We start from the raw sequence: 52,575 nt of genomic DNA, 5'->3' as shown, positions 1-52,575 counted from the left end.
GGCAAAATTAAAAATGAGCCCGGTACAATACCGGACTCACTTTTATCAAGCTGCCTAATGAAATAACCGTGTCTAACTTTTAGGGGTCACTTCATCAATGGCTCTTTTTTTATGGTAAAAATACAATCCATACAATTAATAAAATAAAAACAAAGCCACCAATCACAGCTGGCAATAAATAAAACTGGGCAAGTATAACTATTGCATACAAGAGTATTGCTGGTAGTAATAAATAACGATCTGCCTTCCATCTTAACAATAGTAATTTCCCTTCATCACAATATAAACGAAGAAACATCTTATTCGTAAATTCATTCCAATAATCACGTGCATAGCGAGAAATTGCAACTACAGCAAATACGAGAACAATAGCTGTAATCCACCTTGGAGTCATAATTATACTTGCAGTACTGATACATACAATTTGAATATAAAATATTCGTGCAGTACTTGTACGGAAAAATTCTTTCAAAAAAGATTCGACAATACGAGAATCAGCTTTTTTTCCTAATAGTCTTTTAGAGCGCGGAAACATCCACGGTTTTTTATTCGAACTACTCGGTTTAGCCGCATGACCACCAACTTGCATAATTCCGCTCGTCCAGCGCATGCTTTCCTCCTTTTCTTTCTCGATTTCTTTAAAAAAGAACTTTTTATAATTCATTTTCTCTTTTACTAATACACTACTTAAGAAAATTACTAAACCGATAAATAGAATTGAATAAAATGGATTTTTATAAATAAAAAATAAACTAATTCCCAAAAAGGACACGCTCATAGAAAATACTACATTTTTTATAATCCATAAAACCCATCGTTTCCCCACATGTACATGAATAAATCTCGTTAACAACGACAACATAAATCGAAATATAGTAAAGAATACCCAAAATAATAGGACTTGTATCTCTGTTACCTCGATACTTTTCATCAACACCGGTAACATAATAACGACCACTATTATATTCGTTATCGCTATTCGAATAAATGTGTACATCATGCCATACTGGACTAATTTTCGCATATGTGTTGCATACGAAATTAAAAATAAACTATCCGCTTGCTCAAAAAATGAACGAACTCCTCTCGGATATGTTACTAGATAAAATGCTAGTAATCCTAATCCGAAATAAATCTTCTCTTCCATTGATAATTCATTTATCCATAGTGACCTATAATAGATTCCCATAAATATAAGTATTGGAATAATAATATATAACGCGACTGTCCAATCTGTTACCGAACGTATAGACTTCCACTTCCGCCGGAGCTCATGGCGTAATCTTTTATAAAATTGTTGTTTAATCATGTTGTTCACGCCTTACAATTATATCAAAGCAGTCTAGTAATGAGCTACCAGGCATTTCCGCTAACATTTGAATAGATTCTAAATGTCCATCTGCGACTAATGTACCTTGTGAAATGAGTAAAAATCTTTCACAAATTTTTTCAGCCGTATCCAATACGTGCGTACAAAGTAAAATTCCTGCCCCACGCTCTTTTTCTTTATATAAATAAGTTAAAAACTCTTTCGTAGCTACTGGATCTAAACCGATAAAGGGTTCATCAATAATATAAAAATCTGGCTCAGTTAAAAACGCCAATATTAGCATCGATTTTTGTTTCATACCTTTTGAAAACTTTGATAAATACTCATGTTTATGCTTATCCATTCGAAAAGTATGTAATAATTGTTCCGCTCTTTCTTCCCAGTTTCCCATTTCACTTCCACGAGCAGCCATTAATAATTCAATATGTTCCCAGAGCGTCAAGTAATCATAGTATGTTGGATGTTCTGGCACATATGCATACGGATTTTTCTTTTCACCGAATGATATTTCACCGTCCATATTTACAAGTAATCCGAGCATCGTTTTTATCGTCGTACTCTTCCCAGCACCATTTGCTCCAATAAGAGCAACTAGTTCACCTTTTTCGATAGAAAAAGCTATATCATGAATTGTTTCTTCGCCTATTTCATATCCAGCTGAGCGGATATTTACTTCTAACATGTCTTTCCCCTCTTTCCATTTCCAATACAATCAAGGAAAAGAATAACATATAACTATCTATATATCATTATAAAATATTTATTTTCATAGCAGGAAAAAACATTTTTTAACAGAATATTAAATGTTTGATTACATTTTATTGGAGTGGATAATATGTCTTTTCAAATTCGTGAAGCAACGATAGATGATATAGACGCACTTTGTTCTTTAACGAAAGAATTAAAAGGTTCCTCTATTTCCTATGAAGATATGAACAATCGATTACAATTCGTACAAATGAGTCCGTTTGATTTTTTATATGTTTACGAAGAAGAAGAAGCTATATTTGGATTACTTGGATTTCGTATACGTGAAAATTTAGAAGATGTAACACATTATGGAGAGATTTCAATTATTAGCGTCGATTCTAACATACGACGGAAAGGCATTGGACAAGTGTTGATGGATTATGCAGAGCAATTAGCAAAGAAACATAATTGCATTGGCACATGGCTAGTTAGTGGAACAAAAAGAGTAGAAGCTCATCCTTTTTACAAAAAATTAGGTTATGAAGTAAATGGCTACCGATTTGTAAAACATTTCTAAACTACTTATAATTGAAGGGACTATAACTATGACAAACATTAAAGCAATTTTCATTGATCGTGACGGTACAATTGGTGGTGACACTACAATACATTATCCGGGATCTTTTACATTATTTCCATTCACAAAAACATCCTTGCAAAAACTAAAAGCTAAAAATATAAAAATTTTCTCTTTCACAAATCAACCTGGTATCGCAGATGGAATAGCAACTGTAGCCGATTTTGTACAAGAATTAGAAGGCTTCGGTTTTGATGATATTTATGTATGTCCTCATAAACACGGTGATGGTTGTGAATGTCGTAAACCAAGTACAGGCATGCTGCTTAAAGCAGCAAAAAAACATGGGCTTGATTTAACACAATGTGCTGTAGTTGGTGATCGCTGGACTGATATTGTTGCAGGAGAAAAAGTAAATGCGACTACGATTCTAGTCCGAACAGGAGCTGGGTATGATGCTTTGCATACGTACCGAGACAAATGGGCACATATTGAACCAAACTACATTGCAGATAACTTTGAAGATGCAACAAACTGGGTTTTAAATCAACTATAATACAAATGAAGATTTTGATGCACTCAAAATAATTTAAATCATAGTTAAAATATCCTTTTTGGCAAATAATTTTCTTCCACAAAACGGATTACCTCAAAAGGTAGCAAGTTCCCTTTTGATACGCAAACATTGCAATTCAAATTATATTTTTTATTACTAACAGCAATTAACATAAAGAAGGAATAGCTTAGTGGCTATCCCTTCTTTATTGACTTCTATTATTTACATTTGTTATCTTTTTTTATTGAGTATTCTCATCGTTTTTATACTCCAAAATATCCCCTGGCTGACACTCCAAAGCTTTACATATCGCTTCCAATGTTGAAAAACGAACCGCTTTTGCTTTCCCATTTTTCAAAATAGAAAGATTCGCCATCGTAATTCCAACCTTCTCCGAAAGTTCCGTTACACTCATCTTTCGTTTTGCTAACATGACGTCAATATTAATAATAATTGTCATATCCGCCACCTCAGACCGTCAAATCATTTTCTGATTTTATGTTAATTGCTTCTTGTAGAAGGCGTTGAAGAATAGCAGCAAAAACAGCGATAACGAGCGAAGCAAAAACGATAATAAGTCCCACTAACCCAATAGGAGGGTCCATTTTTTTCGCTATAAAATGAAAAAGTGGCATACCCAATACATACAAACCACTGATTGTAACTGCACAGCGCTTTATATTCTTTAACGCCTTTACAGATAATTCCGAGAACGCTGTGTTCTCGTCAATATACTGTAAAAGATTGAAAGCCTGATAAAGAGCAACATAAAAAGGCACAGCTGCTCCATACATCACAATAAAAACAAGATATTTTATCGGAGCGATATTAGGATACAAATTCGCTACAAAATTCGCCATTTCCGGCACTAAAAATATGCATAAGGCAAGCACTGCAATTCCAGAAAGAAAAATAATTACTTTTAAGAACGTTGTTGAACTTCATTTAAGGCTCATTTACAATAACTCACTTATTTAATGACAACATAATTTTACCACATAATTTATCGTTTAACAATAAATAAATATCGTTTTATCGTTATTGTCATACTTTTTAATTTAGGAAAAAATAAAAAAGTATTTCTCATTACAAAGAAATTCTTTTTCTTGAAAATGCCTCTTTCAACTTAATTTTTTAAAACGTTAATTCGTAATGGAAATAACGATTATCTCTCAAATAACCATTTTCAGCATATAATCGTTGTGCTGATAAATTATCAATCTCTGTTTGTAATTTTACACCTTTTGCTCCATTTTCTAATGCGTATTCTTTAGCAGCTTCTAATAATTTTTTACCTGTTCCGGCTCCACGCTTCGCCGCTTGTACAAATAAATCATTTAAAATCCATAATTCTTTCATTGAAATGGAAGAAAATGATGGATATAGTTGTGTGAACCCAATATATTCGCCGTCTTCAACTGCTACGAAAATAACGGACTCTTTTTTCTCAATTCGGTTTCGTAAAAATACTTTTGCCCCTTCTAAATCAGAATCCTGCCTATAAAACATGCGATAGTTATTAAAAACTGATGCTAGTCCATCTAAATCTGCAATTGTTGCCTCATATATTCTCATTTTACTCCATTCCCCTTCCAATACTGTCTCATTATATCCGTTGCCCATTTAGGCTGGTGTATTTCTTCTTTCGGCATAAACTCTTTCATTATTGGTTTTATATCCAATATAGGAGTGCCATCAATAGCATCTAATCCCTCAACAATAATTGATTTACCTTCTCTTTTGATCACCTTTACAATTGTTACACCTATGCGATTCGGGCGATTTTTCCCGCGCTGTGCAAAAATACCTACTTCAGGATAATCCTTATTATTTCTAGGATGTCTAGCAAAATACTGAATTTGCTCGTCAGTTACTTTATGAAAATAAAAAACAACTTCAATATGAGAAAAATCTTCAATCCCTTGTATACTTTCTTCTGCATACATTTCAGTTAAAGTTATACGGGATCTTACTTCTCCCCACTCATCATCTTTTATTTCCTTTCTTTCATTATGTACAAATGCGATTGGTTGAACTGAAAACATGCGCATTCCCCCTTAAATGTAACCACTTACATTATAAAATATTTTCTGAATGTTTTCCAGATATATGAATTTAGTTTGCATAATATAATTACATTCTATCTAGAGCTACCTTGACTGCTTCAATTGCATGTATATGAGTCGTATCAAATATCGGGACAGATACGTCTTCTTGCTTTATTAATAACCCTATTTCTGTACAACCTAATATGATTCCCTGTGCTCCTTTTTGCACTAACTCTTCGATGACTCTTTTATAATATTCTCTAGATTGAGATACTATTTTTCCTAAACATAATTCTGTATATATTACTTTATTTATTTCTTTTCTATTTTTTTCTGATGGTACTATTACTTTTATATTATTTTCTTCTATACGTGACTTATAGAAATCTTGCTCCATTGTATATGTAGTTCCAAGCAGACCAACCTTTTGAATGTCTTTTCTTTTAATTGCTTTTGCAGTTGCATCAGCAATATGTAAGACTGGAATATCAATTTTCGCCTTTATTTTTCCAACTACCTTATGCATTGTATTTGTACAAATGATTATAAAGTCTGCTCCTCCCTTTTGTAATGAATATGCCGCATTCCCTAGAATTTCTCCAGCACCATCCCAATCTCCGCTAGACTGACATCGTTCAATCTCTTCAAAATCCACACTATTAATCAAACATTTTGCTGAATGTAGCCCTCCTAATCTCTCTTTTATTTCTTCATTAATAATTCGATAATATTCAGAAGTTGATTCCCAACTCATACCACCTATAAGACCTATCGTTTTCATATAAACAACACCTACCTAAACTTTTTTATAAAACTAATAACAACGTTTTATTGTATATATTATACATAATAAAACAAGACTTTAAGTTTGAAATATAAAGTCTTGTTTTACGGAATTTAATATGGAAATAATAAAGAGTAATTGTACTTTCATTTCCAAGGAAATTTTTATAGAATATTCTGAAATTAACAATCTGATGTTTTTATAAATTCTTTATACTTATAATTAAAACACTCTCGATACAACGCTTTGATTTCATCATATGATGGAACACGTGGGTTATTAGCTGGGCTACCACTTTCAATTGCATCTGATGCCATTTTAGAAATAGCATTTTCAAATTCAATTTCATCGATTCCATATTCTTTTAAATTTGGAATACGAAGATCAAAGCAAAGTTTTTTTATTTCCCCAAGCGTGTAGTCTGCTACTTCCTCATCAGAATTCGAATACAAATCCTTATTTAAACTACGTCCAATTTTTGCTAACCTTTTCACTGCACTTGTTTTTGTAAACTCTAACACTGTAGGTAATAGTATGGCATTTGATATTCCATGCGGTACATGAAATAATGCTCCCACTGGCCTTGACATTCCATGAACTAATGTAACTGATGCATTAGAAAATGCAATTCCAGCTTGTAAGGAAGCAATCATCATCGCTTCTCTTGCCTCCATATTACGTCCATCTTCATATGCTATACGTAAATATTTCATAATACTTTCAATAGCTGAAAGAGCAAGTACATCTGTAAGTGGCTGTGAAAATTTAGAAATATAAGCTTCAATCGCATGACATAACGCATCTATTCCTGTTGCTGCCGTAATTTGTGGTGGTAACGAACTTGTCAAAACTGGATCTATAATTGCTACTTTCGGTATAAAACTAGGATGCTTCATCATCATTTTTACATCTGTTTTTTTATTCGTAATTACTGCTACACTTGTAACTTCCGATCCAGTACCAGAAGTTGTTGGAATTGCAATAAGTGGTAGTGGATTGTTTTCTATTTCAATATCCTTTTCGACATAATCCTCAACTTCTCCACCATTTGTATATAAAACCGCTACTGCTTTCGCAGCATCAATACAACTTCCACCACCAATACCGATAATAAAATCACACTTTTCCTCTTTACAAAGAGATAAGGCTTCTAACACGTGTATATTTGTAGGTTCAGCATCCACTTTATTATATGTACTAACAGTAATACTTTTCTTATTTAGTTGTTGTATACACTTTTCAAGATATCCTAATTTCTCCATAATTGTATCAGTAACTATAAAAGCTCTTTTCCCTAACTTTTTTGATTGTTCCCCAAGTTTTTCAAGCGAATTCCTTCCATATAATACCGACTTTGGCATACGAAACTCAGAAACTTCTTGCAAGTACTCCACCCCTTCTTATCCTATTTAATATTTTATGATATAAATTATCGATTTGATGAATCTTTACGATTCGAATTTTTAATAGAGTCCTGTTAAAGTATAGAACGCGATAACTAAAAATACAGCAACCGTTTTCAAAACTGTAATAGCAAATATATCTTTATAGGACTGTTTATGTGTTAATCCTGTTACTGTAAGAATAGTAATAATAGCCCCGTTATGCGGTAGTGTATCCATTCCTCCTGATGCCATTGATACGATACGGTGCATAACTTCTAATGGAATATCAAATTGATTGGCCGCTGCAATAAATTTATCTCCCATTGCACTTAATACTATTCCCATTCCTCCTGATGCAGAGCCTGTAATTCCAGCTAAAATATTCGTCGTTACTGCACCATTCACTAACGGATTTGTGAAAGTAGCAGAGATGCCATCTCTCATAATTACGAAGCCTGGAAGTGCTGCAATGACACCACCGAATCCAAACTCAGCTCCTGTATTCATCGTTGCAAGTAGCGCTCCACCAATACTTGTATTCAATCCAGCTTGGAAACCTGTTACTACTCGCTTCCAATATAATAATAACGTTGTTAAGATCCCTATAATAAGTGCCAATTCTACAGACCAAATTCCTACTACTGCACTTAATTCTACTTTTCCAAATGCTTTCATACCAATTGCAGAAAAATCAAAACCGCTTGGATACCACTTTGGTATCATAATAGTAAACACTTTATTCATTACACCTACTAAAATAAGTGGTATAAATGCAATAAGTTGTTGTGCTCTTGTAATTTCAATGTTATTAATTAATGGCATATTTTTTTGTTCTAATTGCAAAGATGCTGCCATTTCAGTATTTCCATCATTAAAACCAAAATATCCTTCACCTGCCGCTTTTGCCTTCTTACGTCTACTCTCTAAATATAGTAAACCTAATGTAAGAACAAAAATTGCTCCTACAATGCCAAGTATCGGTGCAGCATAAATATTCGTTTTAAAAAATGTTGTAGGTATTACATTTTGAATTTGTGGTGATCCAGGTAGCGCATCCATTGTAAACGTTACTGCTCCAAGAACAATCGTTCCAGGGATTAAACGCTTTGGAATATTAGCTTGTCGAAACAACTTAGCTGCGAACGGATAAACAGCAAACACTACTACATACACACTAACACCACTATACGTTAAAATAGCCCCCATTAATACAATCGCTAATATAGTACGTTTTTCACCAACTAACTCAATAATCGTTTTTGCGATAGAATCTGCAATTCCTGACATTTCCACTACTTTTCCAAATATTGCTCCTAATAAAAACACAGGAAAATATAACTTTATAAATCCAACCATTTTCTCCATAAAGATATTAGAAAAGAAAGGTAATACATAACTAGGTTCTGTCAAAAATACTGCAAATAATGCAAATATCGGTGCGAATAAAATAACAGAAAAGCCTCTATATGCTACGAACATAAGTAAACTTAGTGCTAATAATATAATAACTAACTCCAATTTTACCCCTCCATTAAACAGAATATTCTAAAATTTATCGATAAACTTCTACTAATCTTTTAATTCTGACATCCCTCCTCTTATTCATACAATTTTTTCATGCTAAAAATGTCTAATTATAAATATTCGATTACATATGAAAAATCCCTTTAAACAGAAACGAATTCCTCATCATACGTTATAAAGGGATTGTTAGTACCTATATTTACTGATTTATTAAAATTTTTCTTACACAAAAATGATACAGTTCTTCAACATCTTTCACTATGTAAGTCGCACTAACTTCAGTCAGTTCTTTCTCACAGCCATAGCCATATAAAACACCAATTGAAGCAATTCCATTCTGATTCGCACCTATTATATCGTGCTTTCTATCACCAATCATTATCATTTCTTCTTTATTTAGTTCTTCATTTGTTTGTAAAATATGAGCAATTATTTCTTCTTTTTTTATTCTCGTACCATCTAAATTACTTCCAATGATATCTTCGAAATAATTCGTTAATTGAAAATGCTCTATAACTTGTTTCGCAAATACAGTGGGCTTTGAAGTAGCTACGAATATGCGATTTCCTGAACTTTTTAATTGTTGCAAGAGCTTCAGAATCCCCTCGTATACATTATTTTCAAACAATCCACGCTGCTTTAAATACTCACGGAAGTAAAAAACTGCACGTTCAACCTCTCCTTCACTCATATTATATCTCTCTACGAATGATTGCTGAATAGGAGGACCTATAAATGAATCTAACTCACTTATATGTACTTCTTCAATTCCTACTTTTTTTAACGCATACAAAACCGAATTTACAATCCCTTCTTTCGGATCCGTTAAAGTTCCATCTAAATCAAATAGAAATGTTTTATACATGTTTCATTCCTCCACTTAATTTGCTGTATAAATAACTGCTAACATCTCTTCCACTTCTCCCTATTATACTATCATTATCTATTTTTTCGAAAAATCAATTTCCATATGTCACATACTTTCAGTTACAAAATACGATAGATATGATAAAGTAAAAAAGTTACAATTATTTTAATAGAAACTGGTGAAACAAATGTCAATTACGTTAATTTTTATAATGGCTTTCACAATTGTAATCCACGCAGTTGAAACAAGCTCTTATAGTATTCGATTAGCGGGGGTTCGTTTAAAGAAGATTGCTGTCGCATTATCCGTCGTAGGAATTGTATTACTCATTTCAAGAACGTCAAACTTACTACAAGCCTTTTTACTTGGCGGGATTGTGGACGAAGCAAAACTAGATCCTTCTATTGATTTAGAGCATATTATACGTCTTGTACTATTATCTGCTTCTATCGGTACATTGCTTGCGATTATACTGTATCCAACTTTGACAAAACTATTTGGATATGTCATTCAAAACTTTGAAACAGACGGTTCTTTCATTCGAATGATGAAAACGAATAACATTCAAAAATTAAAGTACACAAAAAAATATGTCCGCTTTCCAAAGTTAGAAATGATTCATAGACTGCGTATCGGTGGTATTCCAAAGCGTATTATGCTTATTAACATGTTTGCTACTGCTATTTATACAGCTGGGGTACTTTCTGCCCTTTACGCTTCTTTTTTAAATCCAGATTATGCAACAAATGCAAGTACAGCTTCTGGCCTTGTAAATGGTTTCGCCACTATTTTATTAACTGTATTACTCGATCCACGCATTGCTCTTTTAACAGAACGTGCTTTACAATCAGAAAGCGGTGCTGAATCTATGAGTAAAATGTATGGTTGGCTAATGATTTCTAGACTTCTCGGCACATTATTGGCACAACTACTATTTGTACCAGGTGCTTACTGGATTTTATGGATTATTGAACTTATGCATTAATTTACTAGAAAGGTGAATTTATCAATGAAGATCAAAACAGAGAAAGATATAATTCGCTTAATAGAAAACGACGAATGGATGATGAATGTATTACAAATGGCAAAATCACTAGAGTTACCTGATTGGTGGGTTTGTGCCGGCTTTGTTCGTTCTAAAATTTGGGATACTTTACATGACTATGAAGCTAAAACGGCTATGCCTGATGTTGATGTGATTTATTATGATAGTCTACATCAAGATGAGATATACGAACAATCATTAGAAACGAAATTAATGAATATTGATGCTACTATTCCTTGGTCTGTAAAAAATCAAGCTCGTATGCATGTAGTGAATAATATGCCACCATATTCTTCTTCTGTTAATGCTATTTCTAAATTCCCTGAAACAGCAACGGCTTTAGGAGTTACACTTGATGAACTAAACAATGTTATATTAACAGCCCCATGTGGTATTGAAGATGTCCTTTCCTTACAAGTGAGACCAACAGCTCATTTTCTTAAATCGAAAGAACGATTACATATGTACAAAAACAGAGTTATAAAAAAGAATTGGCAAAGTAAGTGGCCTAACATCACAATCACATATCCAGAAATTTAGAAAGAGTGCCTCTCATTTATAGAAGCACCCTTTTCTTCATTTCAAAAAATGTATGACTGTTTCTGCAAATCTATCTGCTTCCTCATAATGAGGTGAATGACCGCTCTCTTCAAATACGATATACTTGCCGTTTCGGGCATCTTTATTAAATGTTTTAATTTGTTCTTCACACGTTACTACATCATGTTTTCCTACTATTAATAACATTAGATTTTGTACATCTTTTATTTTTGATAATAATGATGTATGACATGCTCCCTCTAATTTTAATCTATCAAAGTGCATTTTGGAGCGATTTGAAAATATTTCCCACTCTTCATCACTGTATAAACTCTCATCTGTCCTATCTTCCTTATTATTGTAAATCTCCATTCTTTTTTCTTCTAATTCAGCGCTTAATCTTATATAAGCTTCTAACAACTCTTCTGAACTAGCATCGCTAGATGAATAAGCAAAGCACTCTTTTGCTACTTCTTCTTTTCCATACTTTTTTAATAAATGCCCTGTCTTTTGCAACAAAGCTCTACTTGTTAATGCAAAATCAAAAGTTGGTCCTTCAAATATTATTTTCTCTATTGAACTTGGATATATCGACGCATAAAGCAATGCTACATATCCACCGAAAGAATGTCCAATTATAGACCACTTCTCAATTTGTAATACTTTTTTTAATTCCTCACAGTCTTCAATCAAATCATTTAATCCAAAAGCTTCGTCTTCAGTAATTTTTTCTGAACGACCAACACCTCTTTGATCTATCATAATTACATATAGAGAATCTTTTAAACGTTCCGCTTGATGAAATGAAAAATCATAACAACTCTCTCCTGGTCCACCATGCAAGTATAAGACTGGCTTATTTTTAGGATTTCCATGTGTTTCAACGTATAGCTTTTTCCCTCTAATATTCATATACTCTCCTGTTTCTATCAAATTCGCCATAAACATCACCATCTTCTTTTTTCACTGAATATTATAACATTTAATGTTAAATAATCCCTATTACATTTAAGAAGACGATAATGATTGCGAGCGGTGCTACAAATCGAAGTAAAAATGCCCAACAAGTAAATACTTTCTTTCCATAATTTCCACCTACAAAAAACTCTGCTTCTAGTATCTTCTTTTCCATTTTGAATGAAACGAAAATACTAATAAATAGTGCTCCAAGTGGCATTAATATATTACTAGATAAGAAGTCTACTGCATCAAAAATATTCTTTCCGAAAATCGTAATATCACTCCATACTCCAAATGATAACGCTGATGGTATACCTACTAAGAAAATGCCGAAACCGATCAGCCATGATAATTTCGTTCTCTTTTCTTGTTCACCATTTGCTAATGCTGAAACAACAGTTTCTAGTAGAGAAAATGCCGATGTTAATGTCGCAAATGTAAATAGTGCAAGGAATACTGTTAAGAAAAATCCACCGAATGGGATTTGACTAAATACAGATGGTAATACGATAAATAGTAATCCAGGTCCTTCTGTCGGCTCCATTCCTAATGAAAATACGGCCGGAAAAATGGCAAGACCTGCAAATAAAGAAACAAATAAATTCAATCCAACAATTGTTATTGCTGATTTTGGTAAACTTTCTTTTTTATTTAAATAGGAACTATAGGTAACCATAATTGAAATCCCGATACTAATTGCAAAGAATGATTGCCCCATTGCGAACAAAATACTTTCCGAAGTAATCTTTGAGAAATCTGGTTGTAAGAAAAACTTCACACCTTTCATAGCATCATCAAGTGTTAACGAACGAATAATAAGAGCGACAAATAAAACGAACAATGCTGGCAACATATATTTACTTGCTTTTTCAATTCCGTTTTGTACACCCTTTGATACAACCCATATCGTAATGAACATAAAAGCGAAATGTCCCATAATAGCCCAAGTGGGATTCCCAATTGTTTCAGTAAATAATGCTCCGTAATTTTGTCCCGGTGCAATTAGTTGTCCAGTAATTCCTCTGAATAAATAAATTAACACCCATCCACCTACAACACTATAAAATGAAAGTAGTATAAAACACGTTCCAACACCAAGGCGTCCAATCCAGTGCCACCCTGTATTTGGTGCAATACTTTTAAATGCGCCAACTGCTTGTTTCTGCGTACTACGTCCAATCATAAATTCAGCTATAAGTAGTGGTAATCCAATTAATATAGTAAATAATATAAAGATTAAAAAGAATGCTCCTCCCCCGCTCTTCCCGGCGATATAAGGAAACTTCCATATTGCGCCAAGTCCAATTGCTGATCCTGCTGCAGCCATTATAAAACCTAATTTCGAAGTCCATTGCTCCGTTTGTTTCATCTCATTTTCCTCCTAATTAAATCTTTTTATATAGATAAATAAATTTTATAGACCTATCCAAATAAACCCTCCACTTCTTTTTCCATATAATAAAAAAATGGCCTAGCATCTCTATATAAAGAGACGCTAAGCCATTTACTTAACGCGGTACCACCCTTATTGATTCCATTATGAATCCACCTTAGTAGTAATCGTTTGATTACAAACCTAATATCGAAGGTTAACCGTTAAGATTTACTAAGAATGTGATTCCGTTCCACCTTACTGCTCCTAGGCGAGTTCAGGATGTCATTTGACTATGTCGCACCAACCCATAGCTCTCTGTACAAATACATGACCTTACTACTCCTATTCAACACATTGTAATATTTAGAATATATTTTCTTTTGAAATTAATATGAAGTATATCGGTTATATTTGTAACTGTCAAGGGGTATATTAATTTTTTGTCGAAATGGTTCATATTGATAACTCACTTTTACTAAGCTTATTAGCAAAAGAAAGAGTCTATATTTTCATCTTTTTACGGTATAAGACGAGTACAATCTCTCGGAAAAGCACTCGCCTCTCGTACATTTGTTAATTCTAATAGTTTATATACAATCCTTTCTAACCCAATTCCGAAACCTCCATGCGGGGGACAACCGTATCGGAATGTATTTAAATAAGATTGAAATTTCTCTGGGTGTAATCCTTTTTCTTTAAACGAAGCGAGTAACATTTCATAATTATGAATTCGCTGTGCCCCTGACGTTATTTCTAACCCTTTATATAATAAGTCGAATGAATCAGTAATAGCTGGATTCTCTTTATTTTGCATCGTATACATCGGTCTCGCTTCTTTCGGATAATGTGTAATGAAAACAAATTCACTATTATATGTTTCCTTTACATATTTCCCTAGTAACTTTTCACCTTCTGTATCTAAATCCCCTACAGGAGATTCTTTACGATACTTACTTTTCAAAATTTCTTGTGCTTCTAACAATGTAATTTTAGGTATTTCAGTAATAACAGGTACTTCTATTTGTAATAGTTGTAGTTCTATTTCACATTTTTTCGCTACTTGTTGAAACATATATCGTAAAACATCCGTTTCTAGTTGCATCACTTCATAAAAATCATGAATAAAACCAAGTTCTACGTCTAACGATATATATTCATTCAAATGACGGGAAGAATTATGATGTTCCGCTCTATATACAGGTGCAATTTCAAAAACTCGTTCTAACCCACCTGCCACCATCATTTGCTTATAGAACTGTGGTGATTGTGCTAAATAAGCTTCTTTTTGGAAGTATGGAAGCTTAAAAACATTTGCTCCTCCTTCTGCCCCTTGCGAAACAATTTTCGGCGTAAAGATCCGTGTGAAATCGTTCTCTATAAGAATTTCACTAAAGCTCTGAACGAGTGTAGATTTCACTTTAAAAATCGCTGCGGTTCGCTCATGCCTTAATGATATTACTCGCTCATTAAGTAGTTGATCTAAGCCCACTTGTAACTTCTTTTTATTTATTTCAAATGGAAGTGGTTCTGCACCGTTTATTACTTTCACTTCATGAGCAAGTACTTCAACACCCAATTCTGTTTTCGACGTCTCGACTATTTCACCGATTACATGGACAACACTTTCTACATCAACTTTATATCCAGCCAATCCATTCTCTAATACACATTGAATTACTCCTGTTCTGTCCCGTAATAATAAAAAACTAACATTTCCAAGATGCCGAATTTTTTTTACCCATCCTTGAAGTAATACAACCTTTCCACTTTGCTTTGTACATTCTTTTGTGAGTGAACGCTTCATTATTGAATTCATTATTTTTCCCTCCAGTAATTTTATATTTATTTACGTTATTGTTGTCATCGTCATCATCCACGGTCACTCACCCCCCTTTCAAAGAATACAAAAATCCGCCCCTATAAATAGGGACGGATTTTTTTCCGCGGTACCACCCAAATTGTCATACTGACCATCTTAGCCCTGATAACGGTAGGTACCGTTTGCTTTTACTAATAATCACGTTCAAAGCAACACTCACAGGTGTCTTTCCATCATGCGGTATCACAACCTTCTCAGCAACCGGCTGCTCTCTGTAGACCTTTGCACCATGTACTTTTCCTGATCATCACTTTTTATATTTACAGAGTATTCTAACTTCTAACTTTATAAAATGCAAGATTTTTTTGAAACATTCTGATTTTCTAACTCCTAACTGCTTCTAAAACGGGAAAAGTTAATTTTGTAATACATATTCTTATGTATCAAATCCGAAATTACACATCTAATATTTTCCTATTTTTTACATAAAAACCGTATTTTTCACGCATATTAATAAACAAATTTAAAGTGAGGTGTGCATATGCAAAAAGCAATTAGTTTCTTTCTCCTATTGTTTTGCCTAATTGTAGTAAACGAAACATACGCCTATTCACCAAAATCTTTACCAATCTCTCAAAACTCTGGTCAATGGCTAGTGAATATTGATAAACCGAAAAAAACAAACAAAAATATGCTTCAAGCTAAAAAAGATGAATTTCAAACATATCATTTTTCAGTAAAGAATATCGGGAATAGTGAAGTATATAACGTAAACGTCGAAGTATTCCGCAACGAACCAAATAAGAAAACGAAATATGAACTCTTTTCCCTAAAGGAAAGTCGTTTAGCAAGTGGAAAAACTGGATTTGAACACGCTAATTTACCTGTTGCTACAAAAGCGGATGAGGTTGATGTTATTATTACATGGCAAGAACACCCATTCCGATTGATGCGAAATGGTCAAAAAGTTGAATCTAGAAAATTTAAAGAACATTTTGTTTTTAAAGAAGCTAAAAAGTAAATGGGATACGGATATATTCACACTATCATTGATATAGCTTTATTTACTAGTACCAGTTCGTAAGCAAATTAAAAAGTCGTGGCTTATAATGCCACGACTTTTTATATTAATTCGTACTAATGCCTCTCGCTGCCCAAATACGATCGATATCAGCAGCATGTTGTCCGCCATATAAAAGAGCATCTGCTTGCTTAATCGCTTTTGCTCCATCACTGAATTTAGAGTTTGGTGTTAATGACCAGTGTGATTGTAAAATGATTTTTGTTGCTACATCACGGCCAAAAGCTTGTGCCATTTCGTATTGACCTTGTGCCCAAATTTCACCATCATCATGCACTTCATTCGTTATATCTTTCGGATATACTTTATTCGTATCTAATCGGCGTAAGCATGTTGGATCTGAACTAGAGTAAGCTGTCGCATCCCATTCTCCAACACATGCTTTTCCGTATCCTGTAGTCGATACTGCATCTTCATATGTAGCACCTAAGAAGTCGCCAAATCCTTCTCCCATCGCTCCGCCTTCTGCTGAACTACCAAAGCCAGGAACTTGGTTATCTTGAATCGAATGCCCATACTCATGTGCGATAATACCAGCATCTTCTGCATCATCAACACCGCCAGTACCGAAAGTTAAAGCTTTTGTTGATGGAGAATAGAATGAATTATCATCAGTTGTACCATTAACATTCACTTTTATCGAACGGTTATTAATATTTTTAAAACCTAACCCTTGAATGTAACGCTGTAATGTATCGATATGATAATACGACATCACATCTTCAAAGCTATCATTTGCACGTGTATAGTTAAATTGTAAATTCGTAGATTTTGTTTTCGCTTTTGAAGAAATCGTTACATATTCTCCAATTAAAAATCCTGTTCCATCTAAACCTTTTAACGTAACAGTTTTCAGTTGGTTCGTTAGAGCTGTTGAATCTGCATCGTTATTATCTTTTAAGCCTACTTTACTACCGCTAGATACTACTGGGTTAGGTAAAAATACTTTTCCTGACCCTTCAGCTTTTCGGTTTATATCAACCTTTTTAATTAACTTTCCATTTTCTGCATCAATAAATGTTTCCCATGCACCAAATGGATTATTAGAATGGACTACAACTTTATATACTGGACGAGCCATTCCTTCTTCAACAATATATCCGAATTCTTTCTCTGTAGGAGCCCATAAGTTTTGCTCACTTGCTTCTCCAACATACGCCATTGATTTTTGTATTGCATCTTTTTCACTAATTTTTGTCGTTACTTCCTTCACACCTGTAACAGGCTGATAATCAGAAACAGCGAGTACTCCCTTTCCTTCTCCGTTAAGAGTAACTGTAATTTGTTTTGAAAATACAGGAGCACCGTTAACAACTTGTTGGAACCTAACATATGAAGCTACTGACGTTTCTGTTGTAGAAATATATTGCAAGTCTGAAAGGTCTGCCTTCAATCCATACTGCGCAGCATTTTCTTTTAAATATTCAGTTGCTTTTTTCTGTGGCGAATAAGCTTCTAACTTTACTTGCTGTTGTTTTTCCAATGCCGAAACCGTAGAAATCGTCCCCATTACTAACGGCACAGTCATTGCCATTGCCACCATTTTTTTATTAAACATAGAACCACTCCCCCTAATAAAGTAGCTCAACCTTATCCCGTTACCACTCAGCAATCATTCTCCACAAAATGGAGGGATAAAAATTGAATCTAGGAGTAATTCTCTATGGACAATTCTATTACCTTTCCATTTGAGGTAAGTGAAATTTTCTCAATATTTATGTGTAAAGTGAAAACAATACTGTAGAAATATATTTCTACAGTATTGTTTTCGGTACGCTATGAAAAAAGAAAATTGCTAGTAATCCTATCGAATGTATAGTCAAATAAATTCTAATCATACAAAAAAGGAAGTTGGAATCATTCCAACTTCCTTTTTTCTTTAATTAGCCGCACTTAATTTAATTCTAAGTTTTGTCTCACCTAAAGAAAGTTCATCGTCTTCGTTCGTTAAGTGACCAAATGTAAATTGTTTAACGAGTAAGTTTTCTTCCAATAAATCTTTATGGTTCGTTAACGTTCGCTGTAGCTCTACTTCTGTATCGAGAATAACATCGACTCGTAAATTAACTGGTAAATTCAACTGTTTACGATATTCTTGAACCGCACGAATGAATTCACGCGCTACTCCTTCTTGTAACAATTCTTCCGTTACATTCGTATCTAACATAACTGTGTATTGTCCGTTAGTCGTATTAGAAAATCCTGATTTTGCAACTTTCTCAACTAACACATCTTCAGCAGTTACAACTACTTCTTCTCCTGGTGTTGCTTCGTAAACTGCTCTTCCTGTTGATACAAAGTTTTGCACTTCTTCTTGTGATAATTGTTTTAGCCAACCATTCACTGCATTCACATTTTTACCGAACTTCGGCCCCGCTGTTTTAAAATTAAGCTTCAATTGATATGATGTGTATTTTGTTTCATCGAGTTCAACATGGAACGCTTTTACATTTAACTCATCCATAACGATATCACGATAAGATTCCCAATCCATATCATTCTCGTTATGCTCAAGTAATACAAGTTCTGCTAGCGGCTGTTTTACTTTTAAAGAATGCTGATTACGGTTACTTCTTCCAAGTTCAACAACTTGTAAAACAGCATCCATTTCCGCTTCTAATTTCGGCTGAAGTAGTGATTCATTGACAACTGGATAATCAGCTAAATGAACACTACTTCCTTCTAAATTAAGATGAATGTCTTCCGCGACAAACGGTGTGAATGGTGCAATTAATTTACTAATTGTTACAAGTACTTCATGAAGTGTCTCATACGCAGCAGCTTTTTCAGCGTTCATACCAGATTCCCAGAAACGATTACGTGAGCGTCTTACATACCAGTTACTCACTTCATCTACAAGTGCTGCAATTTCACGAGCTGCATTCGTAAATTGATAATCATCAAGTGCTGTTCTCACTTTTTTCGTTGTACTATGCAATCTTGATAATACCCATTCGTCTAATTTCGTACGCTTTACATCATACGTTTCTTTCGGGTTATACTCATCTAAATTTGCATATAAAACGTAGAAGCTATACACATTGACTAATGTATCTACAAATTTAGATTTCGCTTCCAGTACGGTTCTTTCAGAAAAACGCTTCGCATTCCACGGAGCACTATCAACAAGTAAAGCCCATCTTAGCGCATCTGCACCAAACTTATCTACTAAATCAACTGGATCTAGTGCATTCCCTTTACTTTTAGACATTTTCTGCCCTTCTTCATCTAAAACATGCCCTAGTGATAACACTCGTTTATACGGTACTTTTCCTGTATACAGTGCTGAGACTGCTAATAAACTATAAAACCAGCCGCGTGTTTGATCAATTCCCTCTGCAATAACATCAGCTGGAAACTGCTCTTCAAATAACTCTTTATTTTCAAATGGGTAATGATATTGTGCAAATGGCATGGAACCACTATCAAACCAAACATCAATTACTTCTGGTGTACGATTCATTGTGCCTCCGCATTTTTCGCAGCAGACTTGAACTTCATCTACATAAGGCTTATGCAATTCTAAATCTTCCGGTGTTTCTTTCGTACTATGCTTTCTTAATTTGGCAATGCTTTTCGGCGCAAACTGATGATCACAACTTTCACATTCCCATACGTTTAATGGCGTTCCCCAATATCTATTTCGGCTAATATTCCAGTCCACCATATTTTCTAAAAACTTACCAAAGCGTCCATGTTTCATATGATCCGGATACCAAGTAACTGAATCATTATTTTGTAAAAATGTATCTTTAATTGCAGTTGTTCGGATTAACCAACTTTCTCCTGCATAATAAAGAAGTGGTGAATCACAACGCCAGCAATGTGGATAGCTATGTTCATATTTTTCTTTATGATATAGTAAACCTTCTTTCGCTAAATAACGAACAATGTCAACGTCACAATCTTTTACAAATTTACCTTTCAAAAATGGTACCGCTTCTGTATACTCACCTTTTTCATCTACAACGTGCAAGAATGACAATCCTTCACTTTGAACAACTCTATAATCGTCCTCTCCATATGCTGGAGCAATATGAACAAGTCCTGTACCACTATCTGCCGTTACAAACTCTGCTGCGATAACGCGGTAACCATTTGTAACTTCTTTCATCGGAAATGGCGCTGTATAAGATGTGTTTAATAATTCTTCGCCTTTATGAACAGATAATACTTCATAGTTTTCTTTTAATACTTCTTGTACACGTTCTTTCGCAACAATGTATACATGACCTTCTTGTTTTGCTTTAACATATTCCATATTTGGATGTACAGCAAGCGCTACGTTTGCTGGAAGTGTCCAAGGCGTTGTTGTCCAGCCTAAGAAATACTCATTTTCACTATCTTTCACTTTAAACTTCACAGTTGCACTTAAATCTTTTACTGTTTTATACCCTTGTGCAACCTCATGTGAGCTCAATGAGGTTTGGCAGCTTGGACAGTATGGTGAAACTCTATGTCCTTTATATAACAATCCTTTTTCATGGATTGTTCCCAAAATATGCCATACACTTTCGATATATGGATTCTTTAAAGTTACATATGGATCATCCATATCTACCCAATAACCAATACTTTCAGTGAATTCACGCCACTGCTTTTCATATGTGAAAACACTCTCTTTACACTTTTGAATAAATGGTTCAATGCCATATTCTTCGATCTCATGTTTACCAGAAATACCAAGTTGCTTCTCAACACCTAGTTCTACAGGTAAACCATGTGTATCCCATCCTGCTTTTCTTACTACTTTATAACCAGCCATCGTTTTATATCTTGCTACTAAATCTTTAATTGCCCGACCAAGTGCATGGCCGACGTGTGGTAAACCGTTCGCCGTTGGTGGTCCTTCATAAAACACAAACGATTGCGCGCCTTCTCGATTCTGAATTGATTGTTCAAAAATGCTTTGTTCGTTCCACTGCTTACGAATACGTGTTTCTCTCCCTACAGCTGACTCTTTTACATCTACTTTCTTCATCTACAATCACTCCTTTGAATGTTTTAAAAGCACACAAAAAACCCGTCCCTATGAAGTAGGGACGGGTTTACCCGCGTTACCACCCTAATTCTATTAGCTTTTTCACTAATAGCGCTTAGCAACGTACTATCATACGTGTTCTTTGTAACGGTAGACATCCGTCCGGGCTTACTCACTTTCAGCCTCGGCTCCTCGGAGATGATTTTCAAATAACGTCTGCCCACCGGCTTTCAGCAATATACCGGCTCTCTGGAGAACAGTTCACTATTTTACTCTTTCTCGTCTTCAGATTTGTATACTTTGTTAAAAGTTATTTTATGCCATTTGACAACTAATTGTCAACTAATTCAAAATATATCCTTATCTTTTCCCCTATTCTTATACAATTACTTTTCAAATTCTCGCAATGCTGCTAAATTTTCATCATCCTCAATAAGTTCAGCAAAGAATCCCGATTCATCCTCACGAAGGACAATTTCAAGCTCTTTCTTCGCCTCTTCATTTCTATTTAACTGTGCTAAATAACAAGCACGATCATATCTTGCTAACAAATCACTTGCATCCATTGTTAATACTTCATTTGCTATTTTTTCTGCCTTTAGTGTTTGGCCGGCACCATGATATGAAGACGCTAAAGAAAGGAGAATTGCTGTTTCATTTGGATGATTTATAGAAGCATTTTCTAATAGATGAATTGCCTCTTCAAACCTTTCTTGACTTTGATACATTTCTCCTAAAGCAAGAAATGCTCTACTTACGAACGGTGTTTGCTCCATTAATTGTAAGATCATCTTTTCTGCTTTTCTTTCTTCCCCTGCTTTAAAGAATACTTGTGCTTGCAGAAGAAGTGTATCATAATCATCTGGTAGTTCTCGAACCATTTGCTTCGTTAATTCCAAAGCATCTCTTAACATATCTTCTTCCTCGCACTCAACGAAAAGATTTACAAGTTGCTTCGCTACTTCATAATCCCATCTATTTTCTAGTGATGTGTGCAAAATCTCTATTGCTTCTTTATTCATCTCTACATTCTCATAAAATAGCGCAAATCGCTGTGCTGCCATACTATTTTTCGGATTTAACTTTAAAGAGATTTCATATAAATCAATTATCATAGTAACCATTGAAATTTCTTTCGCACGATTTTTCATACGATAAAAAGCTCTCGTAATGATAGATCGTTTTGGCTGTTCATGCAGCTGCCGTTCAATCCATATTTCCGTAACCGCAGCTGCAGCATACATGAATGCTGTACTTCTTTCTGCTTTTTTCACCTTTAACGTATGAAGAAAATCTCGTATGTTAGACAATTTTTTATGTTGCTCTACTGCTTTTACATAAACATCAAATATACGTTCATTATCAAAATCTTTTTGTATTACTTTCATTGCAACTTCAATTGCTTTTACATTTCTTTTTTTCACTAATACTTTTGCATAATGATATAGAACTTCTATATGCTCACCATCTAATTGTAGCGCGTATTCAATCTGTTCTTGTTCTTTATCTATTTCATTCATCGCACCATGCACATATGCAATCGCATCTAAACGCCATATTTCAGGTACTTCGTCCGCTAATTGTTCTAGTTCCGTCAGCAATTCTTCCTGAAGATTCATATCTACTGAAAGCTGTGCCAAATATTCCATATTAATATGCAATGGCTCTTCCTTCATCGCCTGAACCATATGACTTTGTTCTTTAGAACGGTTTTCTTCTTTTTCGTATATTTCCGCAAGCTGTAAATGTACACCTACGAAATTCCCATCAAGCTCTAAACATGTTTCATACGCTTGTTTTGCTTCCGTCAATTGCCCTAATGCCATAAGTGTTTCACCAATTCGGTAATACGGTAATGCCGTGTCCTTTTGTTCTATCGCCTTATTATATCTTTTCATCGCTTGGCCATACTGTCCAATAGATTCATATAAAATACCTGCATAACAACCGTACTCACTTACTTCATTTCTTTCTTTGTGTAACGTTCTTAAAAACGCTATACCTCGTTGTACAAATTCCGTTCCTTTAATTCGATTCACATATTCATCTAACGCACTTGCTACATTATAATCACTTTTCTTTATACCATTTTCTAACTTAGATAGCGCTACTTTAAACCCTTCTTCATTTCCACCAAGTTCAATTTCAGCATCCCATAAAACCATTCCTGCATTCATGAGGAAATCTTGGCTCTTTTCAATTTGCTTCTCAAGACCAAGAATATATTCTTTTGCTTCCTTGTATTGTTCTCTTGCCATATAAACTTGTGTAAGTCCGAAGTGAGAATAAACATCCTCATCATTTTCTTCTAAAGCACGCTTATACAATACTTCTGCTTCTTCCAAGCTATCATTTTGAAAATGATAGTCACCTAATTTTACGTAAAGAGATGCTTTATCATCACAATTCTCAATACCGTTTAATAAAATTTCTTTCGTACTTTCCTCATCCTTCAAATCAGATTCGTATATTTCCGAAAGTTTTGTATAAATGTAAGGTGCATTACTATCCAAATGAATCGCTACTTTAAGCCCTTTTATTGCTAAATATAATTTTCCTAGTTGATGTGCACATCTCGCTCGTTCATACCATACATGTGCTTCATATTTATATTCTTTTAACAAGTCATTAAAGATTTCATATGCTTCTTCATATCTTTCTAAATCTATTAATATTATACCGTGATTCGTTAAAGTAAACCTTTCAGGACTACGCTCTAACGCAACTTGAGAGTATTGCAATGCTTTTTCAGATTGATCAATATACATATAGGATAAAGCGAGAAAACTCCAAGCAATAGGCTGATCTGCGTCTAATTGTAACGATGAACGAAAGCTTGAAATTGCTTCTATATAACTTTCCTGCTCAAAAGCATATCTTCCATTTATCAAATGATATAATGCACGATTATTTTTCTTCTCAACGCTTGTCAGCATTTGCTCGGCTTTGTCTACTTCCTGAAGACGAATAAAACACTGTGCACCATGCAATTTAACAAAGTCCGAGTTCGGAAACTTTTCCATTAACTTATCGATACAATATAAAATAAATTCTTTATCTACTTCAACATCTAAGTGCTTTATCGTATATAACCACGTATTTGGATTATCACTCGTTTCTTTTAAAAATTGTACTAAGTTACTAATTCCCTCTTTGTCATGTTCATCTAAATGATCCGTAAGAGAAAAAATAGATTTAAAATAACGATTTTCTTCTTCACTTAGAAACGCTAGTTGCTCCTTCTTTTCTTTCGGAACAAACGTGATTGCTAAACAGCCTGTATAACGATATTTTTCTTGTAATTTACTATATTCCACAAGAACTGGTTCTATAAAGTTTGGATCTTGAACATAGAAAGCTTGCAATGTATCATCATATCCAGATAGAACTTGTACGTGTGAAGCATGCTCAATATCTATACTTAATAAAACAGGAATTCCTTCGTCAATCAGTCTCTTATAATTCTCTTCATTCCCTTTAAAATAACGATATTCATAACCTAATTCTTCTAAATAAGAAACAGTATCTGAAAACTTCGAACCTGTCATATCAAAAATAAACTCTGCTATTTCATCTTGTGTACGTTTCTCTCCCCATATACGCAACATCATCTCTAAACTTGTCGGAACACAATAATTATCCTTTTGTACAATAGGAACTATCGGCAAGTGAACCTTTTTTCCATCCGGATTTTTTTCTAAATTATGATATAAAGATTCTTTTAAACTCTTTTCTTCTCTTAATAGCTTTTGTAAATCTGCAAACTTATTCATTTTGTACAACGCTTCTGCACGTAAATGTACAAAGTAAGTATTATAGGCATGATATGGCAGCTGAGTATTTATGTTATCTATTACCGCTAACATTTCTTCATATTGCTCTAAATCTAATAAATACTTTACCTTCTCAAAATGAAAATATGGTACTTGTGGGAATTTTACAATTGCATCATCGATTAACTGTATCGCGCGTTTTTGTTCTCCTTTATTCGCATACAATTGTGATAATAAATAGGTAGATAACTCTTCACAATCTTCATGCTGCATGCCAGCAATAAATTGTTCTTCCGCTTTCGCCCATTCACCTGTATGCATATAAACGTAGCCCCATTTATCAAACACTGAGCGTGCACTGTACTCCTCTGCTTTTTGCATATACATTAACGCTTCTTCGTTTCGTTTCATTTCTAAAAGACATCGTACTAACGTAAAATATGTTTTCGCTAAAAAATCTGCATCTATTTCTTCTTTATTACTCTCTTCTAAAGTTTCTTTTAACAACTGCTCCGCTTCAAGAATTTTCCGCTCATCAATTAACTCATCACAATATAAAGAGAGCGTTCTCATATTTGGGAATTTTTTATAAGCGTAACGAATGAGGAATGAACTGTATTGGTGCATAAGCCCTTCATCAGTAAGGCGAATTAATATATCGAACTCCTTATGCGAAGGAATATTGGCAAGCCAATTCTTCACAGAGGATAAAGTATTCGTTTCTTTTATATATGCAATTTCATTATTTATTTCCTGTAATCCATCTACAAATCTCTTGTCTTTTAAACAAGTTTCTAACTGCTTAAAATCTAGCATGCATTCACCTCGAATTTATATTTAAACTGCTACTTGCTTAGATTTTACACACCATATAGTATGTATTCAACTAAAATCTCTTATAATGGATGGTATTAATTAATATTATTCAAATTTATAACAAAATATAGTAAAAATGATTGTTTTTCTCCGTATTTTGTTTAATTATATGGAATAACGTAACATGCGGTTTTAATCTTGTAGAAGCTGAAATTAGTACATAAAATTATATCGGCGATAATTCAAATATATCAGCGATTCTATGTCGAATATCGACTTATCGACATTAAACGACAATCCTTATACATCATACCTTTTAACAAACTATGTCACCAAATGTAATTTTCATATTGGGAGCGTATACAAAAGAAGAATACACATGAAATATTTTAAAAAATCGTAGTTCAGCTTCATATTGAGCTAGCGCATTATCATATGTTAATCCTCTGGCTATTAAACGTTCTACAAATTGTTGCTTATCACCCGGATCACCTGCAATCCCCTCTTCTTTTAATGATTGATACAAATCGTTTTTATCATTGTGATGCATATTTGAATCTAAAAAGTTCACTTTATCGCTTACTCTACATTCAATATTTTTCACACCTAATTCACTTAAATATATCGGTATTTTCATGCCTATATTGCCATCTTTACCATTTCTTTGCGTATCACTTTCAAATAATTTCTGCAAAACACCTAGCTGAATAAATTCCGATTGTTTCTCCCCATCTAGTAAATAAGAAGCCATATTAGAAATCCAATGTGGTTCAAAACAGATTATTTTCCCACCCTTTTTAACTGAATGTATCATTTTTTCTAGCATTGTTTCTGGAGTAGTCATATGTAATAAGAAAGCATGACAGATTGCTATATCGTATTTATCGTTCAGTTCAATTTCTGTAGCATCTCCTTCAAGAAATTCTGAATCATACGGAAGTAAACGAAACAACTCTCTGGCTTCAGCTAATAATGTTTCTCCACTATCAATACCTGTATACTTTGAACCTTCTGGGAGTAATGGCATTAATACTAATCCTAAATAACCATATCCACAACCGTAATCAACGATATGTACAGGCTTAGTAATCTTCCAAACTGTATTTACTAAAAAGCTTACATAATCGTCGTTGTAATATAAATCTCTCGTGTTTTTTAAATATGTTAGTTTATTGTTCCAATCATACGTTTCCAACATCTAACGCCTCCTTTTATATACAAAACTAAAGTTCTCTATATAATAGCCGTATTCCTACACTTTTCTTAAAATTTCAAAGCAAAAAAGCTAGTGTATTTTTAATAATACACTAGCTTTTTATTTGGAAGAAAAATTTAACAAGTACAATCACAATCAAAACAATCCGTACAGTCTAAATCGTCACAATCTGCTTTTCTCTTTCTTTTGTTTCTTTTAAGATAATAATATAGTAGCCCAAACAATAGTATACAAATAACAAAAGCTATTATTGCTTCTGTATACTTATTTTGAATCATAAAACCAGTTCCACTTCCGCCTGAAATAAAAATTAGAATTAAGTAAATCCAGAACATCTATGTAAATACCTCCATTACTATATATCTTAAGATAATATCCATATAACACTAGAGGAAATGAATAATCCCATACCATTACCGCTTAATACACCAGTAGTTATTCTTAGCAAATTTGAGCTACTTCTCCATTTCCACTTTTGGGTGAACCCATCGATAAGTAACGGAATTTGAGCGAAAAATGATAGTATGATTGCCAAAAGAAATGAAGGTGTCATATAAAAATAAATTGGAAACATTAAAATACCAATAAGCATGCCTGTACAACGCGCACATAAAGGTATGTACTTTTGTAGTTTAAAAAAACTCCTATCTAATCTTCTATGACAAGGAATTTGTAAAATAAAAGTTCGAATCAATATGAATCACCCTCTCTAAAAAGATTTTAATTGATTTTGCAAAAAAAATATATATCCAATAAAAAAACAAACCAGGTTTATACTAGACCCAGTTTGTCAGTTTACTACTATGTTACATTTCCTCAGGTGCCTCCACCCCAAGTAAACGTAATCCTTCTTTTAATACAACCGTCACAGCATAAACCAATGCGAGTCTGCTGTCTTTTTCTTTGCTCTCTTCTAATATACGAACATTACCGTAATATTTATTGAATGATTGTGCTACATCTAATATATATTTCGAAATAATCGATGGCTCATTTTTATTGAAAGCTGCTTCAATTATTTGCGGGAATTTATTTAGTAATTTTACGACACTCCAGCTATGATCGTCTTTTAAAGCAAATGTACATGTTTCAAATTCTACACTTTCTTTTCTTAAAATAGAACAAGCACGTGCATGTGTGTACTGTACGTACGGGCCTGTTTCTCCTTCAAATTTCAGCATGTTTTCTAATGAGAATTCAATATTGTGCATACGCTCATTTTTTAAATCGTGGAAGATGACTGCACCAACACCGACTTGCTTTGCTACTACTTCTTTTTGTTTTAAGTTTGGATTTTTCTCTTCAATATTTTGTTTTGCAAGTTCGATTGCTTCTTCGAGTACTTCTTCAAGTAAAATAACTCTTCCTTTACGTGTCGACATTTTCTTACCATCTTTTAAAATGAAGCCAAACGGTACGTGTTCCATACCATCAACCCAAGTATAGCCAAGTTTTTTTAATACGGTGAAAAATTGATTGAAATGTAAGCTTTGTTCTGGACCAACAACATATAGCGCTTTATCAAACCCATAAGTGTTTTGACGATATAAAGCTGCCGTTAAGTCACGCGTTGCATAAATCGTCGCACCATCTGATTTTCTAATTAAGCAAGGCGGCATTCCTTCTTCTTCTAAATTAACGACTAATGCACCTTCTGATTCTTCAAGCAACTCATGTTCTTCTAAAATCCCAATAAAATCTTCCATTAAATTATTATAAAATGCTTCTCCCTGAAAATTAGTAAATTCTACGCCGAGAAGTTCATAAATGCGAGAAAATTCTTTAAGGGACTCATGACGGAACCAATTCCAAAGCTCTACCGCTTCTTCATCACCTTCTTCTAATTTCTTAAACCAAGCACGTCCTTCTTCTTCTAGTTCTTCGTCGTCTTTTACCTCTTCATGGAATTGGACATATAACTTAAATAGCTCACGTATTGGATCTTCTTTAACTACTGCTTCATTTCCCCATTTTTTATAAGCCGTAATTAACTTTCCAAACTGTGTTCCCCAATCTCCTATATAATTAATCCCTACAACTTCATAGCCACATTTTTCAGCGATATGTTTCAGCGAATTTCCTATCATTGTAGAACGTAAATGCCCCATCGAAAAAGGTTTCGCGATATTAGGAGAGGAATAATCAATTACTACTGTTTTTTCACAGCCAAAGTGGTTTTGACCGAACTCTTCTTTCTCCGCTAAAACTGTTTTTAATACTGCATCACTTACAGTTTCACGATTGAAAAATACATTTACATAAGGACCAACGGCTTCTACTTTCATAAAAAACGGATTATTTAATTTCTCAGCAACTTCCTTTGCGATAAGAGCTGGTGCTTTTTTATATTGCTTCGCTAATGAAAAGCATGGGAACGCTGCATCTCCAAATTCATCTTGTTTCGGTGTTTCAATTAAATCTAAAATTTGTTTTTGCGTTAATTCATTCGTGAAAATATTAGATAAACTTTCCGCAAACTGCATTTTATAATCCATGATACAACCTCCTTATTTTTTAAAACACAAAAAACTCGTCTCTAAAAAAGAGACGAGTTTTAACCCGTGGTACCACCCTTGTTGTTCGTTACGAACCACTTTCCCGTTTATAACGAGGACAGGGGGCCTCGGCTTTCTCTACTATTCGTTCAAGAAGCATCTCCGAAGTGCGCTTCATCTTTTTCTTCCGTACTAGGCTCACACCATCCCCAGCTCGCTTTCCTTCTAAAAAAGACTACTCTCTTCATCACAGACAGTATATTTAATTAATTATTGCTTATTATACATCTTTTCAAACAATTAGCAAGGGTCAATTACACCAAAGTGAAACTTAGCACTTTTTCTTTTGTATACGTGAAAATTGTGTTTTTCAAATCTAGAACTACGGAAATAATCTTTTAATACGACACGCTTTCTCGCCACTCGCTTCGCCTTCGCAATTGTTTCGTCAGTAATATCATGATACAAAGCGAAGTGTTTTAATCCTTTAATTCCGTCAGATTCTATGACAGTTTCTTCAAACATAGGATCAAGGTAAACGACATCGTAACTATCGTCTTCACATTGCGCTAAAAATGAAAAATGCTCCGTTTGCTTTACTAGGATTCTTTGCATTGCTTCATCGATTTCAGAAACAGATGAAGACCATGTTTTCAAACCATTTCTCATGATATAAGCCATATATTCATTGCCTTCAAGTCCTGTTACTGTTCCACTTTCACCAACAACATAACTAGCTACAATACTATCTGATGCCATACCGAGCGTACAATCTAACACTGTCATTCCGCTCTCTAATTTAGCAGCTTGTACAAACGGATCGTGCTCTCCACGCATTAACCTTTTCACACGAAACATCGCTGAGTTCGGATGAAAGAAAAATGATTCTTCCGTACCTTTCGGATAAATAGCTAATCGGTTCTTTCCTACGACAAGTACATCTTGTTCATACTGCTCATGTAATTTATGCACTGGTATATCATTACGTAAAATAAAAGAACGATTTAATTCTTCTGCTACCTCCTTTGCATATGCTGTCATTTCTTTATTTGTTCTTCCTGCTGTTGTTACTATCATTCTTTCACCTCTATATAAAGAAAAGAGGGAGATTTACTCTCCCCCTTCCTTAGCAATTCTTTTCGAAAGCTTGCTCTAAGTTCGTAATAATTTCGTCCATAGTTGCACCTTCAATTTCATGACGGTGAATGAAGTGAACAACTTCTTTTCCATTTAATAATGCCATAGATGGTGAAGATGGAGGGATTTCTCCGAAGTATTCACGCATTTTTGCGGTAGCATCTTTATCTTGACCTGCGAATACAGTTACAAGATGATCAGGTTGTTTTTCAGCACGAACAACCGCTTGACCTGCTGATGGACGTGCTAAACCAGCTGCACAACCACAAACAGAGTTTACAACTACTAAAGTTGTACCTGATGTATTTTCCATAAATTCTGTTACAGCTTCTTCTGTAGTTAACTCTTCAAACCCAGAGCGCACTAACTCTTGGCGCATTGGGATTACCATTTGGCGCATGTATTCTTCATAAGCATTTGACATCTTGTAATCTCTCCTTCAACTTTCATTCCAAATTCATCATATCACGCTCTATTACTAGGTGCAAAAGAAAGATTACGATGATTTCATTTTTTTGTAGGGATTTCACAAACCCCACCGCGGCAATGTCCAACTGGGACAAGTTTTCTATTGTTAGCGATATAATCGTATACTTTACTTCCAAAACCAAGTACGATAGATAGCTTTATAAAAGGAACGGCAAACCAATAAGATGGTACGGCCTTTGCTAATACATCTATGCTCTGAATGCCGTCATACCACTTATTATTTTTAAAAATATACAGTCTTTGTTCCATCTTACTTTGTAGTTCTTGAGAAAGCTCATACTTCTCAACTACATCTTCATCTCGAAATGAAACAAATTTCATCTTACCTTTTTTATCTAATTTTTTCGTACGTTCTGCAACGGCCGTACACATCGGACACCAACTATCATAGAAAACAATCATATATTATTCCCCTTTACGAGACTCTGTCATTTGTTTCCATACAGAACCTTTTGCTTCTTCTCCGCCTTCAATACGCTCTAATGCTAGACGCGCTTGCATCGCTACTTCAAACTCTGGATCATCTTGCGCTGCTTTTAATGCTGGAATTGCACTTTCATCTCCAAGCTCAAATAAGAACATAGCTGCACGCCAGCGTACTAATTTACTTGAATCTTTCAGAGATTTAATCATAACGAACATCGCTGCTGGATCACCTACGTCTGATAAGCAATCGCCTGCTGTACGGCGAACACTTACTGAACGATCTAATAACGCTTTATATAATAATGGCAATACTCCATCACCTTTTACCATACCTAAATACGCAGTTGCTAAACGGCGGATCGAAACTTTTTCATCATCTAACGCCATCTTCAACACTGGAATATCTTCTTCAGTAGGATCCATTTGTTCTAATGCTGCAAAACGGTTTTTCCAGTCAGAATCTTTCATCATCTCTTCTGTTACTTTATATGGCTCACGCTTTTGAATCGTTACTTCAACAGCACCTGCTTGATTTAATAATTCTTTAACCGTTTCATTTACACGTTCTTCTGAATAAGCAGCAACAATCTCTTCCACTACTTCTTTCCCGATTTCTTCAAAGTTACCGTAACGTGTACTTTGTTCCACCCATTTACGCTCTTTTACAACGTTTGGTGCAGACATTTGCACTTTCATAATTGATTCTTTAAAACGATCTGGTAAACCAACACGTTCTTCCGTCGTTCCATCTGTTAACTTTACTTGCATTGGAATTGTAAAGAACATTTGAACAAACACTTTCACTTCTCCAAAATGAGCAAGTTGTTGTTCTTCACTTTCTTCCACTACTTCTTCGCCGAAAACAGCACGAACTTGTTGTAATAAAACTTTCCAGTCATACTTCGCATTTCGCTCCACTGCTAAAAAGTCGGCTACATGATATACACCTTTAATGCCTTCAATTTTCAAAATTTCTTGCACTTGCATTGGTGCTTGTTCTTTATTTTCATTTGTATAATTATTACGCGCTCCTGATGGTAATACTTCATTCAAAATAACTTTCATTGTATTTGGACTTGGCGTCGGTTCAATTGCTTTAATCTTCACGTAAAAAACTCTCCTTTATTGCATGTTCTTAGCTGTATTGTAACATGTTATCACTCTATACTCCTACTCGGATGCTTAATTTTACTAATTCCTTTTCTACATTTCTGAAAAGCTTTATTCATTCTATTTTCACCTAATCTTTCCAAAACTATAGTTAAAAGTCTAATTGACAATTACATAAAAAGGAATTAACCTTAACTCATAAAATGACCTTGGTCATTTTATGAGTTAAGTCATTTATAAGTGGAGGGATAACAAATGAATAATGTCATAATTATTGGTGGCGGTATCGCTGGACTTTGTGCAGCAATTTCCCTACAAAAAATAGGATTAGATGTAAAAGTATATGACAAAAAAACTGAACCCACTGTTGCTGGTGCAGGTATTATCATTGCCCCAAATGCAATGCAAGCACTGAAATTATACGAAATTTCTGAGAAAATCAAAAAATTCGGCAACGAAAGTGACGGTTTTAACCTTGTATCCGAAAAAGGAACTACTTTCAATAAATTAATTATTCCAACTTGCTATCCAAAAATGTACTCCATTCATAGAAAATATTTACATCAATTATTACTTTCTGAACTAAAAGAGGATACTGTCGAATGGGGAAAAGAATGCGTAAAAATAGAACAGAATGAAGAAAACGCCTTAAAAATAGTATTTCAAGATGGTAGTGAAGCACTCGGCAATATACTCATTGCGGCTGATGGTATTCATTCTGTCGTTCGAAAACAAGTAACACAAGGCGATAATTACCGTTATGCAGGCTATACGTGTTGGCGCGGCGTAACTCCTACTAATAACCTTTCTTTAACAAACGATTTTATTGAAACTTGGGGAACAAACGGTAGATTTGGTATCGTCCCTCTTCCCAACAATGAAGTATACTGGTATGCACTCATAAACGCTAAAGCTAGAGATTCAAAATACAAAGCTTACACAACAGCAGATTTATATAATCACTTCAAAAATTATCATAATCCCATTCCAGCTATTTTAAAAAACGCATCTGACGTTAATATGATTCATCGTGATATTGTAGACATCACTCCAATGAAACAATTTTTTGACAAACGCATCGTATTTATTGGAGATGCTGCCCATGCACTTACTCCGAATTTAGGTCAAGGTGCTTGTCAAGCAATTGAAGATGCGATTATTCTGGCTGAATGTATCGAAAATAATGCTCATTATCGTCAAGCATTTATAGAATACGAACAAAAAAGAAGAGATAGAATTGAAAAAATCTCAACCACTGCGTGGACAGTTGGAAAAATGGCGCAAATAGAAAGTAAACCTTTAACTATAATAAGAAATGAAGTAATGAAACGTATTCCAAAATGGATTTCTGAAAGGCAAGCACACGAACTATATAGTTTTCGTTTATAACAAGAAACTATAAACAGAATTCTTTCTATCTTGCTTTCGATTATATAGAGCTTTATAAAACAATAAACTGAATTCTGATGTAAGATTCTATTTGAGATTATCTATTAAACAGCTATAATTGTTTGTGTTAGGAGTAGATAAAATGCTAAGAGAAACGAGAAAAAAAGAGTTAAAAGAACTTATATTCCTAAAGGCAATACAGCTCTTCCAAGAACGTGGGTACGAAAACGTAACGGTTCAAGATATTACTACTGCATGTGGTATTGCAAAAGGAACTTTCTTCAACTATTTTCCGAAAAAAGAAAACATATTATTATTTTTAGGTGATTCTCAGATTGACCTATGGAATGAAAGTTTAAAAACGTATAAAAATATGGAACATCCAAAAGAAAAAATCAAACTTGTTTTAGGAGATTTACTGGATCGATTTACTGGACATGGTGATTTCATGAAGCATGCCGTCTTTGAGATTATAAAGTCAAACTACTTAGTAGAAAATGAATTAAAAAGTATACAACAGCTACAAGAAGGTTTGTCTTCAATTATTACCGAAGCGAAAGAGGCAGGAACATTAAACAGTCAATGGGATGTAAATATTATCACTTCTACTATTATGAGTACTTATTTTTATACACTAATGTCCCCTTCCCAATTACATGCTAATGAAACAAATGCAAAAAATATACTCTATCAACAGTTGGATGTTGTTTGGGGAGGTATCACTCAAAAATAATAGAGGGCTATTAACCCCCTCTATTATTTTTGATACTCTTTACTTCTTATCATGATGCCCCCTCCCGCCTTCTCTCCAAAAAGGTAATACTCTCAATCACAACTTCAGTTCTATATATTCTCTTGCCTTGTTCATCATCGTAATTACTCGTCTGAATACGCCCTGTAATCCCAACAAGTGACCCCTTCTTACAATATTCAGTTACATTCTCAGCCGATTTTCGCCAAACGACACAATTAATAAAATCGACTTGTTGTTCACCTAAACTATTTCGAAATCCTCTATTCACCGCAATACATATTCTTGCATAAGCGACGCCTTGTTTTGTGTAGTATAATTCTGGCTCCTTTGTCAATCTACCGATTAATACAACTCGATTCATCATAAGTTATACCACCTCACATATTTTTCTTCATTGTAAGGAGAAGTATTTGAATAGTAAAAAGCACAAAATGATATATCCGTAAGTAAAAAGTATTATTTTAGACCCTACAAAACAAAAAAAGAAACCATACATAGTTCAAACATGTATGGTTTCAAAATTTATTACACTTCAGTACAAGATATGTAATATCCTCCGCGAGCCATCTTTATTTCAGCACGGTACATTACATTTTCTAAGTAGAACGTAATCGGTTTAACTTTACTCTCAAATTTTAGTCTCTCATTGCATTCAGTTGCATATCCTTCAATCACTGAAGTAATAACTTCTGATGATGGATACGTTAAAGTTTCATCTAGTTCTATGAAAAAACTTTTAGAAAATAGTTTTTTCATAATCCCTTTCTTCTCTTTCATCATATTCCATCTCCTTCAATTCAAGTTGATAACATCCATATTATACCATACATTCAATATATCTTTGAAAATAAAAAAATCCTGCATTTTTCATGCAGGATTTTTTTATTAGTCATTTTTCGTAAAGTAAGAAACAAAACGAAGAATTTCTAAGTATAACCATACTAATGTAAGCATTAGTCCCATCGCAGTATACCACTCCATATATTTCGGAGCTTGACTACGTACACCATTTTCGATTAAATCGAAATCTAGTAATAAGTTTAATGCAGCAACTACAATAACAACTGCACTAATAATAATACCGATTGTACCACCTTGGTGAATGTATGGAACAGTTACACCAAACATATTTAGTAGGAATACGACTAAATACATAACCATAATTCCAAGTGTTGCTGCCATAACGCCTGTACGGAATTTATCCGTTACTTTTACTACGCGTGTTGCATATAACACTAACATTGCAAATAGAATTGAGATTGTTAGTAATACAGCATTTAAAACGATAGAATCGCCAAATTTCATTGTATAAACTGCTGAAATACTTCCTAACACAACCCCTTCTACCGCTGCATAGATTGGTGCACCAAAAGGTGAAATACGCGGGAAGAACATAGACGCGAATGCGATGATTGCCGCAACGATTAAAGCACCAATTAATACTGGCATCTTCATCGTCCCCTGCATCATCTGTATGTATGAATAGACAGACGTTGCAAGTAGCAAGATAAGCATAATAAACGTTTTGCCTACTGTTCCGCCAATCGTCATCGCAGAAGCGCTTGCTCCCTCTTTACGGAATGCCTCTTTTTTCAACATTGGATTAGATGTTCTCATTTTTTCCCTCCTAAAATAGGTTCTACCAATAGTGTAAAGTTTTTCTCTTTACTTTTCAATATATGCAGCTTGTTTTTATTTTAATCCTTCAACGATGTCTGATAGTTCACTCCATCTTTCCATCTTTTTTTCTAGCTCTTCTTCTGTTTTCTGCTGTGCTTCAGATAATTCTTGTGCCTTTGTGAAGTCAGATCCAACTTTCGCAAGTTCTTCTCCAATTGACTCAATTTTCTCTTCAAGTTCGGCAATTGTATCTTCAATCGTTTCCCATTCACGCTGTTCATTGTATGAAAGTTTACGTTTACGTTGTTGTTTTGGAGCTTCTTCTACAACTTTTTTCTCTTTTTGAACTTCCGCTTTCTCCATAAGTTCTCTCGTTTTTTCCATTTCTAAATAATCTGTATAACTACCTAAAAACTCACGCACTTCGCCTCCACCAGTAAAGATGAACAGTTCATCTACTACTTTATCTAAGAAGTAACGGTCATGCGATACAGTTAAAACGACACCTGGGAAATCTTCTAAATAATCTTCTAGTACTGTTAATGTTTGTGTATCTAGATCGTTCGTAGGTTCATCAAGTAAAAGTACGTTTGGTTCTCCCATTAAAATACGTAATAAATATAAACGTCTTCTTTCACCACCAGATAGTTTACCAAGTGGTGTACCATGTGAATGCGTCGGGAATAAGAAACGTTCTAACATTTGAGATGCACCAATTACTTTTCCATCTGTCGTATGAATAACTTCTGCAATCTCTTTAATGTATTCAATCATACGCTGATTTAAATTCATCTCTTCATTTTCTTGCGTATAATAAGCAACTTTTACAGTTTGTCCTACTTCAACTTCACCACTATCAGGAGATAACTTACCTGCAAGCATATTTAATAGGGAAGATTTCCCGCTTCCATTCGCCCCAATAATTCCGATACGATCACCCGGTTTCACAATATGATTAAAATTATGTAATACCGTCTTATCGCCAAATTTTTTCGTTACATCTTTTAACTCAAGTACTTTCTTTCCTAGACGACTTCCGCTTAGTGCAATATCAACTGACTGTTTTGCAGCTGGTCCTTCTTGTTCCTTTAGCTCATCAAAACGCTGAATACGCGCCTTTTGTTTCGTAGAACGGGCTTTTGCACCACGACGAATCCAAGCAAGTTCACGACGATATAAATTTTGGCGTTTCGATTCTTGTGCCAATTCTTGCTCTTCACGAAGTGCTTTCGCTTCTAAAAATGTACTATAGTTTCCTTCGTAGCTATATAATTTACCATTATCTAATTCAAAAATACGATTCGTCACACGATCTAAGAAATAACGATCATGGGTTACAAGTAATACCGAACCTGTATATCTCGCTAAATATTCTTCTAACCATTCAACTGTCTCATGGTCAAGATGGTTCGTAGGCTCGTCTAAAATTAATAAATCAGGTGTTTCAATAAAACATTGTGCCATTGCGATACGTTTTTTCTGTCCACCAGATAAGTTCCCAACAATTGCAGTGAAGTCCGTAATTCCTAATTTCGTTAAAAGAGATTTCGCATTTGCATTTGCTTCCCATGCACTCATTGCATCCATACGTTGCTGCACTGCAAATAATTGTTCCTGTACTTTTTCATTACTTGGATCTTTTTCAATATTTAATAGTGCTTTTTCATAATCACGAAGAAGACGAATTAAAGGTGTATCACCATGGAACACTTGCTCTAATACTGTCAGTTTTTCATCAAACTCTGGTTGCTGTGATAAATAACTAATTGTATACCCACGTGAATGCGTCATATCACCTGTATCAGGAGTTTCTAATCCTGCAATAATTTTTAATAATGTCGATTTACCAGTTCCGTTTACACCAATAATTCCGACACGTTGTCCTTCTGTAATACTACATGATAATCCATCAAATAACGGCTTTTCTCCATATGATTTTGATAAGTTCTCCACAGTTAACATTTTCATATTTGTGCATTCCACTCTTTCATAAATTGTTCAATAAACTGTTCCATGTAACGATGACGAATTTCAGCCTCTTGTTTTGCTGCATTCGTATTCATTAAATCTTTTAATTTCAAAAGTTTTTCATAAAAATGATTTAAAGATGGATCATTATTTTTTCTATACTCTTCTTTCGTCATTTCTTCACGCGGCGGAATAGTTGGGTCATACATTAATCTCCCTTTTGCCCCGCCATATGCAAATGTACGAGCAATTCCAATTGCACCAAGAGCATCTAAACGATCCGCATCTTGAACAATTTTCCCTTCAAGTGACTCTACTGTGCCGCCATGGCCACCTTTATAAGACATATTGGCGATGATATGAAGAATATGTTTACTTTCCTCTTCTTCAACACGTAACTCTTCTAACCAATCAGAAACTTTTTTCATTCCTGCTGCTTCACTTTCATTTAGCTTTTCATCTGCCACATCGTGAAGTAATGCTGCCATTTCAATTATAAAACGATTTCCACCTTCTTGCTCAGATAAAGAAATCGCCAGTTTATGTACACGCTCAATATGATACCAATCATGCCCACTCGCATCTTTTTCTAAAATATGTTTTACAAAAGTAATTGTTTTTTGGATTTTTTCTTGTTTTGTCATTTTATCTTCACCCAGTTACTTATTGTAACACGCCCGCATTTTTTCATCACATATTTTCTTGTCTGCCCATACACTAGGTGGTAGGCATCATCATGAAGGAGGAATAAACATGTTCTATAATAATCAACCGCCTTACCCAAGGCAACCATTTTACCCTCAACAGCAGGAACAGAGATACACAGAACAATACGAAGAACAAGAGTTACAGCAACAAGAACAACAATATGACGAAAATCCATATGCAACAACGCAAAATCAAGAAACTGAATTTCAACAAAATCCATATGACACACGTCCAAATTATGAATATCCCCAAAATCCATATGCAGTAGCACAAAACCAAGAACAACAATATCCTCAAAATCCATATGCAGCACCACAAAACCAAGAACAACAATATCAGCAAAATCCATATGTAACACCACAAAACCCATACACAACTCAACCGCAATACCAACAACAAATGTATCAACCAAACTACGACGCACGTGTCTCACCACCTAAACCACCAACAATAGATCCAACTCAGCCACAAATTTTACCGCCTGGGCCAACATTAGACATTACACAACCACAAATCTTACCACCTGGACCAATTACAGAACCAACACAACAACAAATTCAACAAGTTGTCGGTACACAGTTTTTACCTTTCAAGAAACCCGTACTAGATTTCGTAAAACCATGGGTAGATTACGGTTTAAATGAAGCAAAACATACATCACATGAACACGCATTAACAGAAGTTGCTGCGATTATGTTTTTAGTTGGTAAAGGCTTCAATCCGACGATTGCACATTATATCGTTGAATCTTGGGAGAAGAATGAGCAGTTTTAGGGTTGTTTATTTGATAAAATATAAAAAACACAAAAGTGCCAAACCCCTTATACCACAAGGGTTTTGGCACTTTTTAATATCTAAAACAAATTTTATTGAAATAATTATTTTTATAGATTTTCATACTTTTTTATATAGTACGTGAACATATACAGTACAAAAATACACCTTTGTATACACATTTTTAGAAACATCCTACGTTTATCAAACAATAACCAAAAGACGTACCTGCAACCTCATCATATAAATAATAAATATTAAAAAGAGGACACTATAAGCGCCCTCTTCCTTAGGTTTTAAATATGTTCTCCATGATCCATAAACACTTCAATTGCTTCGTTTTGTGGTATGTCTTTTACATTAGTAAGACCAAAAGTAAAAACAGCGGATAACATCATCATTAATAAGATTGCTTTTTTCATTTTAGCGCCCTTCTTTCTATGCTCTTTTTGTCTGCATCTAAAGCGATGTGCAAATACTTGCTTGCTTTTCTGTGATTTTCTGAACCATAGAATCTTTCACCTAAAAGAGAAGCATATTCTTTTACCCAATCATATAATTCTTCTTTTTCAAAATACGAAATACCTTCTATAACCACATTTTCTAATTCTTCTTGCGGTACATAGTTATGTACTGCTTTTAAAATTCGGAAATGATGACGATAACATAAGTCGCTAATCTTATAGCCATTCTCAATATATTCATTAGCGATATGACTATAACCTAACTTAAAATGTTCTCTTGCTAAAAGAAACATAGTTTTAGCGTTATTTTCTAATGAATCCTCTAAGTGTTTAATTGCTAACTCTGGCATGTTTTGACTTGCGTATAAAAGTCCTAAATTATGCTTAACTCGTTTAATAAGAAGTTCATCATTAGATTTTTGGAAGGTACCTAGTGCTGAAAGTAAATATTCCTCTGCACTTTCGAATTCATTTAGTCGAATGTGTGCCATTCCTAAAGTATTTAAGCATGCTGCAGTTTTTAATTCATACCCTGGACTAATTGAAAATACTTCATTCGCCTTTGTAGCAAATTGAACTGCTAGGATCGGTTTTAATACGTGATAGTAATGGACTGCAAGCCAATAATTAAATTCAGCTTTTTCAATTTCATCATGCATGTACTCTAAAAACGTTTCAGCTTTTTCAAATTGCATTCTTGCTTCACTATGGTTTGCTTTATTAATAGCGTAAATTGCTTTAAATAAATGATGATAGTACTCTAAAAATGTTTCTGTAGACTCTGGTAAAGGCTCGATTTTGTCCAGAATATCTTTTGTACTATCCATATCCCGAATTAGCAGTTTATACCGTGCATTCAATAAAGCGTAGTAGACTAATATTGTTTGGTCTTCCTTAATATTATTGATTTTATTTGCAATATCTTCTTTTATTTTCTGAGACTGTAATACACGTTGTGAAATCATAGCTTGATACCATTCGTTTAATAATTTTGTGATTTCTTCTTTAGAAATAATGTCAACACTCATCTACTTCTACCCCCTTTTGTTAAATGTTATCATGACATGCTTGTTTGCATAAATAAGTTTTTGAATATTCTAACTTGAAAAAATTATTTTTGAATATTCATGTTAACAAAATGGTCCCTTTTCAAACCTTAAAAAAGAACACATATTTGTAGTGGAGTTAAAAAAACAAACGTGAGGTATTACATCATGGGATATAACAGCTTTCCTGTAGTACGTGGAAGAGGTATGGTGAAATGGAATCCGTTTGCTTCAATACCGGAGCAATACGAGGAAATACATAGAATGTTTGAGGAACAATATAAAGTACCTAAACCTTTTTTAACACAAGATACTATGGAACGAATAGAAAGAGCGTTAATGCAATCTTTTCACGAGGAAGAAGAAATACATATCTCATACTATCGTGATGGAATGGTGCAAGACATGTACATAAATGTATTACATATTGAACCGATGACGAAAACTATATATTGTACAGATGCCTTTGGTTTGAATACTAAGTTTAAGTTTGATGAATTGGTGAATATAAATTAAAAGAAGCCGCCCGACAGGACTGAAGTGCACCCCAATTGTTAGACACAGCCTAACAATTGGGGTGCACTTCACATATATAGGTGGCTTTTGTACGACAAAAAAAGAGCTCTGCTATACAGCAGAGCAAAAGAAAAATATATAACCCTATAAAAATAATACAAATTATTGATACTTTCAAAAGACGAAATTTAAATTTCCATCACAATAATAGCTATGTTTAAGTATGAAACATTCTACCTTCACTATAGCTATGAATATTCTTATTTTAGAATTCCATAGTATCCAAATAGCTCTTTGAGAGATACCTCAATACCGAACTTCTTCAAAGAATCTTTTCTTTGTTCAAAGAGAAGTTCTAAAACTTTTTTCTTATCTTTGTCTCTTCCATAATGAATCAACCTATGACAGTTCGGACATATACTAACTATATTTCCAACAACATCTAAACTATTTTCAAAATCAATTCATTTATACGATTAATTGTGTAAGAATTATGATGTGTGATTTCTCCTAATTCCTTGTACTGCCTTACGCTTTTTTTCCATTTCACAATTACAACATTATTTTTTTGTAACTGTTTAAATTGCTCTTGTGTTTCAAAGTTTACAAAATTCATATCAATTCCCCTTTGTATGAAAATGAAATTTCTATAATAAAACTTTATAAGCTTTATATATCCATTCTTCATCTTTGTCTTCTTCCACATAAAAGATTTCTATTTTTATTTCCATACCATTTTCCATTAAAACGTGCGCTTCATATTTCCCATCTACATAACTAGCACAATCAATATTGTCTGCTACTATTTCTCTCCATTTATCAGGTAAACTATCATAAAAACGTTCAATGGCCGCTACTAAAACTAAATCTTCTAAATGAGCAGTTTTAAGGTTGTTTATTTTTAAAAACATCAAAAATGCCAAATCCCTTATATCACAAAGGATTTGGCATTTTTAAGTATTTAGAACACCTGCTAAATTTAAGGAGAAATTAACAGACATGCGTCCGGTATAATGCCGTGTCCACACCCAAGGATCGGTTACATAAAATAACGTATCTAACCTGGGAAGTCTATTAGTCTTTTCCCCTTATAGTAACACTCTCTTCTACTAAGACCTTTTCTTTCTAGGGCCTACAATTAATTTAATCGCTGTTCTCTCTTCATTATTAATAGAAATCTCTTGAAACGCTGGAACAAAAGCTAAGTCAATACCACTTGGAGCGACGAACCCTCTTGCAATCGCAATTGCTTTAATCGCTTGATTTATAGCTCCAGCCCCAATCGCTTGAATTTCCACATTACCACTTGTTCTTAGTACACCTGCTATTGCACCTGCGACTGAATTTGGGCTTGATTTTGAAGATACCTTTAATATATTTTCCATGTAAGTTGCTCCTTCTATTATTTAATCTCTCTTTCGTTACAATTTTAAATATTTTAGCGTATCTTTAATTACTATTCACACCAAAAACAAACGATGCTTCATATGTACATTTATTCTATTTTTTCTGACTTCTTCCTGCCCAGCTACACAAATAAAAACAAAAAATAAATAATCTAATATACATACGATTAAATATCATAGCTTCACCAAACGATAACATCCATACAGCAAAAGATAATATTGCTGTTTTGTCATACGAAATTAATATAGTAAAGTGAAACTTTACTCAGTGGGGGGTTTTGTTCATCCCCATCTAACTTCTTTGCTTTCGCTGAATTTTGAGGTGGGAGTCTTACTGCTCGGAAAATAGCGGGATAAACGTTTCCTCGTTACTTCAATCCATTTAGAAATCCCATTCATTTTTCTATCAAATTCTGAACCTTATCATCTTCAAAAAGTGTTAAAGGTAATACCCCAATACTACATTTCATCATTTGACCACTTTATATTCCAAATCTATCTCCTTTTATAGTACAAGCATACACGCCAATTGTGATTCATTTTCATAAACTATTATGTGTTTTACATTTATTAAGAATAGGAGGTAATATATTGGGTTCATACTATCATTCTTCAAACTCGTATAAAAAATGCTCATGCAAATCTTCTTCCAGTTCAAATAAAAAATGTTCATGTGACCATTCACATAAACGAAGCTGTCCTGCATACGGAACTTTTTGGCAAACTGAATTTATAACTGTTCCTTTTGGCAACCCTTTTCCATTTAATCACGTTGGACCTTTAGCAGGAGGCGTTTCCTTACTAAACCCTACTACTATACAATTTAGACAAGCTGGTGATTATAGAGTTTCGTTCATTTCCAGTATTAATACTACTTTAAATCCTGTATTTCCACATATCCCAGTCATAACTATATTTTTAAATAACAATCCACTTGCTAATAGTCAAGGTGACTTCGCTATTCAAATGAATACTTCATCAAATAACGAATGTCTTCAACTCGTTGGCGAAACGATTGTTACAGTGCCAGCTAATTCAACTCTTCAACTTAGAAATAATAGTGGCTTTAATCGTCAAAGTATTGTAACTTGTGACAATGGTATAAATTCAGTTGAATTAACAGTTACAAAACTAAGTTAATATTATTTCTTCACATTCAGATGCTATTTCAGCATCTTTTTTTATTGAATAACAGTTTTCTTCGACTTTTATTATCTCTCATCACGCAAAAAAAGTGCAGAATTCTTTCTAACACAAGATTTCTGCACTTTTATATTATGCTTATTTATTCTTCCTTATTTCTCTACATAAACCGACTTAACAATCGTACGATTATATGGTTTTCCTTCTTTATTCATCCCTTTTATATCCATCGTAACGTTATATACTCCCGGTTGTTTTATATCTTTCAAAGCACCTGTAAATGTATTCGTATTAACATTTTGTAATTCATTAAATTCAGAGACTAACTTACCTTCTTTATTAACGACTCTTACTGTTATGGAAAGATCCCCTTTCATTTCAGGTGCCATTGGTGATTTTTTCAGTTTATACTCAGGTTTATTTACTTTAACTTTTGTAGGTATTTGAAGAACAAATGGTGCGTCATTCTTGTAATCGCTTACAACTAAATATGCATCTTTCGACTGCTTCGCCATCATTTTGATTTTCCATTCGCCTACTTCCAATTTATCAAACTTAAATGTTCTAATTGTCGCCCCATTAAAGAAAGATTCGCCTTCACCAGTAGTTATAGCGCTATCTTTATTTGCATATATTTTTCCTTTTGGAGATACCATTTGTACTTCTACATCAGAAGAAGCAGTTAGTACAGAAACTATTCCTTCCGCTTTTTTATCAACTGTAACGGTTTGCTCTATCCACTGATTTTGTGGTAATTCGCCTCCTAAAATATTTTGATTTGAAGTTGTATTTAATTGTTCTAGATCTTCATTTGAACTAGTGCTGGATGCTACTAAAGCTGGTAATTCCACATTTGTCGTACGTAAATATGGTTCGATTCGTGTAAAAACAGCTGATCCTTTTCTTATATTGTCATGATCAAATCTGGAATCTGTAAATAAATGTGTACCGTACGATAGCTTCGCACTCCATTCATTTACTAGTCCATCATTTGAACCGTACGATGATAAATATAACCCGCCCATAGATAATGCAGAAAATGTTGGCCCCCAGCTAGTCCCAGTAGCCGTATAGTAACGGTTTAATTTAGCTGCTGGGTTATTATCTATTGTTGAACGAAACTTTGCCATTTCACCTATTTGTAACGAGTACGTACCATCATCTTTTTGACCTAATATAGAAGCTAGCCACCCTGCCCACCAACTATATGACAAATCTGCTAAATTTGAGCCGTGATGCGGTGTAGCAAGTGTAATAACATTTCCAACAAATCGATTCGCATCATATTCAACTAATGCGGCTTGTGTATCAATACCACCTTTACTATGCGCTACAATATTAACTTTTTTACCGAAATGATTATATATTTCTTCAAGTTTTTGTGCTAACAGTTTTCCGTTATCCCACTGACTAGCCGAACCTTTCCCCGCAGCATCATATAATTGTATAAACACTGTTTGATAGCCTGCTTTCAAAGCATAATCATACATATCATTTATATCATGATATACTGTCTTTCCATACCAACTATCCGCATTACCATTTCTTCCTTGTACAAAGAGAATTGGTGGTTTATTCTCATCATAATTAGCAGGTTTTTGGCCTAAAAACCATTCCCCAGGTGTAAATACTTCTGTGTCAGGAAACCCCTTTCCAAGCTCTTTTACAACTTCTGCCTGTACATTTGTGCTAATCGTTGGATCCATGATAAAAAATACAATTAGTAAGGCCACACATCTTCTCATCAGTCTCATATTACTCCCCCTATTTTTTTGAAAGAAGGTGTTCTTTATAATATTTTATATTTTCCCTTCCTTAATAATAGCTAATCTTTGATTTTAAAAAGATGTTAGCCCTATTTTTAGAAGGTTACTAGTTGTGTACCCTCTTCCTTAACTCTCGTTATTCTCTTTGTTTCTACCTCTTCCTTTTGATAGAATACGACAAAAAAGTTTCTCAATAATTGTTAACTTCGCTACATCCAGATATTTTTTAAATCATTATTGTTTATATAAAGCATACAAATCTTGAAAAAATTTTAGTAAAAAAACATTTTATTACTAGTTAGTTATTTAAAAACATAATAAAGATATGTACTTTCTTTTCATTAAATACAAAATAATTTTAAAGGACCCTATATTGTAAGGCTTTCCTACAATTAAAAATCAAACTGAAATTTCCGAATAAACAATCATATTTCCAGAAACATATATTATGATAATTTCCGCGCACTTGAATTAACCTTGTAGAAGTACTAACCTATCGGTGAGCAGAAGAAAATTCTGTAAAAAGAAAGGAGAATACTTTATGATGACCAATTTACAAAAGGAGTTTTTTGAACGCTTAAAAATTCCTGCAAAAGAAATAACATTTGATGATTTAGATGAAATCTTATTAAAAATGGGAATGATTCTCCCCTATGAAAATCTTGATATTATGGCTGGTACTATTAAAAATATCTCAAAAGATAACTTAATAGAAAAGTTACTTATTCAAAAACGAGGTGGACTTTGTTATGAATTAAACTCCTTATTGTATTATTTTTTAATTGATTGTGGGTTTCAAGTATACAAAGTAGCCGGTACTGTTTATGATCTTTACGATAATAAATGGAAGCCCGATGATGGTCATGTCATTATCATATTAAGTCATGAGAATAAAGATTATGTTGTGGATGCAGGTTTTGCATCTCATCTCCCTTTACATCCAGTCCCTTTTAAAGGAGAAGCCATCTCCTCTCAAACAGGAGAATATCGAATTCGTAAACGAAATACTCGAAAAGGTACGCATATTTTAGAAATGAGAAAAGGAGCTAACGGAGAATCTACAAGTTTCTTACAATCTGAACCTTCAAATGAATGGAAAATAGGTTATGCTTTCACTTTAGATCCAATAGATGAGAAAAAAGTGAATAACATTCAAAAAGTGATTGTAGAGCATAAAGAATCTCCTTTTAATAAAGGGGCTATCACTTGTAAATTAACTACTTATGGTCACATATCGTTAACAAATAAAAATTACACAGAAACCTTTAAAGGCACCAAAAATAAACGACCAATAGAATCTAAAGATTATGCTCGCATTCTTCGTGAATCTTTTGGAATAACGCAAGAGAAATATGTAGGAAAAACACTAGAAAGAGGTTAGTTGACTAGAAGTATTTCATAATAAAGCAGATTCTATATTTAGAATCTGCTTTATTTTATATTTTGTTATAAATTAATTTAATTTTGTTGTTACCCTTTAATTTTCAATTATATACTCATCATCATATTTATCGTATTGTAACCCTTTCCCTATCTTTGATTCTGTAACTTGATCTCTTAAAAACGGTGCAGCACCCATTTTGCTAGTTGCAATTTCAATTCCATATTTTTTCGTTAAATGAGCTAACTCTATTAAAAACCACTCTCTTCGCAATGTAACTGGAATATCAAATGTTTTTCTTTTCATATATAATAGCACCTCTTTTATTTTCATAGCTTAAAAACATCACTGGATGCACTTATTAAAACTACCTTCCACCCCTAACATCCAATGAAACATTATAGTATATGCATGTCCATTTCAAACGTGCTATCACAAATATGATATTAAAGTTTACATAATTATATTATGTAATAATAGAAGAGAAAGGCATGTCCCTTCCTCTTCTATTATAGATATTTAAATTAAGAACATCTTGGTACACCTAAAGCTAAAAATAAACCTGCTACTCCCGCAGTAATCGGTACTTTTAACGTAATAACATCGTCTACCTTCGTTACTAAAAAGTAAGCATTACCTTCTTGTAATATACAAGTTACCAACAATTGAAATTCCATTCAAATCTCCTCCTTTCAATCGATATACTATAATTTATGAAATCTCTTTCAAAAAGTAATAGTAAATATATCTATTTTCCCTTATATGCAAATAAATGTTTATAAGTCTAGTAAAAATATTAATTTTCTAAATTTATATAAAACGTGTAATATCCAATAAGTTCCTATATAATCAATAAGAAAAATCTTACAAATGGAGGTATGAAAATGGCGATTTTGAGTAATATTGGTGCAGCTTTATTTTTTATTGCTTTTATTCTTTTAATCTTATGTATCATTTCATTCTTTAAAAAAAATGGAAAAGCAAAACAATATGGACGTCCTACCGTTATTCTTTTTATGATTTCAATTATATTAATAGTGACTGGTACAACAAAATCTGAACACCCAGTCATCGAATTTTTTGCTATTTTAAGTTTCATTCTATTTATATTCTTCCTTGTACTTGCAATATTATCTGTTATTAAGAAAACAGGTGTAGCAAAAAAACAATTTATTATTACAGCCGTATTATTTGTCATTTTTGTTGCGCTATTAGGTATTTCAGCTCCTTCTTCTGAAAAAACGACAGCAACTAGTACAAAAGTTGCCTCTAACAATGAAGAACAAAAAGATAGCGAAAAGAAAAAAGAACTAGAAAAGAAAGAGGCTGACGAAAAAACTCAAAAGCAAGAAGATGAGAAGCGTCAAGCCGAGGAACAAGCTCGTAAGCAAGAAGATGAAAAACGTCAAGCCGAGGAACAAGCTCGTAAGCAAGAGGATGAAGAACGTCTAGCTGATGAACAGGCTCGTAAACAACAAGAAGAACAAAAACGTCAGGCTGATGAACAAGCTCGTAAGCAACAAGAAGAACAAAAACGTCAGGCTGATGAACAAGCTCGTAAGCAACAAGAAGAGCAAAAACGTCAGGCTGATGAACAAGCTCGTAAGCAACAAGAAGAGCAAAAAGCACAGCAAACTCAAACACAACCTACCTCAGGAAATACTAGTAGTGCATATTACAAAAATTGTGATGCAGTTAGAGCTGCGGGGAAAGCTCCTCTATATAAAGATCAACCAGGATATAGTCGTAAACTAGATAGAGACGGCGATGGAGTTGCATGCGAATAATAGTAATAAAAAAGAAGCTTAGTAAAAGCTTCTTTTTTTACTGTAATGCCTTACATTTAATATCCCTTTCTCTTATTTAGATGTGTTCTTAAATAAATTTCATACTATTATTCTCAAAAATGACACATAATAAGTGATTTCAATCACCACATTGATTTTCATTTATCGCTATTCTTAATTTAGTAATTACATTCAAACTTTATGGAGGCGTTCATATGAAACATACATTTACTGAAACTTCTATTGTCGGTGAGATCGTTACACAATTCCCGAAAGCTAGTGATCTTTTTAAATCATATAGAATAGATTTTTGTTGTGGTGGCAATAAACCGCTTATTGATGCAATTCATGAAAGAAATTTATCAGCTACTGAAGTGCTTACAGAGTTAAATACGCTTTATAATAATATGAAACGATTAAATGAATCTGAAATTGATTGGAAAAATGCTTCTTATCGCGAATTGATTGATTATGTTATAAATAAGCATCATCGCTATTTAAATGAAGAGTTGCCACAATTAAGTCCGTATGTGACAAAAGTATTACGTGTTCATGGGGCAAGTCAGCCTCATTTAGCTCAAATTCATAAGCTATTTCATGAACTAAAGATGGAACTAGAACAACATTTAATTAAAGAAGAAACAGAAGATTTTCCATTAATTTTAGAATTTGAACAAAATCCAACTGAAGAAAACTATGTGAAGTTACGTAAAGTAGTAGATGAGTTGGAAAATGAACATAACCACGCAGGCAACATTATTAAAGAGCTTCGTAAAGTGACGAATGACTTTACTCCTCCAGAAGGAGCTTGCGGCACTTATCGACTTGTTTATCAACGCCTTGAAGCACTAGAGTCTGATTTATTTGAGCATATTCATTTAGAAAATAACATTTTATTTCCACGTGCAATTACGAGAGTGTAAATTAAGTGCAGGACATGAGTGTAAATACTTATGTCCTGTTTTTTCATTTGGTAAAGAATATACACATCCCTCTCGAATAAGTCCGAATTTTAACAATTTGTGAATCATTGTAAAAATGTGATAAATATCACATCTCCCTCTTTTTAAATTTTCTATAATAGAAATATAATCCTTTGTTCAACACTTCACATAAAAAGGGGAAACGAAAATGAAAAAACGTTTAGTTATGATCGGAAATGGTATGGCTGGCATACGTTGTATGGAAGAAATATTAAAACATGATAGTGATTCATATGAGATTACTATTTTTGGAGATGAACCACATCCAAACTACAATCGCATTATGCTCTCTCATGTTTTACAAGGCAAAACAAATATGCAAGATATCATTATGAATGAATATAGTTGGTATGAGGAAAATGAAATAACTTTGTATACAGATGAAAGGGTTCAAAGTATTAACCGAGAAGAAAAAATAATTATCACAGAAAAAAATCGTACTCTTACATATGACAAACTAATTATCGCAACAGGTTCTAGTGCTTTTATTTTGCCCGTTGAAGGTTCTACTCTTCCTGGCGTAACAGGATTTCGAACTATTGAAGATACACAATTTATGATTGATACCGCTAATGAAAAGAAAAAGGCTGTTGTCATTGGTGGTGGATTACTTGGCTTAGAAGCTGCAAGAGGTCTTATTGATTTAGGAATGGACGTATATGTCGTTCATTTAATGCCAAGCTTAATGGAGCAACAACTAGATGCCAAAGCAGCTTCTCTATTACGCGAAGATTTAGAAGCGCAAGGCATGCAATTTCTAATGGAAAAGAAAACTGTAAAAATTCTTGGTACAGACCATGTTGAGGGCATTCAATTTGAAGATGGTGAAGTTGTAGATTGTGATTTAATCGTAATGGCTGTCGGAATACGCCCAAATACGCAAATAGCAAAAGATGCTGGTTTAATTGTAAATCGCGGTATTGTAGTCAATGACTATATGCTAACAAATGATGAATCCATTTATGCAGTTGGAGAATGTGCAGAACATGACGGTATCGCATATGGACTTGTTGCTCCTCTTTATGAACAAGGTGCGATATTAGCAAAACATATAACGAATTTACAAACTGATGGATATACGGGCAGTATCGTCGGTACACAATTAAAAGTTGCAGGTTGTGATTTATTCTCTGCTGGCCAAATTTATGAAGATGACCAAACGAAAGCAATATCCATCTTTGATGAATGTAAACGTTCCTATAAAAAAGTATTAATTCGTGACAATAAAGTCGTCGGTATCGTTTTATATGGTGACACAGCTGACGGTACACGCCTCTTTAGCATGTTAAAGAAAGAAGAGGATATACAAGAATATACAGCCGCTTCCCTTCTCCACAAAGCTGGTGAAGAAAGTGCACTTGACGTTGCTACAATGAGTGCGGATGACACGATTTGCGGATGTAATGGTGTTACGAAAGGTACAATCGTTCACGCCATTTTAGAACAAGAGTTAACGACTTTTGAAGAAGTTAAGGGCTGTACGAAAGCCGCAGGTTCTTGTGGTAAATGCCGTCCGCTTGTGGAACAAGTTTTATCTCATACACTTGGAGATGCTTTTGATGCCTCAGCGCAATCTGCCGGTATGTGTGGATGTACAACTTTATCCCGTGATGAAGTCGTAGCGGCCATTCACGAGAAAGGCTTAAAATCTCCAAAAGAAGTACGAAATGTTCTTGGTTTTATACATGAAGAAGGCTGTTCAAAATGTCGTCCTGCTTTAAACTACTATTTACGTATGGCGATTCCAGAAGAATATGAAGATGATAAATCGTCCCGTTTCGTTAATGAAAGAATGAATGGTAACATCCAGCACGATGGTACATTCTCTGTTATTCCACGCATGTA

At 33.9% G+C, this 52,575-nt stretch carries 51 protein-coding genes, 1 pseudogene and 4 other annotated features (1 of these 56 cut by a window edge); of the genes and pseudogenes, 14 read left to right on the top strand and 38 right to left on the bottom strand.

From position 1 onward, the window contains the following. Nucleotides 1-109 precede the first annotated feature (109 nt). Both ACLBXA_RS26135 and ACLBXA_RS26130 read right to left on the bottom strand, forming a co-directional pair. Nucleotides 110-1,309 carry an ABC transporter permease gene (locus ACLBXA_RS26135; RefSeq protein WP_086412968.1) on the bottom strand — a complete coding sequence of 400 codons (1,200 nt, stop codon included), beginning with the start codon at nucleotides 1,307-1,309 and terminating at the stop codon, nucleotides 110-112. Further along, complete coding sequence (locus ACLBXA_RS26130; protein ID WP_000895232.1) at nucleotides 1,302-2,012, bottom strand: ABC transporter ATP-binding protein; 711 nt, start codon at nucleotides 2,010-2,012, stop codon at nucleotides 1,302-1,304. Before ACLBXA_RS26130 ends, ACLBXA_RS26135 begins: the two co-directional genes overlap by 8 nt. A 153-nt stretch (nucleotides 2,013-2,165) precedes the next feature. Here ACLBXA_RS26130 and ACLBXA_RS26125 point away from each other — a divergent pair, with 153 nt between their 5' ends. After that, nucleotides 2,166-2,597, top strand: a complete 432-nt coding sequence (locus ACLBXA_RS26125; protein ID WP_447617588.1) for a GNAT family N-acetyltransferase — start codon at nucleotides 2,166-2,168, stop codon at nucleotides 2,595-2,597. A gap of 28 nt (nucleotides 2,598-2,625) precedes the next feature. Next, entirely contained in the window at nucleotides 2,626-3,153 is a 528-nt protein-coding gene (locus ACLBXA_RS26120; RefSeq protein ID WP_000181784.1) for an HAD-IIIA family hydrolase, read from the top strand. Between the two features lie 241 nt (nucleotides 3,154-3,394). On the opposite strand, the gene ACLBXA_RS26115 is transcribed toward ACLBXA_RS26120, so the two are convergent. The 8 genes from ACLBXA_RS26115 to ACLBXA_RS26080 form a co-directional block, all read right to left on the bottom strand. Continuing rightward, nucleotides 3,395-3,613, bottom strand: a complete 219-nt coding sequence (locus tag ACLBXA_RS26115; RefSeq protein WP_000152534.1) for a helix-turn-helix domain-containing protein — start codon at nucleotides 3,611-3,613, stop codon at nucleotides 3,395-3,397. A gap of 10 nt (nucleotides 3,614-3,623) precedes the next feature. Continuing rightward, complete coding sequence (locus tag ACLBXA_RS26110; RefSeq protein WP_001273418.1) at nucleotides 3,624-4,013, bottom strand: DUF2975 domain-containing protein; 390 nt, start codon at nucleotides 4,011-4,013, stop codon at nucleotides 3,624-3,626. A 274-nt stretch (nucleotides 4,014-4,287) separates the two neighbouring features. Further along, nucleotides 4,288-4,728: a GNAT family N-acetyltransferase gene (locus tag ACLBXA_RS26105; RefSeq protein ID WP_001223866.1), complete on the bottom strand. Its 441-nt coding sequence runs from the start codon at nucleotides 4,726-4,728 to the stop codon at nucleotides 4,288-4,290. Next, nucleotides 4,725-5,198, bottom strand: coding sequence for an SAM-dependent methyltransferase (locus tag ACLBXA_RS26100; RefSeq protein WP_000493250.1), 474 nt, complete (start codon nucleotides 5,196-5,198; stop codon nucleotides 4,725-4,727). The genes ACLBXA_RS26105 and ACLBXA_RS26100 overlap by 4 nt, the downstream gene beginning before the upstream one ends. Before the next feature lie 88 nt (nucleotides 5,199-5,286). Next, nucleotides 5,287-5,982 carry an aspartate/glutamate racemase family protein gene (locus ACLBXA_RS26095; protein ID WP_000848566.1) on the bottom strand — a complete coding sequence of 232 codons (696 nt, stop codon included), beginning with the start codon at nucleotides 5,980-5,982 and terminating at the stop codon, nucleotides 5,287-5,289. Nucleotides 5,983-6,167: 185 nt separating this feature from the next. Beyond that, complete coding sequence (locus ACLBXA_RS26090; protein ID WP_001158664.1) at nucleotides 6,168-7,370, bottom strand: iron-containing alcohol dehydrogenase; 1,203 nt, start codon at nucleotides 7,368-7,370, stop codon at nucleotides 6,168-6,170. 78 nt (nucleotides 7,371-7,448) lie between these two features. Next, the gene (locus ACLBXA_RS26085) at nucleotides 7,449-8,888 is read right to left on the bottom strand and encodes a GntP family permease (protein WP_000424340.1); all 1,440 of its coding nucleotides are present in this window, start codon (nucleotides 8,886-8,888) and stop codon (nucleotides 7,449-7,451) included. 205 nt (nucleotides 8,889-9,093) lie between these two features. Next, nucleotides 9,094-9,759, bottom strand: coding sequence for an HAD family hydrolase (locus tag ACLBXA_RS26080; RefSeq protein ID WP_000278487.1), 666 nt, complete (start codon nucleotides 9,757-9,759; stop codon nucleotides 9,094-9,096). Nucleotides 9,760-9,949: 190 nt separating this feature from the next. Here ACLBXA_RS26080 and ACLBXA_RS26075 point away from each other — a divergent pair, with 190 nt between their 5' ends. Both ACLBXA_RS26075 and ACLBXA_RS26070 read left to right on the top strand, forming a co-directional pair. Continuing rightward, nucleotides 9,950-10,747, top strand: a complete 798-nt coding sequence (locus ACLBXA_RS26075; RefSeq protein ID WP_000028912.1) for a lipid II flippase Amj family protein — start codon at nucleotides 9,950-9,952, stop codon at nucleotides 10,745-10,747. A 24-nt stretch (nucleotides 10,748-10,771) separates the two neighbouring features. Then, entirely contained in the window at nucleotides 10,772-11,347 is a 576-nt protein-coding gene (locus tag ACLBXA_RS26070; protein ID WP_000695364.1) for a nucleotidyltransferase family protein, read from the top strand. Nucleotides 11,348-11,383: 36 nt separating this feature from the next. Here ACLBXA_RS26070 and ACLBXA_RS26065 read toward each other — a convergent pair whose 3' ends face one another. The 3 genes from ACLBXA_RS26065 to aspS all read right to left on the bottom strand — a co-directional run bounded on the left by ACLBXA_RS26065 (nucleotide 11,384) and on the right by aspS (nucleotide 15,498). Continuing rightward, entirely contained in the window at nucleotides 11,384-12,289 is a 906-nt protein-coding gene (locus tag ACLBXA_RS26065) for an alpha/beta fold hydrolase (RefSeq protein ID WP_001284944.1), read from the bottom strand. A gap of 46 nt (nucleotides 12,290-12,335) precedes the next feature. Further along, a complete protein-coding gene (locus ACLBXA_RS26060) occupies nucleotides 12,336-13,676 on the bottom strand; it encodes a sodium-dependent transporter (RefSeq protein ID WP_000814513.1) in 1,341 nt (446 codons plus the stop codon). A gap of 116 nt (nucleotides 13,677-13,792) precedes the next feature. Beyond that, nucleotides 13,793-14,041 (bottom strand) — a binding site (T-box leader). Between the two features lie 158 nt (nucleotides 14,042-14,199). Next, entirely contained in the window at nucleotides 14,200-15,498 is a 1,299-nt protein-coding gene (gene aspS / locus ACLBXA_RS26055) for an aspartate--tRNA(Asn) ligase (protein WP_001084712.1), read from the bottom strand. A gap of 106 nt (nucleotides 15,499-15,604) precedes the next feature. Then, nucleotides 15,605-15,818 (bottom strand) — a binding site (T-box leader). Between the two features lie 224 nt (nucleotides 15,819-16,042). On the opposite strand from aspS, the gene ACLBXA_RS26050 reads away from it, so the two are divergent. Then, on the top strand, nucleotides 16,043-16,522 hold the full coding sequence (locus tag ACLBXA_RS26050; protein WP_001167923.1) for a hypothetical protein: 480 nt from the start codon (nucleotides 16,043-16,045) through the stop codon (nucleotides 16,520-16,522). A gap of 106 nt (nucleotides 16,523-16,628) precedes the next feature. Here the strand turns inward: ACLBXA_RS26050 and ACLBXA_RS26045 are convergent, their stop codons facing one another. The 11 genes from ACLBXA_RS26045 to ACLBXA_RS25995 all read right to left on the bottom strand — a co-directional run bounded on the left by ACLBXA_RS26045 (nucleotide 16,629) and on the right by ACLBXA_RS25995 (nucleotide 33,022). Further along, a complete protein-coding gene (locus ACLBXA_RS26045; protein ID WP_000482263.1) occupies nucleotides 16,629-18,140 on the bottom strand; it encodes a M36 family metallopeptidase in 1,512 nt (503 codons plus the stop codon). 321 nt (nucleotides 18,141-18,461) lie between these two features. Next, entirely contained in the window at nucleotides 18,462-21,563 is a 3,102-nt protein-coding gene (ileS, locus tag ACLBXA_RS26040; RefSeq protein WP_000754898.1) for an isoleucine--tRNA ligase, read from the bottom strand. A gap of 54 nt (nucleotides 21,564-21,617) precedes the next feature. Continuing rightward, nucleotides 21,618-21,858, bottom strand: a binding site (T-box leader). A 91-nt stretch (nucleotides 21,859-21,949) separates the two neighbouring features. Beyond that, a complete protein-coding gene (locus tag ACLBXA_RS26035) occupies nucleotides 21,950-26,152 on the bottom strand; it encodes a tetratricopeptide repeat protein (protein ID WP_447617587.1) in 4,203 nt (1,400 codons plus the stop codon). Nucleotides 26,153-26,468: 316 nt separating this feature from the next. Then, nucleotides 26,469-27,347 carry a class I SAM-dependent methyltransferase gene (locus ACLBXA_RS26030; RefSeq protein WP_048535825.1) on the bottom strand — a complete coding sequence of 293 codons (879 nt, stop codon included), beginning with the start codon at nucleotides 27,345-27,347 and terminating at the stop codon, nucleotides 26,469-26,471. 137 nt (nucleotides 27,348-27,484) lie between these two features. Beyond that, nucleotides 27,485-27,703, bottom strand: a complete 219-nt coding sequence (locus ACLBXA_RS26025) for a hypothetical protein (protein ID WP_063675285.1) — start codon at nucleotides 27,701-27,703, stop codon at nucleotides 27,485-27,487. A 29-nt stretch (nucleotides 27,704-27,732) separates the two neighbouring features. After that, on the bottom strand, nucleotides 27,733-28,062 hold the full coding sequence (locus tag ACLBXA_RS26020; RefSeq protein ID WP_000621475.1) for a DUF2085 domain-containing protein: 330 nt from the start codon (nucleotides 28,060-28,062) through the stop codon (nucleotides 27,733-27,735). 112 nt (nucleotides 28,063-28,174) lie between these two features. Beyond that, on the bottom strand, nucleotides 28,175-29,863 hold the full coding sequence (gene argS / locus ACLBXA_RS26015; RefSeq protein ID WP_063675284.1) for an arginine--tRNA ligase: 1,689 nt from the start codon (nucleotides 29,861-29,863) through the stop codon (nucleotides 28,175-28,177). Between the two features lie 45 nt (nucleotides 29,864-29,908). Beyond that, nucleotides 29,909-30,123: a binding site (T-box leader), on the bottom strand. Between the two features lie 40 nt (nucleotides 30,124-30,163). Continuing rightward, the gene (locus ACLBXA_RS26010) at nucleotides 30,164-30,940 is read right to left on the bottom strand and encodes a class I SAM-dependent methyltransferase (protein WP_150158001.1); all 777 of its coding nucleotides are present in this window, start codon (nucleotides 30,938-30,940) and stop codon (nucleotides 30,164-30,166) included. 49 nt (nucleotides 30,941-30,989) lie between these two features. Beyond that, complete coding sequence (locus tag ACLBXA_RS26005) at nucleotides 30,990-31,424, bottom strand: BrxA/BrxB family bacilliredoxin (protein WP_000063708.1); 435 nt, start codon at nucleotides 31,422-31,424, stop codon at nucleotides 30,990-30,992. Between the two features lie 83 nt (nucleotides 31,425-31,507). Next, nucleotides 31,508-31,891: a thiol-disulfide oxidoreductase DCC family protein gene (locus ACLBXA_RS26000; RefSeq protein WP_000634874.1), complete on the bottom strand. Its 384-nt coding sequence runs from the start codon at nucleotides 31,889-31,891 to the stop codon at nucleotides 31,508-31,510. Nucleotides 31,892-31,894: 3 nt separating this feature from the next. After that, nucleotides 31,895-33,022: a conserved virulence factor C family protein gene (locus ACLBXA_RS25995; protein ID WP_000692582.1), complete on the bottom strand. Its 1,128-nt coding sequence runs from the start codon at nucleotides 33,020-33,022 to the stop codon at nucleotides 31,895-31,897. A gap of 258 nt (nucleotides 33,023-33,280) precedes the next feature. On the opposite strand from ACLBXA_RS25995, the gene ACLBXA_RS25990 reads away from it, so the two are divergent. Then, nucleotides 33,281-34,414 (top strand): FAD-dependent oxidoreductase, encoded by a 1,134-nt coding sequence (locus tag ACLBXA_RS25990; protein ID WP_150158002.1) that lies wholly within the window; start codon nucleotides 33,281-33,283, stop codon nucleotides 34,412-34,414. A gap of 142 nt (nucleotides 34,415-34,556) precedes the next feature. Continuing rightward, nucleotides 34,557-35,147, top strand: a complete 591-nt coding sequence (locus ACLBXA_RS25985) for a TetR/AcrR family transcriptional regulator (protein ID WP_063675281.1) — start codon at nucleotides 34,557-34,559, stop codon at nucleotides 35,145-35,147. A 49-nt stretch (nucleotides 35,148-35,196) separates the two neighbouring features. Here the strand turns inward: ACLBXA_RS25985 and ACLBXA_RS25980 are convergent, their stop codons facing one another. The 5 genes from ACLBXA_RS25980 to ACLBXA_RS25960 all read right to left on the bottom strand — a co-directional run bounded on the left by ACLBXA_RS25980 (nucleotide 35,197) and on the right by ACLBXA_RS25960 (nucleotide 39,400). Beyond that, nucleotides 35,197-35,532: a single-stranded DNA-binding protein gene (locus ACLBXA_RS25980; RefSeq protein WP_000982013.1), complete on the bottom strand. Its 336-nt coding sequence runs from the start codon at nucleotides 35,530-35,532 to the stop codon at nucleotides 35,197-35,199. A 161-nt stretch (nucleotides 35,533-35,693) separates the two neighbouring features. Beyond that, nucleotides 35,694-35,948: a DUF4318 domain-containing protein gene (locus tag ACLBXA_RS25975; RefSeq protein ID WP_016077798.1), complete on the bottom strand. Its 255-nt coding sequence runs from the start codon at nucleotides 35,946-35,948 to the stop codon at nucleotides 35,694-35,696. Nucleotides 35,949-36,053: 105 nt separating this feature from the next. Continuing rightward, on the bottom strand, nucleotides 36,054-36,785 hold the full coding sequence (locus ACLBXA_RS25970) for a Bax inhibitor-1/YccA family protein (RefSeq protein ID WP_001260655.1): 732 nt from the start codon (nucleotides 36,783-36,785) through the stop codon (nucleotides 36,054-36,056). A gap of 75 nt (nucleotides 36,786-36,860) precedes the next feature. Next, nucleotides 36,861-38,756 (bottom strand): ABC-F family ATP-binding cassette domain-containing protein, encoded by a 1,896-nt coding sequence (locus ACLBXA_RS25965; protein WP_000783172.1) that lies wholly within the window; start codon nucleotides 38,754-38,756, stop codon nucleotides 36,861-36,863. Continuing rightward, complete coding sequence (locus tag ACLBXA_RS25960; protein ID WP_000165956.1) at nucleotides 38,753-39,400, bottom strand: HD domain-containing protein; 648 nt, start codon at nucleotides 39,398-39,400, stop codon at nucleotides 38,753-38,755. The genes ACLBXA_RS25965 and ACLBXA_RS25960 overlap by 4 nt, the downstream gene beginning before the upstream one ends. Nucleotides 39,401-39,509: 109 nt before the next feature. Here ACLBXA_RS25960 and ACLBXA_RS25955 point away from each other — a divergent pair, with 109 nt between their 5' ends. Continuing rightward, a complete protein-coding gene (locus ACLBXA_RS25955) occupies nucleotides 39,510-40,238 on the top strand; it encodes a hypothetical protein (protein WP_098505723.1) in 729 nt (242 codons plus the stop codon). 296 nt (nucleotides 40,239-40,534) lie between these two features. Here the strand turns inward: ACLBXA_RS25955 and ACLBXA_RS25950 are convergent, their stop codons facing one another. Further along, nucleotides 40,535-40,660: a hypothetical protein gene (locus ACLBXA_RS25950; protein WP_000709202.1), complete on the bottom strand. Its 126-nt coding sequence runs from the start codon at nucleotides 40,658-40,660 to the stop codon at nucleotides 40,535-40,537. After that, nucleotides 40,657-41,730 carry a response regulator aspartate phosphatase gene (locus tag ACLBXA_RS25945; protein WP_000109862.1) on the bottom strand — a complete coding sequence of 358 codons (1,074 nt, stop codon included), beginning with the start codon at nucleotides 41,728-41,730 and terminating at the stop codon, nucleotides 40,657-40,659. The genes ACLBXA_RS25950 and ACLBXA_RS25945 overlap by 4 nt, the downstream gene beginning before the upstream one ends. Before the next feature lie 186 nt (nucleotides 41,731-41,916). Between ACLBXA_RS25945 and ACLBXA_RS25940 the strand changes: the two genes are divergently transcribed. After that, on the top strand, nucleotides 41,917-42,264 hold the full coding sequence (locus tag ACLBXA_RS25940; RefSeq protein WP_000541073.1) for a YolD-like family protein: 348 nt from the start codon (nucleotides 41,917-41,919) through the stop codon (nucleotides 42,262-42,264). Nucleotides 42,265-42,524: 260 nt separating this feature from the next. Here the strand turns inward: ACLBXA_RS25940 and ACLBXA_RS25935 are convergent. From ACLBXA_RS25935 to ACLBXA_RS25920, 4 genes and pseudogenes are all read right to left on the bottom strand, one after another. Continuing rightward, a pseudogene (locus ACLBXA_RS25935) lies at nucleotides 42,525-42,725 on the bottom strand (HNH endonuclease); the annotation flags it as partial. Further along, a complete protein-coding gene (locus ACLBXA_RS25930; RefSeq protein WP_001012095.1) occupies nucleotides 42,707-42,880 on the bottom strand; it encodes a hypothetical protein in 174 nt (57 codons plus the stop codon). The pseudogene ACLBXA_RS25935 and the gene ACLBXA_RS25930, both read right to left, overlap by 19 nt. A 31-nt stretch (nucleotides 42,881-42,911) precedes the next feature. Further along, on the bottom strand, nucleotides 42,912-43,175 hold the full coding sequence (locus tag ACLBXA_RS25925; RefSeq protein ID WP_000478848.1) for a hypothetical protein: 264 nt from the start codon (nucleotides 43,173-43,175) through the stop codon (nucleotides 42,912-42,914). A 198-nt stretch (nucleotides 43,176-43,373) separates the two neighbouring features. After that, the gene (locus ACLBXA_RS25920; RefSeq protein WP_000427801.1) at nucleotides 43,374-43,649 is read right to left on the bottom strand and encodes a stage V sporulation protein S; all 276 of its coding nucleotides are present in this window, start codon (nucleotides 43,647-43,649) and stop codon (nucleotides 43,374-43,376) included. 612 nt (nucleotides 43,650-44,261) lie between these two features. On the opposite strand from ACLBXA_RS25920, the gene ACLBXA_RS25915 reads away from it, so the two are divergent. Further along, complete coding sequence (locus ACLBXA_RS25915; protein WP_000536156.1) at nucleotides 44,262-44,810, top strand: hypothetical protein; 549 nt, start codon at nucleotides 44,262-44,264, stop codon at nucleotides 44,808-44,810. A 155-nt stretch (nucleotides 44,811-44,965) separates the two neighbouring features. On the opposite strand, the gene ACLBXA_RS25910 is transcribed toward ACLBXA_RS25915, so the two are convergent. Further along, entirely contained in the window at nucleotides 44,966-46,567 is a 1,602-nt protein-coding gene (locus ACLBXA_RS25910) for an esterase/lipase family protein (protein WP_447617586.1), read from the bottom strand. Nucleotides 46,568-47,120: 553 nt separating this feature from the next. Here ACLBXA_RS25910 and ACLBXA_RS25905 point away from each other — a divergent pair. Then, nucleotides 47,121-47,960 carry an arylamine N-acetyltransferase family protein gene (locus ACLBXA_RS25905; protein WP_000988895.1) on the top strand — a complete coding sequence of 280 codons (840 nt, stop codon included), beginning with the start codon at nucleotides 47,121-47,123 and terminating at the stop codon, nucleotides 47,958-47,960. Between the two features lie 96 nt (nucleotides 47,961-48,056). Here the strand turns inward: ACLBXA_RS25905 and ACLBXA_RS25900 are convergent, their stop codons facing one another. After that, nucleotides 48,057-48,266 carry a hypothetical protein gene (locus tag ACLBXA_RS25900; RefSeq protein WP_000824195.1) on the bottom strand — a complete coding sequence of 70 codons (210 nt, stop codon included), beginning with the start codon at nucleotides 48,264-48,266 and terminating at the stop codon, nucleotides 48,057-48,059. Nucleotides 48,267-48,484: 218 nt separating this feature from the next. After that, nucleotides 48,485-48,637, bottom strand: coding sequence for an exosporium protein ExsG (gene exsG, locus ACLBXA_RS25895; RefSeq protein ID WP_000395679.1), 153 nt, complete (start codon nucleotides 48,635-48,637; stop codon nucleotides 48,485-48,487). A 207-nt stretch (nucleotides 48,638-48,844) separates the two neighbouring features. Here exsG and ACLBXA_RS25890 point away from each other — a divergent pair, with 207 nt between their 5' ends. The 3 genes from ACLBXA_RS25890 to nirB all read left to right on the top strand — a co-directional run. Further along, nucleotides 48,845-49,747, top strand: a complete 903-nt coding sequence (locus ACLBXA_RS25890; protein ID WP_127725777.1) for an excalibur calcium-binding domain-containing protein — start codon at nucleotides 48,845-48,847, stop codon at nucleotides 49,745-49,747. Between the two features lie 215 nt (nucleotides 49,748-49,962). Further along, nucleotides 49,963-50,670 carry an iron-sulfur cluster repair di-iron protein gene (gene ric, locus ACLBXA_RS25885; protein WP_000683171.1) on the top strand — a complete coding sequence of 236 codons (708 nt, stop codon included), beginning with the start codon at nucleotides 49,963-49,965 and terminating at the stop codon, nucleotides 50,668-50,670. A gap of 208 nt (nucleotides 50,671-50,878) precedes the next feature. Continuing rightward, nucleotides 50,879-52,575, top strand: the 5' portion of a protein-coding gene (gene nirB, locus ACLBXA_RS25880) for an NADPH-nitrite reductase large subunit (protein ID WP_000746933.1). 709 nt of this gene lie beyond the right edge of the window; 1,697 of the gene's 2,406 nt are visible here — the first part of the coding sequence; the start codon lies at nucleotides 50,879-50,881; its stop codon lies beyond the right edge, outside the window.

It is taken from the genome of Bacillus sp. D48C (genome assembly GCF_053345735.1).
Note: the sequence above shows the minus strand (reverse complement) of the source record. Positions and strands in the feature narration are given on the sequence as shown.

Coding starts and splice junctions, on each gene's coding strand:
- ACLBXA_RS26135 (WP_086412968.1), bottom strand. CDS start 1,309: ATGATTAAACAACAATTTTATAAAAGATTACGCCATGAGCTCCGGCGG.
- ACLBXA_RS26130 (WP_000895232.1), bottom strand. CDS start 2,012: ATGTTAGAAGTAAATATCCGCTCAGCTGGATATGAAATAGGCGAAGAA.
- ACLBXA_RS26125 (WP_447617588.1), top strand. CDS start 2,166: ATGTCTTTTCAAATTCGTGAAGCAACGATAGATGATATAGACGCACTT.
- ACLBXA_RS26120 (WP_000181784.1), top strand. CDS start 2,626: ATGACAAACATTAAAGCAATTTTCATTGATCGTGACGGTACAATTGGT.
- ACLBXA_RS26115 (WP_000152534.1), bottom strand. CDS start 3,613: ATGACAATTATTATTAATATTGACGTCATGTTAGCAAAACGAAAGATG.
- ACLBXA_RS26110 (WP_001273418.1), bottom strand. CDS start 4,013: ATGGCGAATTTTGTAGCGAATTTGTATCCTAATATCGCTCCGATAAAA.
- ACLBXA_RS26105 (WP_001223866.1), bottom strand. CDS start 4,728: ATGAGAATATATGAGGCAACAATTGCAGATTTAGATGGACTAGCATCA.
- ACLBXA_RS26100 (WP_000493250.1), bottom strand. CDS start 5,198: ATGTTTTCAGTTCAACCAATCGCATTTGTACATAATGAAAGAAAGGAA.
- ACLBXA_RS26095 (WP_000848566.1), bottom strand. CDS start 5,982: ATGAAAACGATAGGTCTTATAGGTGGTATGAGTTGGGAATCAACTTCT.
- ACLBXA_RS26080 (WP_000278487.1), bottom strand. CDS start 9,759: ATGTATAAAACATTTCTATTTGATTTAGATGGAACTTTAACGGATCCG.
- ACLBXA_RS26075 (WP_000028912.1), top strand. CDS start 9,950: ATGTCAATTACGTTAATTTTTATAATGGCTTTCACAATTGTAATCCAC.
- ACLBXA_RS26070 (WP_000695364.1), top strand. CDS start 10,772: ATGAAGATCAAAACAGAGAAAGATATAATTCGCTTAATAGAAAACGAC.
- ACLBXA_RS26065 (WP_001284944.1), bottom strand. CDS start 12,289: ATGGCGAATTTGATAGAAACAGGAGAGTATATGAATATTAGAGGGAAA.
- ACLBXA_RS26060 (WP_000814513.1), bottom strand. CDS start 13,676: ATGAAACAAACGGAGCAATGGACTTCGAAATTAGGTTTTATAATGGCT.
- aspS (WP_001084712.1), bottom strand. CDS start 15,498: ATGAATTCAATAATGAAGCGTTCACTCACAAAAGAATGTACAAAGCAA.
- ACLBXA_RS26050 (WP_001167923.1), top strand. CDS start 16,043: ATGCAAAAAGCAATTAGTTTCTTTCTCCTATTGTTTTGCCTAATTGTA.
- ACLBXA_RS26045 (WP_000482263.1), bottom strand. CDS start 18,140: ATGTTTAATAAAAAAATGGTGGCAATGGCAATGACTGTGCCGTTAGTA.
- ileS (WP_000754898.1), bottom strand. CDS start 21,563: ATGAAGAAAGTAGATGTAAAAGAGTCAGCTGTAGGGAGAGAAACACGT.
- ACLBXA_RS26035 (WP_447617587.1), bottom strand. CDS start 26,152: ATGCTAGATTTTAAGCAGTTAGAAACTTGTTTAAAAGACAAGAGATTT.
- ACLBXA_RS26025 (WP_063675285.1), bottom strand. CDS start 27,703: ATGTTCTGGATTTACTTAATTCTAATTTTTATTTCAGGCGGAAGTGGA.
- argS (WP_063675284.1), bottom strand. CDS start 29,863: ATGGATTATAAAATGCAGTTTGCGGAAAGTTTATCTAATATTTTCACG.
- ACLBXA_RS26010 (WP_150158001.1), bottom strand. CDS start 30,940: ATGATAGTAACAACAGCAGGAAGAACAAATAAAGAAATGACAGCATAT.
- ACLBXA_RS26005 (WP_000063708.1), bottom strand. CDS start 31,424: ATGTCAAATGCTTATGAAGAATACATGCGCCAAATGGTAATCCCAATG.
- ACLBXA_RS26000 (WP_000634874.1), bottom strand. CDS start 31,891: ATGATTGTTTTCTATGATAGTTGGTGTCCGATGTGTACGGCCGTTGCA.
- ACLBXA_RS25990 (WP_150158002.1), top strand. CDS start 33,281: ATGAATAATGTCATAATTATTGGTGGCGGTATCGCTGGACTTTGTGCA.
- ACLBXA_RS25985 (WP_063675281.1), top strand. CDS start 34,557: ATGCTAAGAGAAACGAGAAAAAAAGAGTTAAAAGAACTTATATTCCTA.
- ACLBXA_RS25980 (WP_000982013.1), bottom strand. CDS start 35,532: ATGATGAATCGAGTTGTATTAATCGGTAGATTGACAAAGGAGCCAGAA.
- ACLBXA_RS25975 (WP_016077798.1), bottom strand. CDS start 35,948: ATGATGAAAGAGAAGAAAGGGATTATGAAAAAACTATTTTCTAAAAGT.
- ACLBXA_RS25970 (WP_001260655.1), bottom strand. CDS start 36,785: ATGAGAACATCTAATCCAATGTTGAAAAAAGAGGCATTCCGTAAAGAG.
- ACLBXA_RS25965 (WP_000783172.1), bottom strand. CDS start 38,756: ATGAAAATGTTAACTGTGGAGAACTTATCAAAATCATATGGAGAAAAG.
- ACLBXA_RS25960 (WP_000165956.1), bottom strand. CDS start 39,400: ATGACAAAACAAGAAAAAATCCAAAAAACAATTACTTTTGTAAAACAT.
- ACLBXA_RS25955 (WP_098505723.1), top strand. CDS start 39,510: ATGTTCTATAATAATCAACCGCCTTACCCAAGGCAACCATTTTACCCT.
- ACLBXA_RS25950 (WP_000709202.1), bottom strand. CDS start 40,660: ATGAAAAAAGCAATCTTATTAATGATGATGTTATCCGCTGTTTTTACT.
- ACLBXA_RS25945 (WP_000109862.1), bottom strand. CDS start 41,730: ATGAGTGTTGACATTATTTCTAAAGAAGAAATCACAAAATTATTAAAC.
- ACLBXA_RS25940 (WP_000541073.1), top strand. CDS start 41,917: ATGGGATATAACAGCTTTCCTGTAGTACGTGGAAGAGGTATGGTGAAA.
- ACLBXA_RS25930 (WP_001012095.1), bottom strand. CDS start 42,880: ATGAATTTTGTAAACTTTGAAACACAAGAGCAATTTAAACAGTTACAA.
- ACLBXA_RS25925 (WP_000478848.1), bottom strand. CDS start 43,175: ATGTTTTTAAAAATAAACAACCTTAAAACTGCTCATTTAGAAGATTTA.
- ACLBXA_RS25920 (WP_000427801.1), bottom strand. CDS start 43,649: ATGGAAAATATATTAAAGGTATCTTCAAAATCAAGCCCAAATTCAGTC.
- ACLBXA_RS25910 (WP_447617586.1), bottom strand. CDS start 46,567: ATGAGACTGATGAGAAGATGTGTGGCCTTACTAATTGTATTTTTTATC.
- ACLBXA_RS25905 (WP_000988895.1), top strand. CDS start 47,121: ATGATGACCAATTTACAAAAGGAGTTTTTTGAACGCTTAAAAATTCCT.
- ACLBXA_RS25900 (WP_000824195.1), bottom strand. CDS start 48,266: ATGAAAAGAAAAACATTTGATATTCCAGTTACATTGCGAAGAGAGTGG.
- exsG (WP_000395679.1), bottom strand. CDS start 48,637: ATGGAATTTCAATTGTTGGTAACTTGTATATTACAAGAAGGTAATGCT.
- ACLBXA_RS25890 (WP_127725777.1), top strand. CDS start 48,845: ATGGCGATTTTGAGTAATATTGGTGCAGCTTTATTTTTTATTGCTTTT.
- ric (WP_000683171.1), top strand. CDS start 49,963: ATGAAACATACATTTACTGAAACTTCTATTGTCGGTGAGATCGTTACA.